The sequence below is a fragment of the Pusillimonas sp. genome (assembly GCF_029263785.1).
Taxonomy (GTDB): Bacteria; Pseudomonadota; Gammaproteobacteria; order Burkholderiales; family Burkholderiaceae_B; genus Pusillimonas.
Genome location: NZ_JAJUFE010000011.1, coordinates 1 through 55,925 on the forward strand (window position 1 = coordinate 1; position 55,925 = coordinate 55,925).

The window sequence follows — 55,925 nt, forward strand, 5'->3', positions numbered from 1 at the left end:
AGGAAGGCCAATTTGATGCTAGAGTAAGGCCTCATCAACGGGACGAAGAGCCTGACAATGAGTACATCCCAAGCTACTACAATCACGCCGGTCTCCCAGGCCGGCACACTGCGCATGGCGGTTGCTGGTGCAGGCGCTATCGGCTGCACAGTCGCTGCCATGCTGGCCCAGGGCGGGCAACGTGTAAGTCTGCTGGCTCGCGGCGCGACCCTGGACGCTGTGCGAAAAAACGGCTTGCGGCTTCACCGCGGCAAGGACAGCTCACAAACCATCATCGCTTCGGTTACGGTCAGCGATAGTGCGGCTGATCTGGGGATCCAGGATGCAATTTTCATCTGCACCAAGGCCCACGATCTGGCCACGATCGCCGCTACGCTTCAACCGCTTATCGGCCCCGAAACCTGCATTATCCCCATGGTTAACGGTGTGCCGTGGTGGTATTTTCAGGCCTTGCCGGGACGAATGGCGGGCCGGCAGGTACATTCAGTAGACCCCGATGGCCGACTGTTGCAGCTGCTTCCCGCCAACCAGGTAATCGGGGCCGTCCAGTTTCTGACTGCCGAGCGTCTGGCCCCCGGTGTGGCCAGCTCTACCAATCATATGTTGGTCATACTCGGAGAAATCGACCATACCGAAACACCCCGGGCGGCCCGACTGGTGCAGGCGCTTAATGCAGCCGGCATCGAATCGCGACTGAACCCGCGCATTCGCGACCCGCTCTGGACGAAGATCATCGCCAATCTGTCGTCAAATCCCCTGTCGGTGCTCACCGGCGCCACACTTGATACGCTGTACAGCGACCCGCGCCTGTTGCCGATCGTACGAAAGATCATGAATGAATGCCTGGCGCTGGCGGCATCGTACGGCGCCCGTATCGATTTTGACCCGTCCAGCTTTATCGAACAGGCCCAGGGCATGGGGCCTGTGCGTACATCCATGCTGCAAGACGCGCTTTCCGGTCACCGTCTTGAATTGGCCGCCATTGGTGACGCCGTGCTTGAACTTGCACAGCTGCAAGGGATGCCCATGCCGGTTACCAGCGACATTCTCGCGATGACGCATTACCGCGACGATGCCGGGCGCGCACCGGCCACCTCGGCCTGATCCTTCCACCATTGCACAAGGTACCCCGATGACTCTGCAAGCCAAGACTCTCGCTTCTTTCAATGCCGGAAGGCCCGTCCATTGCAGTGACGAAGAATGGGCGCTGCGCACCGATCTGGCCTACTGCTATCACCTGATCGACTACATGGGATGGACCGAATCCATCTTCAACCACATTTCTGCACGCCTGCCCGGCCCTACTCATGAATACCTGGTCAATCCCTTCGGGCTGAATTACAGCGAAGTGACTCCCGCCAACCTGCTCAAGGTGGATATCAACGGCCACAAGGTCGAAGATTCGCCCTACGACGGGAACCCGGCCGGCTTTGCCTTGCATGCGGCCCTGCACGCGGCACGAGACGATATCCGCTGCATCATCCATACGCACACCACACCCATTTCGGCAGTTGCCCAAAAGCGGGACGGCTTCGACCACAACAGTTTTTACGGAGCGCAATTACGCGGCCGGGTTGGCTACCATGAATTTGAAGGCATCACCTTGTTCGACGACGAGAAGCCGCGAATGGTAGCCAGCCTGGGCCAAAAACACATTCTGGTGCTGCGCAATCATGGCGTTGCCGTTGCCGAAGGCAGTATCGCCAAGGCCTTTTTCCTGCTATGGACGGTACAGCGTGCTGCCGAGATTCAATGCATGTCGGCGGCGATGCCGGGCGAAGAAGTGCCCCTGTCGGCCGAGGTTCAGCAAAAATGCGCTGACCTTACCGCGATGCTTATTCGCGATAGTGGTTTTGCCGACAAGTTCTTCAAGGCCTCGGTACGCAAGATGCTTGGCGAGCACGGGCTGGATGCAGCAGCGCTTGCGCCCTAGTCCTTGAGCAGACGAGCCACCAACCGCGACGTGGCCGCAAAGTGGCCGGTAAGCAGACTGCAGGCAAGATCGGCGTCGCGCTGGACGATAGCCTCGACAATGGCGGCGTGCTCGGCGTCGACATCGCGCTGCTCGGCATGGCCTATGCCGGCCGATAAGGCCCGATAGCGTGCGGTTTGCTCGCGCATGGTGGCACAAAAGCGTTTCAGCCATTTCGACGGGCAACCCGAAATCAGGGTTTCATGAAAGGCGTCGTGCGCGCGTTCCCAGTCGGGATTGATGTTTTTTTCGGGGCCCTCAAGGTGCAAGGGCAGTCGCTTGAGCTGGTGGTAAGCTGCCAGCACTTGCCCTTCCCATTCGCCATCATGGCGCTCGATTGCCTCACGAAGGGCCAGTGACTCGAGCTTCTGCCGGGTTTGGGTGATGTCTTGCAGTTCTTCGTCGGACACATCCGAGACCCGGAACCCTTTTTGGTCGATCGCATCGATAAAGCCGGTATTGCACAGGCGGGACAGCGCTTCGCGCAACGGAATGGTACCGACGTCGTAACGCTCGGCAAGTTCGCGAATGCGCAATTTGGTCCCGGCCGGAAAAACCCCGTTTATCAGATCCTGGCGTATGGCCAGCTGCAAAGAGGAGGCCGTCGTGCGTGCGGTGGTGGGTTCGGAGCTCAATGTGTTGGTCTGCCTGATAGTACGCCTGTTAAACATGCACCAATTTTATTGTTATGTGCGCATTTTAGCCGTTTGACCTAAATTAATCTATAAAACTTGATTTTGTATATATTTTGGCATAGGATTTAACGGCAAACTTTTTCTTCCAGCACAGCTTTTAAAGAGGGGCACCCATGCGGTATGTATCCATAGAACTCAACGGCAAGCCTGCATTGGGCGTGCGCAACGGCCAGGGCGATATCGCCGTCATCGGCGACGAAAGCCTGGAATCGTTACTGGCCAAGGGCACCGATCTGGCTACCTACGCCAACAACCGCACTGCCACGCAAACTGTCAAAGCGGACGACGCCAAGTTTCTGCCACCCCTGTCCCGGCCCACCAAAATCATCTGTGTAGGCCTTAATTACGCCGATCACACGGCCGAAAGCCCATACGAGCAGCCCGACTATCCCACTCTTTTCCTGCGTGTAAATACCAGTCTTATTGGTCACAATCAGCCCATCGTCCGGCCCAGGGTGTCCGACTCCCTGGATTACGAAGGCGAAGTCGCCGTGGTGCTGGGCAAGGGTGGACGCCATATTTCCAAAGACGACGCGCTTGGCTGCGTAGCCGGTTACTCGATTTTCAACGACGGCTCGGTACGTGAGTATCAGTTCAAGGCGCCGCAATGGACAGTCGGCAAGAACTTTGACGCCACCGGAGGCTTCGGTCCCGATCTGGTCACGGCCGACGAACTTCCCGCCGGCGCCAAAGGTCTAAAAATCGAAACCCGCCTGAACGGCAACGTCGTGCAGTCAGCCAGCACGTCTGACATGATTTTTGACGTGGCCACGCTCATTTCGATCATCAGCGAAGCCATCACCCTTGAGGCCGGCGACGTCATTGTATCGGGCACCCCCGCCGGCATTGGCTGGGCTCGCGACCCCAAACTGATAATGCGCGATGGCGACGTATGCGAAGTCACAGTCGAAAAACTGGGCACGCTACGTAATCCCATCGTGGACGAAGCCTAAATCCAGACCAGGGGGCAAAAAATATAAAAAGGCCCCCATTACTATCCGACGCACCGGAGGAAGACATGACAGCTCAATCCGTCGGCAGTGCAGCCGTCCATTCCATTGACCATTTTGCCCTTAACGTGCCGTCTCTCGAGCAGGCCGAGCATTTCTACGAGAATTTCGGCCTTACCGTCACACGCCACGACGGCGAGCTCCATCTGCACGCCGCTGACAATCATCGCTGGGGTCGCCTGCTTGCATCCGACCACAAATCGCTTGCCTACCTGAGCTTTGCCTGCCATAAAGGCGAGCTGGAAACCATCAGGGCTCAGGCGCAGGCTGCAGGCGCCGATTTCAACCGCGACTCTTCTCTTAAAACCGGTGAAGGCATCTGGTTCCACGACCCCGACGGCAACCTGATCCAGGTCAAGGAGGGGGCCCGCACCATGCCTACCTCCAAGACACCTTTCCACGTACCGGTCGCCCAGGAAAACCAGCGCGGCGCATACTCACGCTCGGAAGGTGGCCGTGTGCAACCTCGTCGTCTGTCGCATGTGCTGCTATTTACCCCCGACGTCCTGCGCGCCACCGCGTTCTACGACAAGGCCCTGGGCCTGAGGCTGTCGGACAAGTCGCAGGACATCATCGCATTCACTCACGCCCCTCACGGCTGCGACCATCACATCCTGGCTTTCGCCAAAAGCCCCGCAAAGGGCTTTCACCATTGCTCATGGGACGTCGCCACGCTCGACGATGTCGGACGCGGTGCAGACCAGATGGGTGCAGCCGGCTACAAGAAAGGCTGGGGTGTGGGCCGGCATGTGCTTGGGTCCAATTATTTCCACTACGTGCAAGACCCCTGGGGATCGTTCTCGGAGTACTCGGCCGATATCGACTACGTGGCCGCCGGCACGCAGTGGGAGGCCGGCGAGTATCCGCCCGAAGATTCCATGTATTTGTGGGGCCCCGACGTTCCCGATTACTTCATCGTCAACACCGAAACCCCGGCCGAAGAAACTCAGGCCTGAACGGCCTCTTCGGCATCCAGGCCCAGGTAGGCCCGCCGCAGTTCGGGGCGGGCCAAAAGTTCGTCCGGGGTTCCTGTCGCGACAATACGGCCTTCTTCGAGCACGGCAGCCCGCTGTGCCACCTGCAGGGCCATTGTCACGTTCTGCTCGACCAGCAGCACGGCCATGCCTTCGGAATGGATATCGCGGATGACCCGGAACATATCCAGCACGATGCTGGGCGCCAAGCCCAGCGAAGGTTCGTCCAGCAGCAGCAGTCGTGGCTTGGCCATCAGCGCGCGCCCAATAGCCACCATTTGCTGCTGCCCCCCCGACAGTGAACCGGCGGGGTCTTCGAGCTTGGGCACCAATGCCGGAAACAGATGGCAGACGCGCTCGAGCGAATCTGCGCGATGCGCCTTGGCAGCACTAATGTAGCTGCCCAGCTCGAGGTTTTCGCGTACCGTCATTTCGGTGAAAAGTCGCCGGCCTTCTGGAACCAGAGCAATGCCGGCCGCACAGAAGCGGTGCGATGACAGGCGGGATATATCCTTGCCGTCGAAGACAAGCTTGCCGGCGCTGATGCGATTCAAGCCGGCGATAGCGTTGATTAAAGTGGTCTTGCCTGCACTATTGGGGCCCACGACACATAGGAGTTCCCCAGCGCCGACCTCAAGCGATACATCCCACAATGCCGTTGCCGCGCCGTATGCAACACGAATCGATTGGACCTCAAGCATGGGCGTGGACTCCTGAAACGTTGGCTGCGTGTTCGTCTTCGATGGGTTTGCCCAAATAGGCCGACACGACTTCGGGGCGACTCATGACGTGCTGGGGTTCACCCTCGGCCAGAACCAGCCCCTGGTCGAACACAACGATACGGTCACACAAGGCCATGACTGCCCGCATGACGTGTTCGACAAATAATATGGTTGTACCCTGTTCACGAATACGGTGGATTAGGGCCACGGCCTCATCGATTTCAGAGGGCGTAAGACCGGACAGGACTTCGTCGAGCATCAGCAGTTCGGGTTTGGCCGCCAAAGCGCGGGCGAACTCCAGGAACTTGCGCTGATGCAGGTTGAGATCGTCGGGCAAGGCATGCGCCCGGCCGGCCAGACCGGTAAATTCCAGCCATTGCCAGGCGTCTTCTTCGGCCTGTCGACGTTCGGTAAGCTGGCCACCGAACATGGCAGGCAAGGCTACGTTTTCCAGGACACTCAGGTGGGCGAACGGGCGCGGTATCTGATAGGTACGAGAAATACCGCAACGAGCCACCAGATGGGCGTCTTTACCGACAAGCTCGTTGCCCTTGAATACGATACTGCCCGCCGTGGCCGGAAAATGGCCACTGACAACGTTGATGAATGTGGACTTGCCCGAGCCGTTCGGGCCAAGCAAGCCAAGAATTTCTCCGCGATACACCGACAAATTGACGCCCTTTAGCGCACGTACGCCGCGGAAGGACTTGGCCACGTCTTTGGCGACCAGCAACACCTCTGATGAGCCCGACGCAGCCGCCCTGCGCCCGGGTGCCGCCGGCGCGGCGTCCGCGAGGCCGACGGCGGCATCTTCAGGCCGGGGCGAAGCCGGCACGGAATCAGTGCCTGCTTCAGCAGCTTCCAACTGCTGATTGATGGCAGATGGCGGTAATGATGCCTGCGCAGCATGATCTTGGGATTTGGATGCCTGCCCAGCACGATCTTGGGATTTGGATGCCCGCGCAGCACGATCTTGGGGTTTGCGCCCGAAACGTTTGAGCGCCTGGCCCAGGATACCCTCGGGCATGAACAGGATGACCACAATAAGGATTACGCCCATGGCGACCTTGCCGATAACGGCGCTGTCGCCTGCAGTAAAGCTGTACAGCAGCAATGTAATGACCAGCGCACCCACCGCGGGGCCGAGCCAGTGGCGTGTTCCGCCCAGCACGCTCATCAGGACAACCGTAAGCGGCATGGCGACCGTGAACACATCGCCTGTGGTGACGTACGAGACAAACATGGCTTGAATGCCACCCACCACGCCCGCCAAGGCACAAGAAAGCCCAAATGCGGCAACCTTGTACTTGAAAGTGGGTACTCCCAACACTTCGGCGACGTCTTCATCATCGTGAATGGCGAAGAGCCCGGTGCCAAAACGGGCGTAATAGATCAGCAACGCGATGACCAGCGTGCCGACGGCAGCGCCCAGCGCAAGCAAATAGAAGGTGCCGGACGGTGAAGGGCCGAAGTCGGGCATGGGCACAGCGCTTAAATACACACCCTGCCCGCCATCGATCAGGGGGACGTTGAGCACGATGGTGGCAACCACGAAGGTGGCAGCGAGCGTCAGCAAGGCAAAGAGCTCGCCGCGTACCGCCTTGACACGGAACGACACTGCCCCCAGCACGATTCCGAACAGGGCGGCAAACGCCGCAGCCACTGGAAGCGTCCACAGAAACGGTACGTCGAACTGGCTGGTAAGGGTGGCCGTGGTGTACATGCCAATGCCGTAGAAAGCACCGTGGCCAAACGAAAAATAGCCTGAATAGCCCGACAAAATATTCCAGGACGTTGCCAGTGCAACCCAATGGAAGATCAGGTACAGAACAGATTCATAAAAAGCCGGCAGCCCCAGATACGGCACGATGGCCAGCAACACGCCGGCGAGCAGGACGAGTGTTAGAGAACGACGCATGATCAAGCCCTACCTGGACGGACTAGCAATACAAGGATAAGTAGCGAGAAGGACACCAGCGGCGCCAGCGAAGGCGAAGCCACCGCCATGGTGACCGCTTCGGACACACCGATGATGCATCCCGCGATAAGTGGACCCATCGGGCGTCCGAGCCCGCCGAGCATGACGGCCGCAAACACTACGCCAATCCAGGTATAGATTTGAGATGGAGCAAGGGTATAGCTGAGCGCAATGCAAACGCCTGCAATACCCGCCAACGCTGCATTAAGCCCCGAAAGCAATAAAGCCAGCGCGCGTTGATTGATGCCAAATGCCGCAGCAATGGGTGCATCTTCGGCAGCTGCGCGTAACGCCTTGCCGATATCACTGCGTTTGAGCACCAGCCAGGCGGCAACCGCAATGCCAACGCTGAGCCCCAAGGTGATTAATTCGGGAAGCGGCAGAAACAGTTCGCCCACACGGTAGCGATGCTCGGCGTAGCTGGATTCAAGCCTTCGGTAATCGGCTGTCCAGATCCATTGCAACACCGCCTCGATGATGATGGTAAGGCCGAAGGTGATCAGCAAGGAGTTGAAGGGCGTGACCTTGAAATGCGACAACACCCAGTGCACGGCAATGCCGAACACGAAAAACAACGGGACAATCATCAGCAGGGTCAGCATGGGGTCGACGCCCCCATAGCTGGCCAGCTGATAGGTAAGGTACGCACCCAAAAACGCCAGGGCGAAGTGCGCCAGATTGATCTGGCGCAACATGCCCCAGGACAGGCTTAGCCCAAGCCCCAAAAGTCCATATAACGCGCCGGTGAAAATGCCCGCCAGAATGGACTGGGCCAACAAGGTGGAGCTTGGTAGTGTCATCTGCTAAGCAACGAATTTAGGTTCCGTGATTACTTGGTACGAAGTTTGGCGCCCGGAGCAGCCCATTCGGTGGGCCATACCGTGACCCACTTGCCGTCCTGCACCTGCTTGATGCGCCCAAGGTCATCACCGAAGTTGCCGCGCTCGTTGAACCGCTGCTTACCTTGAATAGTGTCGACAGTATTGTTGCGTAGCCATTCGGCCATCTTCTCGTCGTCGAGAGAATTGGTGGCCTTGACTGCCGCTTCGAGAATTTGCCACGCCGAAAACGATGCCGCAGCCTGCACCTCGACTGCCGTGTCCGGCAGGTTGGCCTTGGTGGCGCGCACTGCGTATTCCTTGACGAACTTGTCGGCCACCGGGTTATCGGTAAACGGAGGATGCGCCTCGAAGACCGTAAGGGACAATGCACCGTTGGCCTCGGGAGCCTTCAGCATGGGAGCCGGTGCCGGATACAGGTGGAAGTGATTGCGCGGGATGTAATCGATTTTTTTGAGTGCGTCGAGCAACATGACGCCTTCGAGACCCAGGCCGCCCACCCAAAGCAGGTCGGGATCAGCTTCTTTGATGCGACCCGCAATCGGCGCGTAATCGCGATTGCCGAAATCCCATTCAAGGAACAGGACTTCTTCGAGGCCCTTGTTTTTGACGACTTCGCGGGCACCCAGTGATACGAAGTGGACCGACGGAAACTTGCTGGTAACGACGGCCACGCGTTTTGGCGGGTTGTCGGACTGCGCCATCATATCGAGCAACATGGTAGGCGTGGTGGTTTCGGGGTCGGGCCCAAGCGACCATGCCGGGAACTGGCGCTCGTACTTTGCAAGCTTGGGAATGCCAAACGTGTGATGCACCAGCATCTTGTTGTAGCGTTGTGCTACGCCCATGGCGGAAAGAATGTTTCCGGTGGCGTACGGGCCGATCAGGAGATCGACCTTGTCGGATGTGACAAGCTGCTCGTACAGGGTGCGTGCTACATCAGGCTTTGACTGATCGTCTTTCAGAACCCACTCGACGGGCCGGCCCAGCAGACCTCCGCGTGCATTCAGGTCGTCTATGTAGATTTCGCCGGTAAGCTTGTGGACCAGGCCGGTAGAGGCCAAGGGGCCGGTCAGGGCCAGGGTGCCACCGATGCGAATGGGGTCGCCCGAAGGCTTGCCGCCTGACTGCGCAAACGCCTTGGATGCAAGTGTGCCTGCACCCATTGCACTGACAGCGGCTAAAAAGGCACGTCGATCGATCGTCATGTTTTGTCTCCTGTTGGATGCCTGTCTAGCGGATTATTGTTTGGATTTGGCGAAACTCTGTGGCTTCGTTAGTAGGATTACGTCACGAGTTGCTTTATGAAGCAAGCTCTATGTAAGTATCATATTAAAAAAACGATCAAAATATACAAACCTGCCAAAAGTATATATTGCCGACCTGAAAAGGACATCAGGGTTTCCATGCATACGGGCTGGGAGCCATCAAAAAAAGGAGACAGGCATGGACAGCATCACCGATCTCGACGCCGTAGCGCTATCCCGATTTATACGGAGCAAGCAGCTGTCGTGTGTTGAGGTCATGCAGTCTTACCTTCAGCAGATAAACCGGTTGAATCCGACATTCAATGCCATCGTGTCGTTACGCCCTGCCGACGAACTGTTGAGCGAGGCGGCTGAATACGACCGCATGCTGGCTGGCGGCAAGTACATGGGGTGGATGCACGGCATGCCCCAGGCGCCCAAAGACGTGACCCTTACGCGCGGACTGCGCACCACCTTTGGCTCGCCCCTGCTGCAAGACTTTGTGCCCGACACCGATGCGCCGGTGGTTGCCCGCATGCGGGCCGCCGGATCAATTTTTATCGGCAAGACGAACGTGCCTGAGTTCGCGCTGGGGTCGCAAACCTACAACCCGATATTCGGGCCAACGCGAAACGCCTTGAATCCTGCGCTGACGGCAGGCGGCTCCAGCGGCGGCGCAGCAGTAGCCCTGGCGCTTGGCATGCTGCCGGTGGCGGACGGCAGCGACATGATGGGTTCCCTGCGTAACCCCGCTGCCTTCAACAATGTATATGGCTTGCGTCCTTCGCACGGTCGGGTTCCATCTGGCAGCCCCGATCTGTTCTGCCAGCAACTGGCCACCGACGGCCCTATGGCCAGAAACGTCACCGACCTGGCAATGCTGCTGCTGACACAGGCCGGTCACGATATATATGACCCGTTTTCGCTACGCGATGCACTGCCCGCTGAACCCGCAACGGTTTCCCCCGACGACCTGCTTGCAGCGGGCACCCTCGAACGAGACTTTGACGGCGTCAGAATCGGCTGGCTGGGCGACCTGGACGGGCATTTGCCATTCCAGCCAGGTGTGCTTGAGCTGTGCGAAGCGTCGCTGGCAACCTTCGATACCGTAGGCGCCACGGTTGACGCCGTGAAGCCGCCGTTTTCTCCGGCACAGCTTTGGGATACGTGGTTGACGTGGCGACACTATCTGCTGGCCGGAACACTGGGCGTGCACTACGCCGACCCAAAACGTCGCGCAAAGCTGAAACCCGAAGCCATCTGGGAAATAGAGCAGGGTCTGGACATGCCCGCGTCGCAGCTGTTCAAGGCATCAATGGCGCGATCAGCCATTTATCGCACGGTCATGCAGTTATTCGAAAGTGTGGAATTTCTGGTGCTGCCGGCCGCACAGGTGTTTCCATTTGATGTAGACACACATTGGCCGAAGGAGATTAACGGCCGGACCATGGACACCTACCATCGCTGGATGGAGGTCACGATACTGGCAACGCTAATGGGGTGCCCGGCACTGAGTGTTCCCGCCGGCTTAAACGCACAGGGTCTGCCCTCGGGACTGCAAATTCTTGGCAGGCCAGGATCGGATTGGCAGGTATTGCAGTTGGGGCGGGCGTGGGAAGAAGCGATGGGTAAGCCTGCATAAATACAGGCTTCCCGGAGATTACTACCAACAGCTTTTAACTGGTGTTCGCTAGAACGGAATATCGTCGTCCAGATCGGCCAGGTTGGCTGCGGGTGCGCCTTGTGGCGACGCCGGCCGCTGCTGCTGCGCAGGACGCTGGGGACGCTGTTGCTGCCCGCCGCCGTAATCACCCATGGGCGCATCGCCCATGTTGTCGGCGCGCCCGCCCAGCATCTGCATCTGGTCGGCCACGATTTCGGTGGAATAGCGATCGGCGCCTGTTTCCTTGTCTTGCCATTTGCGTGTTTTAAGGCGACCTTCTACATAAACCGAACGGCCCTTGCGAAGGTACTCGCCGGCGATTTCGGCCAGGCGGTTATAGAACACGACGCGATGCCACTCGGTTTCTTCGCGACGTTCGCCAGTGGCCTTGTCTTTCCATTGAGAAGTGGTGGCGATAGACACGTTGCATATCGCGGCACCGTCCGGGCTGTAGCGAACTTCGGGATCGCGTCCCAAGTTGCCGACGAGAATGACTTTATTGACTGAGGCCATGACAGTACCCTTAAGATTTGAATTCAGATTACCGCTATTATCGACGATTTTCGGGCCGCCCTCGCAAACCTTACGCACATCTACGCGCGCTGAAATTGCCCACCAGGCGTATTGAGCTCGTGGCGCCCGCTACGTCGTCAGCTTTACTACCATACTAACAAACCGGCGGCATCTGCCGGCACCGGTGGCTGACGTGGGCGACCCCGGCGTCACCCCGCCAAATCGGCCCTTGGCCCTTTATTTATTGTGCGATATGTCGCGTAGCCTGCTGCTGACGATACTCCCTTGGAGACACTCCAAACTGCTTGCGAAAGGCCCGGCTGAAATGCGCAACGTCGTTAAAGCCCCAGTAATAGGCGATTTCGCCGATGGAGCGCCCGCCGGCCATGGGCACGGCAAGCTCGGCACGACAGCGTTCGAGCCGGCTGCGCAGCACCCGCCTCATGAGGGATTCTTCTTCGTCTGAAAACAGTTCGTAGACGTAGCGCGTCGACAAGCCCACCCCCGCAGCAATGGAAGAAGCCGAAAGGTCGCTGTCGCGCAGATTGTCCTGCATGTATCGCAAGATCCGTTGTTTGTGCAGTTGTTTCAGCCGTGAGGGCGGCACCGGCTGGTCGATGGTAAGGCTGCTTAGTGCCGCTGTCAGCACATACGGCAGCGACTCTGCAATTCGATCGGCAGTTTCTTCGTTCAGAACCGAGGCCAGACGGAACATTCCATCGAGCAAGCCACTGAATAAGGCACCCGGTCCCTGGCGGCCATTGATCACCCGAGCTGTGTAGTGGTCGAAATCCGGCACAAGATTGCGCAGTTCTTCGGGCTCCAGGTATACGGAATGGGTAAGGATTTCGCCGGTCTCGATAAAAAATTGACGCTGGGGATCGACCATGAATATGTCGCCCGCCTCGACCCGGCACTCCCGGCCGTCCTGGTGAACCAGGGCGACGCCTTCTTTCTGCAAGGTAACCAATAGACGATTGGACCGCTGGCCCACGGCAAGGGAGGACGTGGAATGAGGCGAAAATCGCAATGATGCGAAGCGCAATTTACGTCCCCGATAGGCCGAGATCGTGGCCTCGAACGGATTTTCGTCTTCGGACCTGACCACCAGGCCAACCGAAAACATCGACTCCATATGTTGCTGAAAACTCAAGGGGCACTGAGCGCTATATTGCGAGCCCTGTACGCCCTGATCTTGCACTTGAGTCATAGCTTAATCTCACTGAACGGACCGCCATCTCAAAATGCAGCGCTCTATCCATTGCAACAACATAGAGGCGCCAAACCCGATAACACCCAACATTACCACGCCGGCATACAGCTCGGGAGTACGGTATGAACGCTGGGCCATAAGGATGCTCTGACCCAAACCCGGCAACGACGCCTGCATTTCGGTAACCACCGCCAGGATAAGCGCGATGGCCAGACCAACACGTGCCCCGGCCAGAATATCAGGCATGGCGCTTGGCAGCGATACCTTCCTGAAACGGTCCCACACGTTCATGCGCATGGCGTCGGCCACCTCGAGCAGGCGCGGCTCTACAGACGAGAAACCTTGAACGGCGGCCAGAAGCACCGGCCAGATCGAGCCAAATGCAATCACCGCCGTGGACATTTTGTTGGTAAGGCCAAAGGCCAGAATGGCCACCGGGATAATCGCCGACGCCGGCATCGGGCGCAGGAACTCAAGCGTAGGCGTAAAAAGCTGCCGGCTGATGCGCGAGCCAGCGATCAATGCACCCAGACCCACACCCAGCACAGACGCAAGCAGCCAGCCGTAGAACATACGCACCACGGTTTGTGAAAACGGCTCCCAGATTCTTCCGCTGACAATCTGGGACCAGAGCTCTGCGAAACTGCGGGAAGGCGAAGGGAAGAACAACGGCGAGATGACTTCAAGCATTGCCAGCAGTTGCCATACCGCCAACAGAAATACCGCAAAGCCAATTGCACCGATGCGGTAAAGCCAGCGTCTGCGCGCGCTCATGTCCGCTCCTTGGTGCGCTGGGCACGATACGCCGGAGAGCAGATATTGATGAGTGCCTGGCTGCCGGCGCTAAGCCCCCAACCGACCACACCAATCCACAGCAGCTGCGCATACATCTGGTCGAATCGCATCGCTTGCTGCGCCGACATCATGCCGTGGCCGAGCCCGCGTGGATTAAGCACGATCTCGACCGTTACCGCCACAACCAGAGAAATTGCCAGGGCAAGCTGCAATCCGACGGCGATGCGCGCCAGTGCCGCCGGCAGAATTATCTTGACCATGCGCTGCCAGGCGGTCATCTCGAGTACCCGCGCCACATTGAGCAAAGACGGATCGACGCTTCGTACGGCCGAAATCGTGACGATAAGAATCGGCCATAAGCATGCGAACGCCACTACGGAGGCTTCCATTCGCACACCAAAGCCAAAAATCATCAGGGCCAGGGGTATCAGCGCCACTGATGGCACAGGGCGCATCGCGTCTATGGAAGGCCCCACCACCCTTTCGAGCCAGGGCATCAGTCCAAGTACAACACCAGCAAACAAGCCCATGACGGCAGCTATCAGGAAGCCCAGGAGCGCGGCCTCGAAGGTTTCGACCGTTGCCACCAACAAGGTGCCGTCCGTGAGCCCGTGGTATAGCGCGACCGCGACATCCAGCGGCCGGGACAGGGAATCCATGCGCAGGCTCTCGATATGCCAGAGCAACTCCCAGATAATTACCAGTACCGCAGGGATGAGTGCGCCGAGCCAGCGAGTCGGCATCAGTGCCCCTCCAGCAATCCGAACAGTTCGTGACGCAGAGCGAGAAACCGGGGGTCTTCGCGAGTAGTCAACTGGTGACGGGGACGGGGAATATTGACCGGAATTTCCTTGAGGATGCGGCCGGGATTGCTGGCCAGAACGATGACCCTATCGCCCAGGTAAATTGCCTCTTCAAGGTCGTGGGTGATGAACACTACTGTTGTGCCATGAGCTTCGGCCAGATGGGCGACTTCGTCCTGCAGGCCCTGACGTGTGATGGCGTCAAGCGCGCCGAAGGGTTCGTCCATCAGAAGCAGGGTGGGATCCTGGGCAAGACAACGCGCAATCTGCACCCGCTGCTGCATGCCCCCTGACAGCTGGCTGGGATATTGGTCAATAGCATGGGACAGGCCCATTGTTGCCGCAAGCTGTGCGATACGTTGAGAATGCTGAGCTTTGGGGAGGCCGCATGTCTCGAGGGCCAGAGCGATATTGCCGGCCACCGTGCGCCACGGCAGCAACGCACGGCTGTAATCCTGAAACACGATGGCGCGTTCGCGAGAGGGGGCAGTGACAGACTTTCCGTAGAAGTCGACACGCCCCGCAGTGGGACGCGCCAGACCGGCCAGCAGACGCAGCAAGGTTGTTTTGCCGCAGCCCGAGGCACCCACGATACAAAGGAATTCGCCGGCGGCTACAGACAGATCCATATCTTTAATGACCATGCGGCTGGTGGCGCCTTCGCCAAACGCCATCCCCAGGCCGTGAACCCGAATCGCCGGCATATCCGAATGTGCGGCGTGCAATGCACCTGCCCTTTCGTGTAAATCGTTATGGAGCATAAAAGCTTCCTGCGACGTTCGCTCCTGAATATTCTGTGTGCCAAAACGCCTGCGGGCAAGAGGTGAAACCCGCAGACGATGGCACGTGTCCAGAAACGGGAGACTAGGGATAGACCAAGCCTGACGTATCAGCGACCTTGTCGGCGAAACCTACCTCCTTGAAGATCTCGGCGTAGATCTTGAGTTCGGCCGGATCGACTTCAAGCGAATAGGGCACCTTCAGCTGGGTCGAATATCCCAGGTACTTTTTCTCGATTTCGCGGGCCTGATCGGGGTTGGCACGGATAAACTCCAGCGCTTCGACCAGGGATTTACGGAACGCCGGGGCCACCGAGGGATTGGCGTCCAGCCACTTCCGGCTGCCGGCCCAGACAGGGCCAAGAATATCCTCGTTGACTTCGGCAATGTACTCAGCTACGCGATAGCCGGTCTTGTCCGATACGATGGCCGTGCGAAACGGTTCCAACACAGGCACAGCGTCGATCGTCCCGGCCTTCAGCAGATCTTTCATCTGCGGAAACGGCGCCTCGACTATCGCCACCTTCGATACATCTGCCCCCTTGTCGATCAGCCACTTGCGGAAAAGTACGTCAGCCACGCTGCGAATACCCGGAACGCCGACTTTTTTACCTTCCAGATCTTTCGCGGTCTTGATATCGGCGCCCTCTCGAGCCACGACACTGAAAAACGCAGCATCCTTGGTGAAACGGGTGGCTCCGGCGACGGCGACCAGATCCAGCCCGGACATCGAGGTATCAATCAGTGCGGTTGGCGTTGTGGCGCCGATGTTCAGGCTGCCCGACATAATGGCTGCCGGAATATTTGAAACGATGACAATCTTGGACAAAGAAACGTCCAGACCATTTTTGTCGAAAATTCCTGTGTCCTTGGCTACCATGGCCGGCAACCAGTCGGCCGCCGGCGGATAACCTACTGCGACCTTTACGGGCTCGGCAGCCGCTACACCAAGGCCGAACCCCGCTACCGCAATTACCCATTTGATGAACTTGTTCATGATTGGTGTCTCCGTTAGTGTTTTGCGTTCAAATTGCTTTACAACGACGGCTGCGATACCTGGCGCAGGAAGGCGCCAACTGCTTCGGTGAACTCAACGGGCTTTTCTACATTACCCAGATGGGCGGCGCCCGGCACCACCAGCATCTGTGCGTTGTTCAAACGCTCGGCAATTTTGGCCGCGGCCGCCGGCGGCACAGCCGAATCCTGCTCTCCGGCCACCACCAAAGCCGGAGCCTTGATTTTCTGAAGTTTATCGAGATGATCCAGACCTTGAATTGCCTTGATCGCCGACACATACCCCCAGCTGGACGTACGCCTGATCTGGTCTGACAGCCAGGCCAATGTCAGCGGGGACGATTCGGCAAACGCCCGCGTGAACCATCGTTCGAGCGTAGGGAGGACCTGCGCTTCCATTCCCTCTTTTTCGAATCGTGCGATACGTCCGCTCCAGATTCCCTTGACGGGTGCTTCGGTTCTGGCACTGGTGTGTGCCAGCACCAGGGCCGTCAGACGATGAGGATATTTCAGGGCGAATGCCTGCGCAATCATGCCTCCTAACGATAATCCCACGACGGACGCACGTCCGATCCGAAGCTCGTCAAGCACTTCGCATACGCAATCTGCGTAGTCGGCCAGATCGAGATCGCCTTGTTGGTCGGGACTGTTGCCATGACCAGGAAGATCAATGCTTATCAGACGGAAAGCAGCCGCCCACACAGGAAGCTGCGCCGCCCATAAGCTGCTTGTGGTAGCAATGGCGTGCAAAAGGACGACCGGCGGTCCGTCGTTGGGTCCATCAACGCGGTAGGCGCAGCGGGTCATGCGGTGCCTCCCGGCTGCCACTGGCCAAGGCCTATCCCGGTATACCAGGCGGGCATTGGCTTGTAATAGATTTGCCTGAATGGGCCGTTAGCAGCGCCGTGGGCCACCAGCCAGGTCCGGACTTCTTCGGCGCCGTTTCCGGCCTCATCAACATGGTTCGTGACGTAGTCGATCAACGCCTCGTGATCGTCTTGCGCCAGCAAGCCTAAAAAACGTCGGTCGAACTCGTCGTTGACCATCCCCATGCGCGGCGTCGAGATGTCATGACTCAGTCCACCAGTAGCCAAGATTGCAATACGCTGGGGTTGTGGATAGCGGCTTATGGCCCGGGACAGTAACTGCCCCCACTGCAGGGCCCGCTTCATGGTCGGCAGGGGTGGCTGAACACAGTTGACCATCAGCGGCACAATGCTGACCTCGTTTGCAATGCCTGCCAGAACCAGCGGGGTCAATACGCCATGGTCCAGAGTCAGTTCCATGGAAAACGCCGGATCGAACCCTTCGTGCAAGGCTACGTGCAGTATATGCGCCCCCAACTGCCTGTGACCCTTCAATGTGTGCTTTTCAGCTTTCAGCCAATGCTCGACGGGAGACTGATACGAATCGGTTGTGCCGATGCAAAACGCTGGAAGGTTGTCCAAAAAGAAGTTGTGGACGTGATCGTCGGAAATCACAATGACGGCATCAGGGCTGGATCTGCGTAACGCTTCGCCCAATTCCTGGAACGCCTTGAAGATGTCGGTTCGATCAGCTTCAGGAATGGCATCCGGAAAATTGAGCATGACCGGGGTGTGGCTGCATGCGAACACGCCGACGAGCTCAGCCATGATCGGTCTCCTGACGAATGACGGGCTCTATGGCCTTTAACGAGGCCACAAAATCGCTCTCGGGAATACGCAGCCCCAGACAATGTGCCCGAAGCAGCAATGGGTTCACGCCCTGGAGATACATTGCACCGATATCGTTGTCGCGTATGGCTGCCTTAAGGTGTGCCGGCAGTGGCGCACTGGCCATGTATTGGTCAGGGTCTTTTTTATATTCTTCCAGAGCACTGGGCTGATGATGAATATCGTAAAGGATTCGACTCATCGCATAGCACTCGGGGGTGGGCATAGGGTGGCGCCAGTTCTGCATCACGACCTGACTCCTTCGCCTTTGACCTGCTTGCATAGCCAATCGACTATCGTGGGCAATGTTGCGGGTGTCAGACCCATATGCCCCCCTGGAAACAGGCGAACACACTTGGGTGAACCCGTTTCGGTCAAAAGCGCGATGTCCTGCACCGGGCACTGCCTGTCTTCCTTGCCGTTTACCAGCAACAAAGGTGCACAAGGCTGGTCAAGTATCCCTTGATCCAGCAAGGACAAGCGTTTGAAACCTTCGATGTATTCGGTGTCGTTGGTAGCACCCAGCATAAGTGACCGCGTTTCGACCAGCTCCATGAGATAACTGTCGGGATAGCGTGACGCCTCTACCCAGGCTGGTTGGAACATGTAGTGCGCGCCTCCACCCCAGTTCACGCATCCTGCCAAACGACCATGCATCAGATGTGCCAGCTTGGTCGCCCAATAACCCCCGAACGACCTGCCCAGGCATCCGATGCGCGATGCCTTGTACTGGGGCTGTTGCGCAATCCAGTCGAAGACCGTGATGAACTGGCGTTCGGCATCGGGAACACCTTTGACAGGAGATTCGCCGGTACCGGCATTGTCCATGGCAATGGTCGCTACCCCCTGCGCCAGAAACGCATCCGAAGCCGCAGTCATTTGTTCTTTATAGGCGTCAACGCCTCCCCACATCACGACAACGGGGAACGGGGCTTGCCCGGCAGGCCGACGCTCGAGCAATACGATTTCTTTTCCCTCGCCCTGGCGCCCGTCAAAGGGAATGACAACGCGATTGACTGGATATTGCCAATACCTTGCACCCTTTACATAGGCGTCTCGTTCGGCGACCGCGCACCGGACCTTGGCAGGATGATTGGGGCACGGAAAGCGGCCCATGAAGAACACGCCGCTGGCTTTCTGAAACAGCTGCGATGCCAATCCGGTGTTGCCGGAGTGTTCGGCTGCCCGAGCCTGCTCGAGTATGCCAAGCCCAAGCGCTTCCCAGTATTCGCCCCAGGCCTTGCCGTCCAGGCCCGGAACGCCCTGAATCCACTGGACTCCTTCATCTGCCGGCAGCGAGTTCATGGGATGGATACGCTTGGCAAGCCTGGCCAGCATCCACTGTTTAGCCTCGGCCAAAGTCTTGGGACGCCCCGACACCGTTGCGCCCGTTAACGTGTCGTTCAATGCTGTCTCCGATTTCTTGTAATTGCCGGCGCCCGCACAAGGCCATGACGCAACGGCTGATGGTTTAGATCATAGGGACGCAACCTCGTTCGTACTGTGCCAATTCAGCACAATCTTTTGACTGTTTCTGCACCTTCGGTGGTGGACTGCTGGATGGTGGGCCGGCAATCACGCCCGGAACGCTTCAAGCCCGGGTGGAAAGCCCGGCAGTTTTTGCTCGTACGCGCACCTTCTTTTGACCGAACGTGCGAAAGCATGACAGGCGTATTGACCTGGTTCAGGGCTTGCCGACTTAATACGCTCAACTGGCAAGCCAATCTCCCAAGCACCGACCAATACGATCATGAAACACCACAGAACAGCTCTGATAGTAGGGGGTGGAATCGCAGGGATGTCCGCCGCGATAGAACTTTCCAAGGCAGGTCTGGACGTGGATCTTATCGACATTGATCCTGATTGGCGCGTGTATGGCGCCGGCATCACGATTACAAGCCCCACCCTGCGAGCTTTCCAACACTTGGGAATACTCGACGAGGTCATGGCGCACGCCTACACGGGCGACGGCATCCAGATATGCAATGTGCAGGGAGAGCCCATCAACCTTGTTCATACACCCAGCGTGGGCGGGCCAGACATCCCTGGATGCGGCGGAATCATGCGTCCGGTATTGCACCAGATCATTTCCGGGCGGGTGAAACAACTGCCGATACGGGTACGGCTGGGCATAACCGTCGACTCGCTTGCAACTACACCAAGTTCTGTGGATGTCACGTTCTCTGACGGCAGCCAGGGTTCCTATGACTTTCTGGTGGGCGCCGACGGCCTGTTCTCGCGCATACGCAATCTGATCCTGCCTGGTGCTCCGCATCCCGAATACCAGGGGCAGACCTGCTGGCGGCTGGCAACCGCTCGTCCGCCCGATGTAAAGCGAAGAATGTTTTTCCTGGGAGGCAGGGTCAAGGTCGGACTGACGCCCGTCTCCCGCGACCAGATGTACATGTTTTTGCTGCAGACCACTCCGCGTCCGCCCCACCTGCCGGACAACGAGCTTCCGGACAGGTTAAGAAACCTGCTGGAGGGATATGGCGGCCAACTGCAAACCATCCGCGAAAACCTGGGTCCCGGTGCCAACATCATCATGCGGCCGCTCGAGGCATTTGTTCTGCCCAAACCTTGGCATGTCGGCCGCGTCTTATTGATCGGCGACGCCGCGCATCCCACAACGCCACAGCTCGCATCGGGCGCGGGAATGGCGGTTGAGGACGCTCTTGTACTGGGTCAGGAAGCCGCCAGGCATGCCGACATCGGGCGGATATTCGAAGGATTCATGAACCGGCGTTACGAACGTTGCCGCCTGGTGGTAAACAACTCTATCGAAATCGGAAGGCGCGAGCAGCGCGGTGCACCGCCTTCCGAGCAAACCCGTCTGGTCGAAGAGTCGCTTATTGCGCTGGCCGAGCCAATTTGAACCTGTGGTCAGACGGATGCGCCCGGTGTTCCGGCACCCATTCTGAAGCCCCGGGCGGTCAGGAACCACACAAAGGCCAGGGCCGCAGCCAGCAAGAACACCATTCGAGACCCCCCGTGCGACGTAATTACGCCGCCCAGCGCCGCGCCCGCGAACACACCCAAAGACTGCGCCGTGTTGTAGAAACCCAGGGCAAGGCCTTTGTATTCCACCGGGGCTACCCGCGAGACCAGCGAGGGCTGGAGAGCCTCGAGAATATTGAAGGCTATGAAAAAGCCCACAAACAGAATGACCAGCGTATAAAAGTTTTGACTGGCCAGGGGCATCAGTGCCAGCACCACGGCCAGGCCGGCAACGGCAATTTCCAGCGCCACTTTGTGAATGCGCCGTGTCTCGGTATAGAACACCGCAGGCACCATCAAAATAAACGACAGCAAGATTACCGGCAGGTAAACCTCCCACAAGTTTGCCGAATCGTAGCCGCCCAAGGCAGACAGCAGCCCCGGTGCCACCATGAAGATCGCCATCAAGATGAAGTGCAAACAGAACACCCCGAAGTTCAGGCGCAGCAAACCAGCGTGAGACAACACGTCACGAGCACGAGCCTGAACGATGGGCTTTTCGATACGCGGGGCTGAGGGAACCAGGGCCACGGCGATGAACAGACACACGAAGCCCAGCAGGCTTATCGCCCAGAACAGGCCCGAAAGGCCAAACCGGCCAACCAGCAGAGGTGAAAGCACTAACGATGCGGCAAACGAGATGCCTATCGAACCTCCGACCATGGCCATGGCCCGGGTGCGTACTTCGGGGCGGGTCGAGTCAGCGATCCAGGCGGTAATGGCGGCCGATACGGCCCCTAATCCCTGCACCACACGACCGGCAATGATCCAGTTGATGTTGTCGGCCAGCGCGCAAATGATGCCGCCGGCGGTAAACAGGACCATTCCGAATACGATGACAGCACGCCGGCCATATCGGTCAGACGCCATGCCAAGCGGTATTTGCAGCAGTGCTTGTGTCAGCCCGTACGCCCCAAGCGCGATTCCGACCTTGGTGGCGTTGTCGCCGCCAGGCACTGACAGCGCGGCGACAGCAAAAATAGGTGTCAAAAGAAACAAACCCAGCATGCGCGAGGCAAACAACAAAGACAGCATGATGCTGGCACGCCTCTCGCCGGCGGTAAGCTTCAGTTTGGTGGGTTGCATCGTTCCCTCATGAAGAAGGCTCAAGTATAAACAAGCTCGAAGTGGCCCGGCGCGCTATAGTAATGAGTTGGCCTTCAAAACTGTAGAACCTGATGGAAGCAATTCGCATCCGGGGCGCCCGTACGCACAACCTCAAAAACGTGTCAGTTGATCTGCCTCGCCACAAGCTGGTGGTGGTAACGGGTTTATCGGGCTCGGGAAAATCGTCGCTGGCTTTCGATACGTTGTATGCCGAGGGGCAGCGCCGTTATGTCGAAAGCCTGTCAGCGTATGCGCGGCAGTTCCTGCAACTGATGGACAAACCCGACGTTGACCTGATTGAAGGCTTGTCGCCGGCCATCTCGATAGAGCAAAAATCGGCGGGGCACAACCCTCGTTCCACCGTCGGGACGATTACCGAGATTCATGACTACCTGCGCTTGCTGTATGCACGCGTCGGTACGCCGTACTGTCCCGAGCATGGTCTCCCCTTGCAGGCTCAAAGCGTCAGCCAGATGATTGATCAGGCCATGAACTGGGCGCCCAACACCCGGCTTGCCATTCTGGCTCCGATAGCTCGTGCGCGTAAAGGCAGCTTTGAGGATGAACGTGCCGGCCTGCAGGCCCAGGGCTTTGTACGCCTGCGTGTCGATGGCGAGATGCTCGAAATCGACACCTTGCCACCTCTCAAGAAAACTGAAAAACACGATCTCGATGTGGTGGTGGATCGTTTGCGCATCAAGCCGGAAAGCCGTCAGCGGCTTGCAGAAAGCTTCGAAACTGCGCTGAAGCTGGCAGACGGCCGGGCCATTGCATTGAATATGGACTCGGGGGACGAGCTGGCGTTTTCAAGTCATTACGCCTGCCCGGCTTGTCATCATAGCCTGCCCGAACTTGAGCCCCGACTATTCAGTTTCAACAATCCGGTCGGTGCCTGTCCGCGGTGTGACGGGTTGGGGCAGGTGGATTATTTTGACCCGAAGCGAGTCGTCGCCTTTCCCGAGCTCAGTCTGGCCAGCGGTGCCATCAGTGGCTGGGATCGCAGAAATGCGTTCACCCATTCATTGCTTACCAGTTTGGCCGCTCATTACGAGTTCGATCTGGACACCCCTTTCAATGAACTTGACGAGCATGTACGGCAACGTGTGCTGTACGGATCCGGCGACGAAGAAATCGCCTTCGTGTATCTGAACGAAAAAGGCCGCAGTACCGTCAAGAAGCATGCATTCGAAGGAGTGATTCCAAACCTGGAGCGGCGCTGGCGTGAAACTGATTCAAGTGCGGTGCGCGAAGAGCTCGGCAAGTATCGCAACACACAGACCTGCCCTGCCTGCGAAGGATCAAGGTTGCGCGTCGAAGCGCGTAATGTGCTGATTGGTAGCGAACCCGGCAAGCAACAGCGCCGGGGACGTGCCATCTATGAAGTCGAAGCCCTGTCATTGGCCGCCTGCCTGAAATGGTTCCAGGAACTGGAACTGACGGGCGCCAAAAAAGAAGTAGCAGAGCGCATTACCCGCGAAATCGAATCACGGCTCCAGTTCCTGAATAACGTCGGCTTGAATTATCTGTCGCTGGATCGCAGCGCCGACACAATCTCGGGCGGCGAAGCACAGCGCATCCGGCTGGCAAGCCAGATCGGATCGGGTCTGACCGGCGTGATGTATGTGCTGGACGAACCATCGATCGGGCTGCACCAGCGCGACAACGACCGGCTTATCGAAACCTTGCGACATCTGCGCGACCTGGGCAACAGCGTGATCGTCGTCGAACACGACGAAGACATGATCCGGTCGGCCGACCACGTTATCGACATGGGTCCCGGTGCAGGCGAACATGGCGGTCGGGTCGTCGCGCAGGGTACGCCACAAGATCTGCAGGAAAACGCCGAATCGCTCACGGGGCAATACCTCAGCGGCAAGCGTCGCATCGAGATTGGCGAGCGCAGACCGGTCACGCCCGACCAGCACTGGCTGCGTATCAATGGTTGCACCGGCAATAACCTCAAATCGGTCGACCTGGCCATCCCCGCGGGGCGGCTGGTGTGCATTACAGGGGTGTCCGGCTCCGGCAAGTCCACTCTGATCAACGACACGCTGGCCAAGGCCGTATCGCAGGAACTGCACCGCAGCCAGGCAGAGCCTGCCCCATTCGAGTCCATGGAAGGGCTCTCTGAATTCGACAAGATCATCAGCGTTGACCAGAGCCCCATCGGTCGCACCCCGCGCAGTAACCCGGCCACGTATACCGGCATGTTTACGCCCATCCGCGAACTGTTTGCCGGCGTGCCGGAGGCACGTACGCGTGGCTACGATCCCGGCCGTTTTTCATTCAACGTAAAGGGCGGACGCTGCGAGGCCTGCCAGGGCGACGGCGTCATCAAGGTTGAAATGCATTTTCTGCCCGACATGTACGTGCCCTGCGATGTGTGTGGCGGAAAGCGCTACAACCGCGAGACCCTGGACATTCGCTATCGTGGCCGCAATATCAGCGAGGTGCTGGACCTGACCGTGCAACAGGCCCTTGAATACTTCGATGCAGTACCAACGATTGCCCGCAAGCTCAAGACGCTCATGGACGTAGGGTTGTCTTACGTGCGCCTGGGCCAGAGCGCCACCACGCTGTCCGGCGGCGAGGCACAACGCGTCAAATTATCGCTTGAGCTTTCAAAGCGAAGTACCGGCAAAACCCTGTACATCCTTGACGAACCCACTACCGGCCTGCATTTTGAAGATATCTCGCTGTTGCTGGATGTCGTTCGCAAGCTGGTCGACAGCGGCAACACGGTCGTCATCATCGAACACAATCTGGATGTGATCAAGACAGCCGACTGGGTGATCGACATGGGGCCGGAAGGCGGCGCCGGCGGCGGACGCATCATGGTGCAAGGCACTCCCGAAGATGTCGCCGCACATCCGGAAAGCCACACGGGCCGTTATCTGAAGGAAGTGCTGAAGGGTTAAAGGAAGTGCTGAAGGGCTAGTCTCAGTCCATCCGAAACAATTCGCGATGCTCGCGAATGGCGTACCGGTCGGTCATGCCCGCTATGTAGTCGGCAATGGCCCGCGCTTGTTCGACCTCATCATCGCGCCGGTATTCATCCTTAAGCAAGCGCGGCTCGTTGATAAAAGCCACAAACAGCTCGCGAACGATACGACGCGCCTTGGTCGTCATGCGCATCACTTGGCTATGCCGGTACAGATTATTCAGCAAGAAGCGTTTCAGCGCATCCGCCTGAGCCCTCATGGGAGCCGAAAATGCGGCCAACGGCTCGGAGGCGCGCACGTCGTCGGCACTGCCTGGCCGCACACGCCTGATGTTGGCCAGTGTGGTCTCGGTCAGATCAACGATCAGAGTGTTGATCATGGCGCGGATAGTTTCGGCAATGGCCCGCTGGCGTTCCAGGTTGGGGTACTTTCGCATCACCGCTGCGTGGTGCGTAGCGAAAATCTCGATCTGCATCAGCTGCTCGATGCGTATCAGGCCCGAGCGCAGCCCGTCATCGACATCGTGGTTGTTATAGGCGATCTCATCAGCCAGGTTGGCGATTTGCGCCTCGAGAGACGGCTGGGTACGCTCGATAAATCGACGACCCACTTCGCCAAGCTCGCGCGCATGCTTGACGGAACAGTGCTTCAAAATGCCCTCACGGGTTTCAAAGCACAAGTTCAGGCCATTGAATGCGGCGTAGCGTTCTTCAAGCTCGTCAACCACCCGCAAGCTCTGAAGGTTATGCTCAAACCCGCCTGCGGCCGGTGCCATCTCACGCATGCAGGCATTAAGTTCATCCTGGCCGGCGTGTCCAAACGGCGTGTGGCCCAAATCGTGAGCCAGGGAGATAGCCTCTGTCAGGTCTTCGTGCAGGCCCAGGTTTCGCGCCAGGGTGCGGGCGATCTGGGCCACCTCGATGCTGTGGGTCAATCGGGTGCGAAACAGATCGCCTTCGTGGTTCACGAAGACTTGGGTCTTGTATTCAAGCAGCCGGAAGGCGTTGCAATGGATGATGCGATCGCGATCACGTTGAAACTGCGACCGATTGGCGGGTGGTTCTTCGGGATGCGGGCGGCCCCGGGTGCGGGCTGGGTCACAAGCATAAGGCGCCAATGCCGTCACCATCACCCTCCGTCAGCCCTGCACCACACTGGTACGCAGCAACACCTCACGCACGGCGTCGTCCGGTGCCGTCTGGCACACTGCCTTGCCTATTTCGGGCAGGAGTACAAATCGAATCTGGCCGCCTTCGGCCTTTTTATCGACCTGCATGTACTCAAGCCAACGCTCGACCCCCAGATCGGGCGGAGTATCGGGGCAACCGATTTCGCGAACCAGCGACCGGATTCGTTCGACATCGTCGCGGGGCAAGCCAAGCACAAGGGAGGAAAGCTCGGCAGCCTGGATCATGCCGCAACCAACCGCTTCGCCATGAAGCCACTGTCCGAACCCCAGGCCGGCTTCGATAGCGTGACCGAAGGTGTGGCCAAAATTGAGTATGGCCCGCAAGCCGGATTCGCGCTCGTCGCGGGACACGACGTACGACTTGAGTTCACAAGACCTGCGTATGGCGTGAACGATGGCGGCCTCGTCCAGTGCGCGCAGGGCAGCAACGTTTTGCTCGCACCAGGCGAAGAATTCGGCGTCGATGATCGCACCGTATTTAACGACCTCGGCCAAACCCGCCGAGATCTCGCGCGCAGGCAAGGTTTTCAGGACATCGACATCGATCTCGACCGCAACCGGCTGATAAAACGCGCCGATCATGTTCTTGCCCAATGGGTGGTTCACGCCCGTCTTGCCGCCGACAGAAGAATCGACCTGGGCCAGCAAGGTGGTGGGAATCTGCACGAACCGGATTCCACGCATATAGCAGGCCGCGGCAAATCCGCCCATGTCTCCGATGACACCGCCCCCCAGCGCGACCAGCACAGCCTTACGGTCGAAACGGTGTTCCAGCAGGGCGTCAAATACTAGGTTGAGCGTTTGCAGGTCTTTGTATTTCTCGCCGTCGGGCAATTCGATGCGCAGTACACGGTGACCGGCGGCACGAAGCGCCTGCTCGACCCGATCCGCATAAAACCCGGCGACTGCAGGATTGGTAACCAATGCCACGGCAGTGGCATCCGCCGGAATGCTTTGAGCCAGATGGTCAAGGCGCCCGGGTTGAATATGAATGGGATAAGAGCCGCCTGGCGTCTCAACTTGTACGGTGTTCATCACGGATTCTCGTTTGTTTGAGCAACGACACCAACTGTTGCACGGCCTGGGGGATGGGGGTGCTGCCGGTGTCAAAGGTCAGCGTCGCGACTTCTTCATAAAGAGGCGCACGCTGCGTCAGAAGTTCAGCGACGCGGGCGCGAGGGTTGTCGGTTTGCAACAGCGGGCGCTGCCGATCGCGTGCCACGCGCTGGTACAATTCATCACTATTGGCCCGCAAATATACGACCAGGCCCCGCTGTTTGAGCATGGCGCGATTTACCTCGGCAAGCACCGCGCCTCCGCCGGTCGCCAGCACAATGCCTTTTTGTTGCGAGTAATGATCCAGCAGCTGAGTTTCGCGCTTTCGAAAGCCGGCTTCGCCTTCGATCTCGAATATCACCGCCACAGGCACACCACAGCGGGCCTCGAGCGCCAGATCGAGATCGACGAATTCACGGTTAAGGGCTTTGGCCAGATGACGTCCTATCGTGGTCTTGCCGGCACCCATCATTCCCACCAGGACAATCGGCCTGTCGTCCGTGTCGGCGGGGGCTGGCTCGGCTTGCGTGTTGCGCAACCGGCCCTCTTGGCTGGCGGTATTCGCACGTAAAGAATCAGTCATTTGTGTATTATCCCACTTGCAACCTTTAGTTCGCCCCCTGCCATCGCATTAATCCGTTACATTGTTATCGTGCAATGCTCGCGGCGCGGTCTGCCTGGGCTTAAAATCGCCATCAATGAGCTCATCTAAATCCTCTGACAGCAAGCATCGATCACGCTTGCCGCGTTTCCTGATCAAATCGGCCGTTTTCCTGGCCGGTCTGGGGCTTTGTGGCGCGCTTCTTGGCGCACTGGCTCTGGCATTGGCCTGGCCCAACCTGCCCGACCTCACCGCCATGGTCGATTACCGGCCGCGTATTCCGCTGCGGGTCTATACCTCTGACAAAGTGCTGATCGGCGAATTCGGCGAAGAACGACGGAACGTCCTACGGTTTGATGAAGTGCCCGACATCATGAAGTCGGCCATTTTAGCAGCCGAAGATGACCGCTTCTATCAGCATGGCGGCATCGACTGGACGGGCGTTGCCCGCGCTGTGGTGGCCAACGTTACCCACATGGCCAAAACCCAGGGTGCCAGTACCATTACCATGCAGGTGGCCAGAAACTTCTACCTGTCGTCTGAAAAAACCTACACTCGAAAATTCTACGAGCTGCTGCTTACGTTCAAGATTGAAGCAACGCTGACAAAAGATCAGATTCTCGATCTGTATATGAATCAGATCTTCCTGGGGCACAGGGCCTACGGGTTTGCCGCGGCCTCTCGCACGTACTTTGGCAAGCAATTGAGCGACATCACCATTGCCGAAGCCGCCATGCTGGCAGGCATCCCCAAGGCGCCGTCGCGCTTCAACCCTATCGCCAACATGCCGCGCGCCAAGGCTCGTCAGGCGTATGTGCTGGGCCGCATGCGCAGCCTCGGCTATATCACCGAAGCCGAGTACGAAGAGGCCATGAACCAGCCGATCGAGCTGAAATCCGCTCCCGGTACGCCGGCCGGCGGTTACGCCATCCATGGCGAGTACGTTGCCGAACTGGCTCGCCGTCTGCTGTACAGCGTGTACCAGGACAACGTGTATTCGCGTGGCTTCAACATTTACACAACCATTGATTCCAAGCATCAGCACGCTGCCTATCAGGCTGTACGCGAGGGCATTCTTCAGTACACCCGCCGCGCGGTATACCCGGGTCCCGAAGAAACCATCCGGCTGCCGGAGGGGTTTGAAAAAGACGGTGCAGCGCTGGATAACCTGCTTGACGAACTACAAGACAAATACCCCGACAGCGACGACCTGCTGATGGGCCTGGTGCTTTCGGCCAGCCCTGAAAAAATAGTGGTGGCGCGTAGCTCGCAGCAAATTATCGAAGTCACCAACAAAGATGCGCTCAAGATCGTCGCCCGGGGTTTGGGCAAGAACGCGAAGGATCAATACCGGATCGAACGTGGTTCGGTGGTTTACGTTCACCAGAACGGCGATCACTGGGAGGTCCTAAATCGTCCGACGGTGCAGGCGGCCTTCGTCTCGCTTCGTCCTCAAGACGGTGCGATTTTGTCGATGGTCGGCGGGTTCGATTTCGAAGAGCAGTTCAACCGTGTCACGCAGGCGTGGCGCCAGCCGGGCTCGGCCTTCAAGCCGTTCATTTACGCAGCTTCGCTTGAAAGAGGCCTGACTCCGGCCACACAGGTTTCAGACGAGCCGTTCATGCTGACGGCTGCGCAAACGGGTTCGAAAGCATGGAACCCAAAGAACTACGGCAATACGTACGAACCCATGCTGACGATGCGCCAGGGGTTGTATAAATCCAAAAACATGGTGTCCATCCGTATCATGCAGGCCATCGGGCCAAAGTATGTGCAAGACTACATCACCCGCTTTGGATTTGACCGCTCGCGCAACCCTGCGGTGCTTCCGCTGGCCCTGGGGGCTGGAAGCGTGACTCCGCTTCAGCTGGCCGGAGGCTATGCGGTGTTTGCCAACGGCGGGTATCGGGTGCCGCCTTATCTTATCGACCACGTGACTGACGCTAATGGCAAGGTAATCATGCAGGCCCGACCCACGGTGGCAGGCGATGCGGCTGCGCGCGCGATCGACCCGCGCACGGCGTATGTGATGAACGACATGATGCGCGGCGTGGCCACTTTCGGCACGGCAGCCAGGGCGCAAGCGACTCTCAAGCGCAAGGATATTGGCGGTAAAACGGGCACGACGAACGATTCTCACGATGCCTGGTTTGCGGGCTTCACGCCCCAGTTGGTGGGTGTGGCCTGGATGGGTTTCGATCAGCCTCGATCGCTGGGCTCTCGTGAAACGGGCGGCGGGGCTTCGATGCCTATCTGGCTGGACTATATGCGCGTAGCCCTGGAGGGTGTGCCGGAAACTCCGGCGGGCGATCCGCCCAATGGTCTTAGCAAGATCGACGGTGATTATTATTTTGCCGAGTTCCCTCCGGGCCAGGCGGTAGCGAGGGTGGGATTGCCTACGCCTGAAGAGATGCAGCCTCTGTTTATTGATGGCAGCGGGATTGATGGGGGCGGAACGCTGGATGGAATCGGGACTTTACTCGAGCGGCTGAACTCCGGGGATGGCGGTGGGGATGCGGCGCAGGTGCAGAGGGTTCAGTTTTAGGGGGGTGAATTCTTGAGTCGGGCCTGGGGCAGCCTGTGTGCTGGTGCCCGCATCCTACGGCCCTTCGGGCTTCCCGTTTTCCCTACCTCGAGCCGGGCGGCGGCAGAACTCAACCTCAGCGCTACGCGCTTCGGGATTCGGACGGGCTGTCGCCGAAAGCCCCCGTCTCAAGGTAAAGAAAACGGCGTAGTCTGGACGGGCGCCAGCACACAGGCTGCCCCAGGCCCTCGTGATTGTGAATTATTGGTTGACCAAGTGTTTGTGTATCATTCGACCAATTTGTGAACGGTGTCTCAGATCGGTTAGAGCGCGTCGAAGCGGCACCGCAGATGCCGGCTTTTGCAGCGGGCTGTCCTTTGGGCAGCCCGCTGTGGTTTAGATAACGACTTTAATGGGTTGACCGGTGGCTTCGGAGACGATTTGCGATAGGGCTTCTGCCATGTGGGGGCCGCCGCGCGTATCATTCCAACGTTGACCATCGAAGCGATAATGGAATCCGCCACTGGGGGCGGCTACCCACATTTCCTGCATGGGTGCCTGGCTGTTGATGACAACGTGGATCGAGTTGTCGAACACAAGGGTCAGGACGTTACCGCTGCGAATTGCCTCGATGTCGAGGTCATGCAATGACACCCAGTCGTCAGACTGACTTTCGAGTGAGTCCAGTATGCTTTCGCTTCGAGCGAGGAATTCAGATTCGTTCATTTCTCTAACCCATCGATTTTTGGAGTCCATCATGCAAGCGCCCCACCTTGGGACACCCGCCCTGTTCAAGCTCCGCATTGTAGCCAGTGTAGCGGTTGTACCGCTGCTGGTTGCCTGCGGTTACAAGGGGCCTCTGTATATGCCACCTCCGCCGCCACCGGAAGAATCGTTGACTGCGCCGCCGCAGGCGCCGGCTGAAACGGGTACAGCGCCGGCTGTGCCTTCGGCGGTCAAGTAGGGATCTGGCCACGCGCCTCCTTACGAGAAGGCGTCATTTGCCTGGCCTGGCCGTTTGGCGCGGTGTTGTATTATTTCAGGCTGCGTTCGTGACACTCGCGAATTCCGCTCAACCTTGCGCTGTCGGCTTTTATGGGTCGGTTGGCGCGTCTCTGTTTTGACTTTCATGACTGTCGCTCCACATTTTTCTTTCAAGAACGAAACTTTGCATGCTGAAGACGTGCCGCTGACGACGTTGGCGCGGGAATTGGGCACGCCGTTGTATGTGTATTCGCGCAAGGCACTGCATGACGCATGGGGCGCCTACAGTGAGGCGGCCAAGGGACGTGACGTCTTGGTCTGTTTTGGCATGAAAGCCAATTCAAATCTGGCGGTACTCAGCGAGTTCCATAAGCTGGGATCGGGCTTTGACATTGTGTCGGGTGGCGAGCTGGCGCGGGTTCTGGCTGTGGGCGGAGACCCGGGCAAGGTGGTGTTTTCGGGCGTCGGCAAGCAGGCGTGGGAGATGCGCGATGCGCTGCAGGCCGGGGTCAAGTGCTTCAATGTGGAATCGGAAGCGGAGCTTGAGCTGCTGGCGCACGTGGCGGCCCAGATGAATAAGGTCGCTCCGGTATCGCTGCGTGTGAATCCGGACGTCGATGCGCATACGCACCCGTACATCTCGACGGGCCTCAAGGAAAACAAGTTCGGGATCGCAATTGAGGACGCGCCTGCGGTGTACCAGCGGGCCGCTCAATTGAAGAGCCTGGAGGTGGTGGGCGTGGATTGCCATATCGGATCGCAGATAACGGAAGTGGATCCGTATCTGGACGCGCTCGAAAAGCTGCTTGATCTCATTGATACGCTGGCCGCTGCGGGCACGCATATCAAGCATCTGGACCTGGGCGGCGGTATCGGCATCCGGTACACGGATGAAACACCTCTTACACCCAAGATGTTGCTGGACGCAGTCTTTGAAAGGCTGGAGGCCCGCGGTCTTGGGCACTTGCAGATTGTGCTTGAGCCGGGCCGGTCTTTGGTCGGCAACGCCGGTGTACTGTTAACGCAAGTTCAATATCTGAAGCACACAGAGGCCAAGAACTTTGCGATTGTCGACGCCGCGATGAACGATTTGCTTCGTCCAACCTTGTACGATGCCTGGCATAGTGTCGAGCAGGTGGGTCAAGCCGCCGAGAATCGACCGGCAGATGCCAAGACGTACGACGTGGTGGGGCCCATTTGCGAAAGTGGAGACTGGCTGGCGCGCGACCGGAAACTGGATGTTCAGCAGGGTGACTTGCTGGCGATCATGTCGGCAGGTGCTTATGCCTTTACGATGGCCAGCCAATACAATACGCGGCCCCGTCCGGCCGAGGTAATGGTGGACGGCAGCAACTATCATGTGGTGCGTCCACGCGAAACACTGAAAAGCCTGTTCGCAGACGAAAAGCCGCTGCCCTGATGAACTACACCCCAGCAGTCGGACAGCGTCCTGACTTTTGGGGTGTTTCATGAAGGGGCAAGGGCTTTATTACAGTTCGCCGTACGAATGCAGGCCTGACAGGAACATATTGACGCCCAGGAAGGCGAAGCTGGTAATCAGCAAGCCTGCCAGAGCCCAGTACGCCGCCATGCTGCCACGAAGCCCCTTCATGAGTCTCATGTGCAGCCAGGCCGCATAGTTGAGCCATACGATCAGGGCCCAGGTTTCCTTGGGGTCCCACTGCCAATATGCACCCCAGGCGTCGGCGGCCCACAGTGCGCCCAGTATGGTGGCAACCGTGAAGAAGGCGAAGCCGACGGCAATGGCACGATACATGATGTCGTCGAGGATCTCGAGCGAGGGCAGCTTGCGCGAGATCGGACCACGCAGGGCCAGAATCACGCCGACCACTATGGCACCCAGGCCGAAATAAAGCATCCAGGTGGCCGACAGTTCGCGTGAGCCAAACATCATTGGCTCGGCACAAAGAATGGCCCCCAGGATGAACAGCGGCATCAGTTTGCCCCACGACCTGGTTTCGCCATGCTCTTTTACCAGATACGCAAAACCGACCATGGCCGCCAGCGCGAAGGTGCCGTAACCGATAAAGTTGGCCGGTACGTGGATTTTCATCCACCAGCTTTTCAGAGCCGGAACCAGGGGCTGAATCTGGAAGGCATCCCGGGTAAACGAATACCAGAGCAGGAAGAGGACGGAAGAGCTGACCACCAGCAAAACGAATCCGCCCAAGGCACGCGTTGCGTAACGTCTTTCGTAATACAGGTAGAACAAGGCCGTGATAAGCGCAAACAGCACAAAAACTTCGTACAGGTTGCTGACAGGTATGTGACCGATATCCGGCCCCAGCAAGTGCCCTTCACGCCAACGCACCAGCAAGCCGGTGCTGCCCGCATATACAGCGCCCCAGGTAAGCGCAGTTCCCAACCACGCAGCCGTCTTGCTGGCAAACCCTATCCAGTAGCAGATGGTGGCCAGAAAGAACAGCGCGCACATCCACAAGATGGCGGATTGTGAAGAAAACAGATACTTCAGAAAAAATACACTTTCCGAGCGGGTGATGTCGCCCTGCGCCAGGCCACCGCCGTCGCTGTACAGCCAAATGGCAAACAGGGCCGACACCCCGCAAGCAATCATCAGGGTACGCAGAGGTCGCCAGAGCCAGCCCATCCACGTAAAGCCCAGCACCGAACAGCACAGGATGATTTTCTCGTAGTAGTCCATGCTCGCGCTGTAGGCGAACAGCGCGTACCCGGCACCTATCGCCAATACAAGAAAGAACAGGACGTCAGTCCAGTCGGGCTTGCCTCTTTGGCCACGAGAGTCGCCGCTGGGAGTCATGGACTCTTCCCACATGGGGGCGTTGTAGGTCGATTCGGACATGAGGAAACCTCGTTACGTGATCAAGCGCCGGAATGCATCCCGGAACCGCTCAAACTCTTGATTGAAATCCAGATTGCGTCGCTGGGACGTCATGGCTGCCTGCAAGCGGCTACCGTTGCCTTCGGGGGTAATCCATACCCATATGCGGCGATCACGAATGTAGAACATCGAGAACACCCCAATGACCAGAAACAGACAACCCAGGTATACCGCATTCTTGCCCGGGCTGCGGGCAATCTGGAATACGCTGGCCTGCACCTGCTCGAAGCTGTCGAGCGAAAGGAAAACCGGCGCCGGATAATTGGGCAGGTTGGCCAAGGCAAGCAATGACAACCTTAACCAGTCCGCACCCTCCTGGGTGTCGGTAATGGGTTCAAGCCCACGCCGGATCCTGTCCATATCGTACAACTGCGACAAGGTAAGTTGAATCATGGGTACCGCAAACCCCAATACCGTTTCGCGTTCGGCTTCGGGAACCCGTTCGATCAGTCCGTCGAAACCCTGACGTGAGAACGCGTCGATAGCGCCGGCAGCCGCCTTCTGCAACAAGGGACGCTGCGCATCACTGCCTGCGTTTTGCTCGGCAAAACGCAAGGCGGCAAGCTCGCGCAGGGCGGGGTCTTGTAACGCGGCCCGCAACTGCATGAATTCGGTCAAGGACCTGTTGCTGTCGGCTGGAATGCGCATATACCGATAATCTTCGGCCTCGGATTGACGAACGCCGGCCAGAAACACAAGGTGCCCGTCCAGCTCGATGGGCAACATGTAGTTGTTGTATTCGTGCGCCTGCCCATCGCGACCGATAACCCGGTACTGCACGCTGGGGCCGACGTTACGCAGATGCTCGTTTGACGCACCCGCCGCGCTTCCGGTCACCGAGGCTACGTGTTCAATTACAGCCTTGGGTTGCGGTTCGACCCCGGGAGCCATATTTTCGACGTTTATGACCCGCAAGCCCGACATGGCCACCATTATCTTATCTTGACCACCCGCCCCGTCCAGCACGATTTCACTGGATTGTCCGACCGTGCCTTCGACCTTGAGGGGTTTGCTTGCCGGCCCTTCGAGGGGATAGGCCGTAAGTTTGAGGTGGCTGCCCCCGTCGTCGAGGCTGGACTGATAAACGGTGACCCCCTTGTAGCGCAAGGGCTCATTGACTTCGATCAGGCTTTCAAACGTTTCGCCGGTTTCGGGGTCTGTGACCTCGACAAAGCTCTTGAACGAGCTGGGCATGCCGGTGGAATAGTACGAGACGTCGAACTTGTTGAGCTTGATGGAAAACGGTATGGGCTGCACCAATACGCCGTCATCCACTGCGACTATGCCGCTGGCGCTGCGACTTCCCTCAGGCAAAAGCATGTTTGACCGGTAGCTGGGATTGCCAGCGGGCAGCCACCCGGAAGGCGGCACCTCGGAGATCAGCATGTTCTCGGTAATAGGCGTTTTGCCGCCAAACCATACCTGCATGCGCACGGGCAGTTCGCTGTCGAGCAACCCGCCGACCGCGATCACAACGATGGCAGCGTGCGCGAAGATATAGCCCAGCCGGTTTGCAGCACCCTTCTTGGCAGCAACCATCACCGACCTGCCGTCCTGACGCGTCTTGAGCTTATAACCTTGCGACTGCAGCCAGGCGCTGACTTTTTGCACGGACTGAGCAGGCGTCTGGGATGATTCCGCTTCGACCCGATGATGGAATGCGCGCAAGCTGCTGCCGCGAACATACTCGCGAAACGAGCGCATATCGCGCACCATTTTTGGAGTATTGCGAATCAGACAGATACTGGTCGAGACCACCAGGAAAGCCATGATCAGCAGGAACCACCAGCTGTTATACACATGCCAGATGGCAAATTTATCGAAGAGCTCGAACCAGAAGGGACCAAACTGGTCGATATAGGCGCTGGCGACCTGATTCTGCTGAAGCACGGTACCAATAATGCTGGCCACGCAGATAAACATCAGCAAGCTCACTGCAAAGCGCATTGAGCCAAGCAGTTCGATCAGATCTGCACCGAAGCTACGCAGAGAATATGTTTGATTCACGAGTTCGAGTTCACAAAATACTGCCGCACCATGCGTTCAAGTGGCCGCCCATGGCAAAAAGGGGAGCGCCGGCGCCGGCTCCCCCCTTCTGATTGACCGATCGGCGCGGTTTTCGTTCTGGCGCCAGACCGAATTTACAAATTAACGCAGGCCTGCTGCGTAATCCGCCACGGCAGCGATGTCGGAATCGGACATGCGGTCGGCGATGTCGTGCATGATGGCGTTGGCGCGATCATTGCTGCGGAACAATTTGAGCTGGTCGGCGATGTAGCCGGGGAACTGGCCCGCCAGACGAGGGAATTCGCCTGGAACACCAGCGCCGTTGGGCGAGTGGCAACCTGCACAGGCGGGGACACGTTTGTCGGGGATGCCGCCACGCCAGATTTCCTGACCGCGTTGCATGGTCGCTTCGTTGGTAGCCGTAGCAGCAGTTTCGTAATCGAGCGGTTGCTGACCCAGATAATAGGCAACGTTCTGGATATCTTCGTCGGTAAGCGGGGCAGCCATGGGAGTCATGACCGAGGGTGCTCCGTCGGGACCGGTACGTTTGGCAGGCTTGCCGTCTTCGGATTTGAAATCGTGAAGCTGACGTGCAATGTATTCATGAGCCTGACCGGCCAGGTTGGGATTGACCGGGAGCGTGCTGTTGCCGGCCGCGCCGTGGCAACTGGCACAGGAAACAATACCGCGGGCGGCGTCGCCGTTGGTGTAAAGAGCCTCGCCCTTGGCCCCATCGGGCTTGGTGGCGGCGCCTTGCGCATAGCCTACGGAAACCACGGAACAGCCAAGCATCACACCGCTGATAATTAATATTCTGGAAAGCACACGCTTCATGAAGACCTCGACGGATCGCTTATTCGATCTTGGCGCCGACCATGGCCGGCTATGAAAATGTCAGATTTTCGGGCCGACAGGGGCCCGGGCAATTTGACCGCAACAGTTTCAAATCCGAAATTATACAATAGCGGTTAAATTAAACTGATCAGGCCATACATTGTCCATCCTGCACCGCGCTACTTTCACCGTTTCGGCCGCACGCCTCGACCAGTTGCCGCCCCCTACCACTGCCGAGGTCGCGTTTGTCGGGCGGTCCAACGCCGGCAAGTCGTCCGCCATCAACGTACTGGCCAACCAGAAGCGTCTGGCGTTTTCCAGCAAGACTCCCGGCCGCACACGGCTGATCAACTTTTTCGGTATTCCCGACCCTCTCGAGCCCGGGCAGTCGCTGGGCTTCCTGGTCGACCTGCCGGGCTATGGATATGCATCCGTCGCCCGCGAAGCGCGTGAAGAGTGGGCCGACGTTCTGGGCGGCTACCTTCGTCAGCGCGAATCACTGGCAGGTGTTGTCCTGTTGCTCGATATTCGACGCGGTCTCACCGACCTGGACCGCCGCCTTGCCCATTGGATCGCGCCCACAGGCCGGCCGGTTCTGGCCTTGCTGACCAAGGCAGACAAGTTCCCTTACGGCCAACGCCTGAAAGCTGTGGCCGCCGTCAAGAAAGAGCTTGCCGAACTGGGCGAACTCACGGCCCTGCCGTTCTCGGCAACGCATCGCATCGGCCTTGAAGAAGCCGCTGCGCACATTGAAAACTGGATTTCACCCAAGGTAGTGCCATGACCCGTTTCTTACCACCTGTCGATTTTCCCTCCTCGCGCCCGCGCCGTAACCGTCGCGATGATTTCTCGCGCCGCCTGGTGCGCGAAAGCAGCCTTAGTGTCGACGACTTCATCTACCCGGTGTTCGTTACTGAAGGCACTAATGTGCGGCAGCCTGTTCCCTCGATGCCCGACGTATTTCGCTATTCGCCCGACAACTTGCTGAAGGTGGCCGAGGAATGCGCCGAACTGGGTATTCCGGTCCTTGCCTTGTTTCCGGCCATCGACGACAAATTGAAAACCCCCGATGGCATCGAAGCGGCCAACCCGGACGGCCTCATCCCCCGTACCGTCGCAGCCATAAAAGAAAGATTCCCCCAATTGGGCTTGCTTACCGATGTAGCGCTCGACCCATACACCAGCCATGGCCAGGACGGTGTGATCGACGACGATGGCTACGTTCTGAACGAGCCAACAGTCGACATTCTGGTCAAGCAAGCACTGGTACAAGCACAAGCCGGCGTGGATATCGTTGCACCCAGCGACATGATGGACGGTCGAATCGGCGCCGTTCGCAATGCGCTTGAGGCGCAAGGCCATATACACACACGCATCATGGCGTACTCGGCCAAATACGCCAGCGCCTTCTATGGCCCGTTCCGTGACGCCGTAGGGTCAGCAGCAAACCTGGGCAAGTCCAGCAAGGCAACCTATCAGATGGATCCCGCCAACCGCAATGAAGCCCTGCGCGAGGTGGCGGCCGACATCCGCGAAGGTGCCGACATGGTCATGGTCAAGCCTGGCATGCCTTACCTGGACGTGCTGCGCGACGTCAAAGAGGCCTTCGGCATGCCCACGTTTGCGTATCAAGTCAGTGGCGAATACGCCATGCTCAAGGCGGCAGCCGCCAATGGCTGGCTGGATCACGACAAGGTGGTCATGGAATCTTTATTGGCCTTCAAGCGGGCAGGCGGCGATGGCATTCTTACCTATTTCGCCATTCACGCTGCCAGGTTGCTGAAGGAATAGCAATCTGGTTACAGAGCCGTGCCATGCCGGCGGCACGGCCCGCCGGCTAGTTCGCGCCTTGCAGCACTTCGTCCAGCACAGCGCCGAAACGCTCGGCATTCTGAAAGCCAATCACCCGCTTGCTGAGTTCGGCTCCGTCGCGATCAAAAAAGATGATTCCCGGAGGGCCAAAAAGATTGAAACGCCGCAACAGTTCGCGGTGCTCGGGCGTATTGGCCGTGACATCCGCCTGAACCAGCAGAAACTGATTCATGCGCTGCGCCACTTGGGGGTCGGTAAACGTGAAACGTTCCATCTCGATACACGAGACACACCAGTCAGCGTAAAAATCCAGAAGAACGGGTTGGCTGCTTTGTGCGACGATCTCGTCCAGTTCGACTATCGACTCCACTGGCGTGAACTCTGGCAACCGAGCAGTCGGCGATGCCCCCCCGCTTTCAGAGGCCAGCGTATTGGTGGCCGCAAATGGAGCCAAGGGTCGGAACAGATCGCGTCCACCTGCTGCCAGGCCAACTAAAAGCAATATCGACCACACAGCCAACAAGAGGCCGGCCGCACGCAAGACGCTGCGCCACAGCCCCGTGGCGCCAGTGGACACGGGAAGCCCGCCCCTGCGCCCAAAGGCCCCCAACATTACAGCGCTGCACATGGCCAGAAATGCCCAGCCCAAAATGGCGACCCATACCGGGACGACCGGCCTTAGCATCCACCACGCCGTCGCCAGCAGCAGCATGCCGAAGAACTGTTTGACGCCGTCCATCCACGGGCCTGCTCGCGGAATGAGGGCGCCCGAGGTCGCCCCCAGAACCAGCAGCAACAAGCCCTGCCCCCAGGCCATGGCGAACAGGGCACTGCCGCCTAACGCCACGTCACCCGTCTGGGAGATGAACAGCAGGACGCCCGCCAGCGGCGCCGCAACGCAGGGCCCCACGATCAGCGCGGACACCATGCCGATCAGGAACGCGCCGCCCCAACGACCACCGGGGATGTGCGATGCGCGTTCGCTCAGACCGGCCTGCAGTCGGGCGGGAGCCTGAAAGGTATACACGTCGAACATCGCCAATGCCAGCAGGGCAAGCAGCAGCGCGAATACTGACAGGACCCACGGGGTCTGCAACCAGGCGGCCAGACTGGCGCCGACCAGCCCGGCAGCAACGCCCAGCACCGTATAAACCAGCGACATTCCCAGGACATAACTGGCGGCCAAGCCCAATCCACGCCACCTTCCGCGTGGTCCGTGACGCCGCGCGTCTCCTGCAACCACAGCCATGACAATCGGCACCATGGGCAGCACACAAGGGGTGAAGGTAAGCAACACACCGAACAAGAAGGCAAGGCCAACAAGTTCAACCCAACCTATGTCAGCCAGATAAGAGGCAAGACCGGTGTCGCCCAGGCTCAATACCCCACCAACGCCCTCGGCTCGACCGGAGCCCGTTGCAGCCCCCTGTCGGGCCAGTTCATCTTGTGGCGGCGGAACGCTTTCGACGACGCCCTCGCCCTGCACCCGATAACCCAGGTCGGCAGGCATCAGCTGCAGCGCAAAGGTCATTGGCGGATAACATAAGCCGGCGTTGGCGCAGCCCTGTCCGGTAATACGCAGTGGCACTGCCTGCTGAGCCCCTGCCTGCAGGGGCAGCCGTATGGTTACCTGGTCGTGATAGACCTCCATGTCTTCGTCAAAGGTGGGGTCGTATTTGACAGTGCCTCGAGGATAAATCGGCTCGCCTGCGATCGCCGTATCCAGTTCGAATGCGAAGCGGTCCCGATACATGTAATAGTCGGGGGCAATCTGGAAGTGCACGTGCAGTTCGGTGGGATTGGCCATGGCGGCCGACAACACAAACGCTTCAGCCGGGTCGAGGAACTCTTCTTCGGCCTGGGCCGGTATCGTCAGGACACTCAGGGCCACCGCCATAAGCAAGCACAGAGCCCGCTTCAGCTGACGTAGCGCCTGAAAACCGATAAACTCTCGCGGACAAGCGTCGGCCCGCGCACTGCCCTGGCCGCCTGCTGCGCCTAACCTCGATACCATGCCTTCTTCCTTATTGACCGCGAGTGCTCAGGACGCAGTCGTTTGCTGCTTTACCCAATCGAGGTAAGGCTGAGCCCCACCTTCAACGGACAGAACCAGAACCTCGGGGACCTCGTATGGATGCAATTCGATCAGGCGGCTCGTCATGGCCGCCAACGCCGTCCTGGATGTTTTGATGACAAGAGGGACTTCTTCGGTGCCCTCGAGCTTGCCCTCCCACATATACATGGACAAGACCGGCGCACCAAGGTTCACGCAAGCAGCCAGGCCTTCTTCAACCAGCATGTGAGCAATGCGCTTCGCTAAAAGCATATCGGGAGCATTGCTAAGTACTACCACCACGTCGTTCGCCATGAGCACTCCCTCTGTCGGAACCTCAAACCTCGTTATTTTAGCGGTTCGGGCAGCAGGGTTCCGGTGGGGCATGCGGTGCGGTCCCGGCAGTGCGCCAACATTGTGGCCGTACCGCCGGAAACCAGCGTCGGGTTCTTAGGGTTCGAGGATCATGGCCAGGGTGGCCCGCGTAAGCTCGCTGTCCGCGTCAGCCCATTCGCAAAGCAGGTTGAAATGGTTGCACTGGGGCACGTGCAGCCGATTTACACTGACACCTGCGGCACGACATGCCGCGTCGTAGGCGTCCGTCTGGTTTTTGAAACCGTCGGTTTCAAGGCCTCCGACAGCCAGAACGGCAGGCAATCCCGTACGGGGCAAATGGTGCATCGGACTGACTCGCGGGGTCTGATCCGCATGCAATTGCAGCCACTCATTGGGCGCGACATCACAAAGCGGGGCCAACTCGTACAAGCCGCTCAAGGCCGCCAAGCCCTTTACGACATCGTCCGGCAAGCCATAGGAGGCAGTCCAGCCCTGAGCAGCAGCCATGGCCGCCAGATGGGCTCCGGCCGAACTTCCTGCCACGTAGATGCGGTTGGGGTCGACACCATACTGTGCACCGTGCGTGTAAAGCCAAGCCACGGCGTTGCGCACCTGCCGCACGACTTCCGGCAGTGTAGCCTCGGGCAGCAATGTGTACTCGAGCGTGCAAACCGCCACCCCCGCCTGAACAAATGGCTTGACCATGATGGGCGCGTCTTCTTTGGCCTGAGAACGCCAATAGCCCCCGTGGATAAACACAAACACCGGGGCCGGAGTTGACCGCAATACCGTCGGAAAGATATCGAGCCGTTCGGCGTTGGCCGGGCCGTATTTCAGATCATACAGCCCGACGCAGTCGCGGTTGACCTCTCGCGCGAGACGCGCGTACTCGGCCACACAGGCGTCAAAATCTGCTACCGATCCCCGTGCATCGTACTGCCGACCCCGTTCGGCAAGATCTGCAAAACGAAGGTCGACGTCGGTGCCATCATTAACACGCTGATTCAAGGTCTTCCCCGCCTCACTTCATTTCGCATTCGGCAGCGAAGGCGTCCCGCTCACCGCTCATGACCTTTTTCAGAACCGTGGGCATCAGATTGCCATCGGCATCTTTTTCGATCTTGTTCAGGTAGTAATCCTGAATGGGATGATGATTGGTATCGAAGGCGAAGTTTCCTCGTACCGACTTGAAATCGGCCTTGCGCAAGGCTTCGCGGAACTCGTCAGCCCGGCTCAGGTCGCCGTCGACGGCCTTGAGGGCCGATGCAATCAGGCGCGCAGTATCGTACGACAAAGCACCGTAGTGCGTGGGTACCCGACCGTATGCCTTTTTGAAGTCTTCAACAAATTGTTTGCTTTCGGGCAGATCGAGCGTCGGCGACCAAAGAGCGGTGGTGTACAGCCCTTCAGAAGCGTCGCCGGTTGCCTGAATCATGCGCAAATCCATCGAAAACACCGGCAGGAACATGGGCACGGTATCTTTCAGGCCCGAATTGGCATATTGCTTGGCAAAGTTGATGCCGGCGCCACCGGGGTGAAACTGATAAATGGCGTCAGGCTTGAGATCGCGCAGACGGGCAAGCTCGACCGAGAAATCATTCTGGTCGAGCTTGGTGTAGATTTCGGCAACCACATTGCCCTTGTATTCGCGCTTGAAGCCTGTCAGTGCGTCGCGACCTGCCTGGTAGCTGGGTGCCAGCAAGGCGACATTCTTGAAGCCCTGCTCGGTGGCAGCACGACCTGCAGCAGAGTGAAGCGAAGTGTTCTCGAACGAGGCTACAAAGTAGTTCTTGTCGCAACGCTTGCCGGCAAATTGCGACGGGCCGGCGTTAAGACTCACGTAGAAGGCACCCTCTTTCAAGATGCTTGGCACTGCGGCCATCAGTACGTTCGAAAAATTGATGCCCGTAAATAACTGAATGCCCTCTTGCAGCATTTTTTCGGCAGACTGCTTGCCGGTAGGTGGTTTCAGGCCATCGTCTTCAATGACCAATTGCACAGGCACGCCGCCAAGCTTTCCGCCTTCTTGGTCGATGGCCAACTGAAAGGCGTCACGTTGGTCTTCACCGATATAACCGGCCGGCGTCGACAGGGTGGTAATGAATCCGATACGAAGCGGATCCGCCGCTGCAGCGGATTGCGCTACCGTAAGCCCGATAACGCCAAGGCATGCCAATGTTAATTTGCGCAGCATATTTCCTTCCTTGAATGAGCCGGCCAGAAGCCAGCGGGGATGCGACTTCTTAACAGGTATATTTTATAAAAAACCAAAAATTTTCGTAATGGTATCCTTTTTTCAAGAATTCGTGCAATGCGGTTTACCCCCAATGTGCCCATACAAAAACACCCCAGACCGCCCGTTGCGGATCTGGGGTGTTTCGAATTTCTGAACGCCGGGCCTCGTCGGCCCGCAGTGTCTTATTCTGCAGCTTCTTCGGCGTCTTCGACTTCGGGACGATCGACAAGCTCGATGAATGCCATCGGAGCGTTATCGCCCTGACGGAAACCCATCTTCAGGACACGTGTGTAACCGCCGTTACGCTCTTTGTAGCGGGGGCCGATCACATCAAACAGCTTGGTAACTGCTTCGCGGTCACGCAGGCGGGCAAACGCCAGGCGCTTGTTGGCGACGGAAGGCTCTTTGCCCAAAGTGATGAGGGGTTCGACAACGCGGCGCAGTTCTTTTGCCTTGGGCAAGGTCGTCTTGATTGCTTCGTGAGTAATCAGGGAAACAGCCATATTGCGGAACATGGCAAGACGATGGGCGCTGGTGCGATTAAGTTTACGCAGACCGTGACGGTGACGCATGATGATTTCCTTTGAATCTATGTGTGCGAAAGTGATTTCGCGGTTAGCCGGCTCTTCTATCAGAAAATCTGCGGGCCGATCAAGGGGTAGAACTATACAGCAAAAAAAGGTCAACTACTGTGCCGGTGGCGGCTGTGCACCACCTTCAGCAGTTCAAAAAGCCCGATGCAAGACCACGCATCGGGCCAGATACCACTTTTACGGACGCTCAAGGCCCAGCGGTGGCCAGTTCTCGAGCTTCATGCCCAAGGTCAGGCCACGTGCGGCAAGGACTTCCTTGATTTCGTTGAGCGACTTGCGACCCAGATTGGGCGTTTTGAGAAGCTCGTTTTCGGTGCGCTGGATGAGATCGCCGATGTAGTAGATGTTTTCGGCCTTGAGGCAGTTGGCCGAGCGAACCGTAAGCTCGAGGTCGTCGACCGGACGCAACAGCACGGGGTCGATCTGAGGCGTACCACGTGCCGGAGCTTCGTACGAATCGCCAACGCCTTCCAGTGCAGCAAACACCGAGATCTGGTCCATCAGGATGCGGGCCGATTGGCGGACAGCTTCTTCAGGAGACAACACGCCGTTGGTTTCGATATCAAGAATCAGCTTGTCGAGGTCGGTACGCTGCTCGACACGAGCGCTTTCAACCGAGTAGCTGACGCGGCGAACCGGGCTGTACGAGGCATCAAGAACGATACGACCAATAGTGTGCGAACGGTCGTCGGCCAGTGCGCGAACGTTACCGGGCACATATCCGCGTCCCTGCTCGACCTTGATATGGATTTCGAGCTTTCCAGCTTCGGTAAGCGTAGCAATCACGTGATCGGGGTTGATGATCTCGACGTCGTGAGGCAGTTCGATATCGGCGGCCGTGACGACGCCTGCGCCTTCTTTGCGCAGAACCAGGGTAACCTCGTCGCGGTTGTGCAGCTTGAATACCACGCCCTTAAGGTTAAGCAGAATGTCGACGACGTCCTCACGCACGCCAGCGATGGTGGAGTATTCGTGCACCACACCGGTGATCTGCACTTCGGTGGGCGCATAGCCGGTCATGGATGACAACAGAATGCGACGCAGTGCATTGCCCAGAGTATGGCCGTAGCCACGCTCGAATGGCTCCATGATCACGCGAGCGCGATTCTTGCTGACGGGTTCGACTTCGATCGAACGGGGCTTCAGAAAACCTTGAGACGACATGTGTGTTCCTTTTCAATACCCTCGGCTCGTTACACCGATAAGGCTGACGGATGAACCGCTTGTCTGGCGGTAGATGACACAGCCCAGGTTCCAGCAAACGACTGAAACATGGGCTGTGCCTTGATGCTGCAAACGCAAAAACCGATTAACGCGAGTACAGTTCGACGACCATCGACTCGTTGACGTCGCGGGCGACATCCGAGCGATCGGGAACCTGCTTGAAGACGCCCGACAACTTGCTGGCGTCGACTTCAACCCACTGGGGGAAGCCTTGGCCGGAAGCCAGATCGAGAGCTTCGCGGATACGGAGCTGCCCCTTGGCCTTCTCGCGGATGGAGATGACGTCGCCGGGCTTTACGATAATGGAAGCGATATCGGCGGTTTTGCCGTTAAGCTCAACCGAGCGGTGATTGACCAGCTGACGCGCTTCGGCGCGGGTCGATCCGAAGCCCATGCGGTACACAACGTTGTCGAGACGGGATTCGAGCAACTGGATAAGCGTTTCACCAGTGTTGCCACGACGGCGCTCGGCTTCGGCAAAGTACTTGCGGAACTGCTTCTCGAGCACACCGTACATGCGCTTGAGCTTTTGCTTTTCGCGCAGCTGCAGACCGAAGTCGGACGTACGAGCGCCCGAGATACGGCCGTGCTGACCGGGTTTGGATTCGAGCTTGCACTTCGAGTCGAGCGAACGACGTGCGCTCTTGAGGAAGAGGTCGGTACCCTCGCGACGCGAGAGCTTGCATTTAGGTCCAATATAACGTGCCATGGTTTCCTCTTAGATGCGACGACGCTTGGGTGGACGGCAGCCGTTGTGCGGGATGGGCGTGATATCCGAGATGCTGGAAATCTTGATGCCCAGCGCGTTAAGCGCACGCACCGACGACTCGCGGCCGGGGCCGGGGCCCTTGATTCGCACTTCGAGTGTCTTGATGCCGTATTCCTGAGCTACGCGGCCGGCCGACTCGGCGGCTACCTGAGCAGCAAACGGAGTGGATTTGCGCGAGCCCTTGAAGCCGGCGCCACCCGAAGTCGCCCAGGAAAGCGTGTTGCCCTGACGATCGGTAATGGTAATGATGGTGTTGTTGAATGACGCATGAACGTGCGCGATGCCGTCCGATACGCTCTTCTTGACTTTCTTGCGCACACGCGAGGCGCTGCTGTTGGATGCTTTCGCCATGTTCTAATCCTCGATTATTTCTTCAGGGACGCGGCTGCACGACGCGGACCCTTGCGGGTGCGAGCGTTGGTGCGGGTGCGCTGACCACGAACAGGCAGGCCACGCTTGTGACGCATGCCGCGATAGGTTCCCAGGTCGATCAGGCGCTTGATCGAAAGTTGTACTTCGCGACGCAGATCGCCTTCGACGGTGAACGCATTGACGTTCTCACGAATACGCTCGAGTTCGGCATCGGTCAGGTCTTTTACCTTTTTGGAGTACTCGATACCGGACGCTTCGCAAATTTTGCGTGCGCGCGCACGACCGATGCCAAAAATAGCAGTAAGTCCGATTTCGGCGTGCTTATGCGGCGGAATGTTGATGCCAGCGATACGGGCCATGACTGTTCCTTGTTTAAATCTGGTGCGCTGCGGCCATTAGCCTTGGCGCTGCTTGTGACGCGGGTCGGTGCAGATGACGCGCACCACGCCGTGACGTTTGATGATTTTGCAGTGGCGGCAAATCCGCTTTACCGATGCCATTACCTTCATGGGTTGACTCCTAGTTTCCTTTAATCCGGCCGCTTATTTAGAGCGGAAAACAATCCGGGCGCGAGACAGGTCATAGGGCGTGAGCTCCACTGTGACCTTGTCACCCGGCAATATCCGGATGTAATGCATGCGCATCTTGCCCGAAATATGGCCCAACACCACATGACCATTTTCCAACTTGACGCGAAAAGTTGCGTTTGGCAGGTTCTCGAGAACCTCTCCTTGCATTTGTATGACGTCGTCTTTTGCCATTTTTGCTCTTCTTACCGCATTGGCAATCCCGCACCCTTGAAGTTCGCCTTCTTGAGCAGCGAGTCGTACTGGTGAGACATCATGTAAGCCTGCGCCTGGGCCATGAAATCCATGGCCACGACCACAATGATTAACAACGAAGTACCACCGAAATAGAACGGGACATTCCAGCGCATCTGCATGAACTCGGGCAGCAAGCACACCAGGGTGATGTAGATTGCTCCGGCCAGAGTCAGGCGCATGAGGATCTTGTCGATATAACGCGACGTTTGCTCACCGGGCCGGATGCCTGGAATGAAAGCGCCGCTCTTCTTCAGATTGTCTGCGGTTTCGCGGCTGTTGAACACCAGGGCCGTATAGAAGAAGCAGAAGAAGATGATCAGCGCCGAAAACAGCGTGACATACAAGGGCTGGTGCGGTGCCAGTGCGGCCGCCAGATCACCCAGCCAACGCATGTTGGGATTGCTGGAGAACCAGCTGGTGACCGTTGCAGGCAGCAAAATAATGGACGAAGCAAAGATGGGCGGAATCACACCGGCCATGTTGAGCTTCAGGGGCAAGTGGGAGCTTTGCCCGCCATAGATCTTGTTGCCGACCTGGCGCTTGGCGTAGTTGACCGTAATACGGCGCTGACCACGTTCGACAAACACCACGAAGTACGTAACCGCCACCACCAGAACCAGGATGAACAGTGCCGACAGGATCGACATTGCATCGGTACGGACGAGGTCGAGCATGCCTGTCAATGCACTGGGCAGACCCGCCACAATTCCGGCGAAGATGATGATGGAAATGCCGTTGCCAATACCACGTTCGGTAATTTGCTCGCCCAGCCACATGACGAACATCGTGCCGGTAACCAGCGAGACGATAGTCGTGAAGCGGAAGAGCATGCCCGGATCTATGACCAGGCCCGGCTGCGATTCAAGCGCAACCGAAATACCGACGGCCTGGAACAGGGCCAGAAGCACCGTACCATACCGTGTGTACTGGGTAATCTTGCGACGGCCCGATTCGCCTTCTTTCTTTATGGCTTCGAGCGTGGGCACCACGACAGCCATAAGCTGCATGATAATTGCCGCCGAAATGTACGGCATGATGCCAAGAGCGAACACCGAGAAGCGTTCGAGAGCGCCGCCCGAGAACATGTTGAACAGACCCAGGATACCACCCTGGTTCTGCTGGAACATCTCGGCCAGCGCGTCCGGGTTGATGCCGGGCACGGGTATGTGCGTACCTAAACGGTATACGACCAGGGCGAGCACCAAGAAGACAAGACGGCGCTTGAGATCGCCGTACTTGGCTCCCGCCTTGTTCTGTGCCTGAGCTTTAGCCACCCGCTACCCCTTAAACCAGCGAACCGCCGGCAGCTTCGATAGCCGCACGTGCGCCGGCAGTGGCACCAATACCCTTGAGCACAACCTTGCGGGTGAGTTCGCCGGATTTGATGACCTTGGCATAACGTACGTTCTGGCCGATAACGCCAGCCTGCTTGAGGACCTGGACGTCGATTTCGTCGACGGGCAGGGCTTCAATTTCGGACAGACGAACTTCGGCGCGCAACAATTGGCTGCGGGAAGTAAAGCCGCGCTTGGGCAGGCGACGGTACAAAGGCATTTGACCGCCTTCGAAACCGACCTTGTGGAAACCGCCGGAACGCGACTTCTGACCTTTGTGACCACGGCCGGCGGTCTTGCCCAGACCGGAGCCGATGCCACGGCCGACGCGGCGCTTGGCGTGCTTGCTGCCAGCTGCGGGCTGCAATGTGTTCAGTTGAGTTTCAGACATCCCGATTCCTTTCAGGCTTCCGAGACGGTGACGAGGTAATCCACTTTACGGATCATCCCACGCACCTCGGGCGTATCGACCAACACGCGGCTGCTGTTCAGGCGACGCAGCCCCAGACCACGAACGGTGTCGCGATGGGATTGCTTGGTGCCGATGACAGAGCGCACGAGCGTGACTTTGATTTGCTTCTGTGTCGTCATGACTTACCCCAGAATTTCTTCGACCGACTTGCCACGCTTGGCAGCGATATCGGCCGGCGTCGAGCATGCCCGCAAGCCGTTAAGCGTGGCGCGGACCATGTTGTACGGGTTGCTGGAACCGAGGCTCTTGGCCACGACGTTGCGAACGCCCATGACTTCGAAGATAGCGCGCATCGGGCCACCAGCGATAACGCCGGTACCTTCGGCCGCCGGCGAAATCAGGACGGTAGCTGCACCGTGCTTGCCAACAACGCTGTGATGCAGTGTACCGTTCTTGAGAGGCACCTTGTACAGACCACGACGGGCCTGTTCCATGGCTTTCTGAACGGCAACGGGTACTTCGCGTGCTTTGCCCTTACCCATGCCGATGCGGCCATCACCGTCACCGACCACGGTCAGCGCAGCGAAGCTCATGGTGCGACCACCCTTGACCACTTTGCTGACGCGGTTGACCGCAATCATTTTTTCGCGCATGCCGTCGTCGTTTTCTTTCTCGACGTGCTTACCTTGTGCTTTAGCCATTTGATAATCCTTCTTAGAACTTCAGGCCGGCTTCGCGCGCGGCTTCGGCCAGCGCCTTGACGCGGCCATGGTAACGGAAGCCCGAACGGTCGAAGGCGACCTGTTCGATACCGGCAGCCTTGGCTTTCTCGGCCACGCGCTTGCCTACCAGACCAGCGGCGGCAACGTTGGCGCCGTGAGTGTTCTGGCTCGCGAGTTCTTTGCGAACCTCGGGCTCGAGCGTGGAAGCGCTGACGAGCACACGATCGCCTTCCGGCGAGATGATGTTCGCGTAAATGTGCTGATTCGAGCGGAATACCGACAGGCGATGTACGCGCAGTTCGGTGATTTTCCGACGGGTCGATATCGCACGACGCAAACGGGAGATTTTCTTGTCCATGATTCGTCCTTGCCTGCGCGCTTATTTCTTCTTGGTTTCTTTCATGATGACACGCTCGTCGGCATAACGCACGCCCTTGCCCTTATAAGGCTCGGGACGGCGATAGGCGCGGATTTCAGCCGCGACCTGACCAACTACCTGCTTGTCGGCGCCCTTGACCACGATTTCGGTGGGAGTGGGGCACTCGATTTTGATGCCTTCCGGCATTTCGTGCAGGATGTCATGCGAGAAACCAAGTTGCAGTTTCAGCGCGTTGCCTTGTACCTGGGCGCGGAAGCCCACACCAACCAGGTTCAATTTACGCTCAAAGCCCTTGCTGACGCCGGTAACCATATTGTTGACCAGGGCGCGCAACGTACCCGACATGGCATGTGCATGGCGGGAATCGTTTGCTACGGAAAACGACAACTGGTCGTTCTCGAGCTTGATGTTGACGTCGCCGGTGAGCGACTGTGTCAGCGTGCCCAGAGGACCCTTGACGACGATCTGGTCGGCTTCGATCTTGGTTTCCACCCCTTTGGGCAGTTCGACCGGGTATTTTGCTATACGTGACATGTGGATCTCCTTATGCAACGTAGCACAACACTTCGCCGCCAACGCCGGTGGCGCGGGCCTTGCGATCGGTCATCACGCCACGAGGCGTGGAAACAATTGCCACACCCAGGCCGTTCATGACCTGTGGAATGGCGGAACGACCCTTGTAAATACGCAGACCGGGGCGCGAAACACGTTCGATGCGCTCGATGACCGGACGGCCGGCGTAGTACTTGAGGGTGATTTCGAGGACAGGCTTGGCCTTGTCGCCGACGATTTGATAGCTTTCGATATAGCCTTCGTCCTTAAGCACGGTAGCAATAGCTACCTTCAGCTTGGAGGAGGGCATGCTGACCGACGTTTTGTTGACTTGCTGCGCGTTACGCACGCGGGTCAACATGTCGGCGATGGGATCGCTCATGCTCATGTGTATTTCTCCTACCAGCTAGCTTTGGTCATGCCCGGGACTTCGCCACGCAGCGCCATTTCGCGCAGCTTGTGACGGGTCAATCCGAACTTGCTGTAAACGCCGCGCGGACGACCGGTTACCGCACAACGGTTGCGCTGGCGGGTCGGGTTGGCGTTGCGAGGCAGTTGCTGCAATTGCAGACGAGCCTGGTAACGCTCTTCGTCGGACTTGGACTGATCGTTGATGATTGCTTTCAATGCGGCACGCTTGGGAGCGTATTTGGCTGCCAATTTTGCACGCTTGATATCGCGATTGATGAGGGAAAGTTTAGCCACGTCATCGCCCCTTAGTTGCGAAACGGGAAGCTGAACGCTGACAACAGCGCCTTGGCTTCTTCGTCGGTCTTGGCGGTGGTGGTGATGCTGATGTTCATACCACGAACCGCGTCGATCTTGTCGTATTCGATTTCAGGGAAAATGATTTGCTCTTTAACCCCGATGTTGTAGTTACCGCGTCCATCGAATGCACGACCCGACACACCACGGAAGTCGCGGACGCGCGGCAGCGCGACAGCGATCAGGCGATCGAGGAATTCGTACATGCGGCGGCCACGCAGGGTGACCATGCAGCCGATGGGGTAGTCTTCGCGGATCTTGAAACCAGCGATCGACTTGCGGGTTTTGGTGATCACAGGCTTTTGGCCGGCGATCTTGGTCATGTCAGCGACAGCGTGCTCGATGACTTTTTTGTCGGCCACAGCCTCGGACACACCCATGTTGAGGGTGATCTTGCTGATGCGCGGCACTTCCATCACGCTTTTGTAGCCGAACTGAGACTGCAGGTCGGCGATGACCTTATTACGGTAAAACTCTTGTAAACGAGCCATGTTGTTCGCCCCTTATGCCTTAGCGCCAACGACTGCGCCGCTGGAACGAAATACACGAACCTTGCGACCGTCGACTTCTTTGATACCCACGCGATCGGCCTTGCCGGTTTCGGGGTTGAAGAGGGCCACGTTCGAAATGTGGATAGGCATGGTTTTGTCGATGATGCCGCCCTGTGTGCCGGCCATCGGATTCGCCTTGACGTGCTTCTTGACAACGTTGACGCCTTCGACCAGAACGTAGTCGGTGCCAACACGGCGCAGCACTGTGCCACGGCGGGCTTTATCGCGACCGGTCAATACGATGACCTCGTCACCTTTGCGAATTTTTTGCATGATGGCTCCTTACAGCACTTCTGGAGCCAGGGACACGATCTTCATGAACTTTTCCGTGCGCAGCTCGCGCGTAACGGGTCCGAAGATGCGGGTGCCGATGGGTTCCAGTTTAGCGTTGAGCAAAACGGCGGCGTTACCACCAAACTTAATCAACGAGCCGTCTTTACGGCGCACGCCCTTAGCGGTACGAACCACTACTGCGTTGTAAATTTCGCCTTTCTTGACGCGTCCGCGCGGAGCCGCATCCTTGACGCTAACTTTGATCACGTCGCCGATCGCGGCATAACGGCGCTTCGAGCCGCCCAGCACCTTGATGCACATTACAGAACGCGCACCTGTGTTGTCGGCCACGTCCAGCGTGGTCTGCATTTGTATCATGATTTTTCCTGTTCCAACTTAGCCAGGCTGATACCGAAGCATTTCGCCCGGCAATGCCGCCCAACCAGTTTTGGTCCCGTCAGATTTAAGGCTGGCCGCTTAAAAGCTGTTGTTTTAAGCCCTGCCAACCCAAAACCCTGGGTTGAAATCTGCCTATGGATACCCTGCGCCAAGGGGTGTTGCTTGGGGTTGACGCAAAGTAAGCTAAGTATATTAGCGTATCCAGACGGCAATAGCAAGGCCCCCTTCAACTATTTTATGCAACTAGCGCGATGCCACCCAAAATTGGCACTCACGCAACAGTTTCTGCGCTTCATCGGTGGCGGGGGCGTCGGAGTAAGCGTTCATGCCCAACTGCGCGGCTGTTGCCGCCACGGCACGTAACAACTCGATCTTGCCCGCTTCGGCAGGATAAATGTCCAGCAGCGGGCCTGTCAGGCGCAGGTAATCGGCCTGGACCTGGTGCAAGCGGCCCAACGCTGCCGGCTCGGCATCGAGTCGGCGTATGCCGACCTTGGCGGATATTTTGCGTGCAGCCGCGCAAAACTGGGCTGCTTGCTCGGGGTTGGCCACCAAGCCATAGGCATCAATCTCGAAGACAAGATGCGTGGCCAGTTGGGGTGATTCCGCCAGCTCCTTGAATTTTTGTTCCAGACTGGGCCAGAACTCGGTTTGGCCAAGCGATGCCAGTGACACCCGCAAGACAAGATCCCGACTGTTCGCCCTGATCCAGTCTACTGCCAGTTCGATGGCTCGCAGATCAAAGTCGGCCGACATGCCCAGCCGCACCGCCACCGGCATGAATATCGTTCCCGCCAGCCATTCACTACCATCCCGCAACTGCAGGAAAGCATCGGACCTGTGCAGCAAAGCTCCATCGGGAGCCTGATACGAGACATCGTTGACGTGCAGATGCAGATCATCGTGTTCAAGTGCCTGCCCCAGAAGTTCGCGCCATGCTCCCTCACCCGGCCCGGCGTGTGCCAACAGACCATCTTGCTTGGGAACATACTCGACCTGGGCATGCCCCGCGCTTTCTGCCCGCATCAATCCGTAATCCAGCAGCCCCATGACCGTGGAAACCGAATCACCCTCTGTATAGTCGGTAAGCGAAAACGCCCAGCGTGGCTGGCCTTCGGCCAAGCCCAGCCTCATATCCCTGAGGCGCCCGGCCAGTTCCTGGGTCAGGCCGATATCCTTCGGGCTGTTGCCGTTTGGCATCAATACTGCGAAGTCTGATCCGTTCAGCCTTGCCACCTGAATTTCGGGGTCTGTCTCTTGCGCCCAGCTCAGAGCCGTATGCGCTACACCGCGTAACCAATCATCCACCTCGCGCCGGGTGTTGGCAGCGTTCACGGCGCCGAGGTCGCGAATCCGCATCATCAGCACGTGCCCCGAGCCATATTCCTGCTTCAGGGATCGCCCAAGCTGATTCAGAAAATATTTTCGATTGCCAAGGCCTGTGACCGGATCCTGGTTCAGCTCAAGAGTCAGTGACTCGATCTGGGCATCCATTTCGTCTACATTCGCGCGAACTCGCTGGCGCACCTGTGCGATTTCCCCGACCAGCGCATTGAGCTCGCGCAGCCCCTTGGACATTGGGGGTGCCTCGCCGTCCTGTGCGATGGCGCGGACCTGATTGGCGACCTGCTCGTTCAATACCCGACGAAGCCACCGCACGGACAGGATCGCTACCAAAGCCCACAGCAGCCCCGCTGCAAGAACCAGGGTCACCTGCCCCAACGCGTTACGCCACAGGGATTCATAGGCATAACTGTTATTCCCGACAATTCCCAGCGTCCCGACCTGCTTCCAGCCATCCGAGACCACACGGGTCGCCATGACGGGCTCCAATGGCAACAAGGACCGAAACCACTGAGGAGCAGAGCCGGCATCCGCGGAAGGCGAGCGTCGCCGTTCAAACAGGACGTTGCCTTCGGTGTCGGTAAGAGTCACAGCCCTGAAACTGCCCGTGTCATAGAGCCCCATCAGCAATAGTTCGCGGACAATGGGATCCTGATTCGATGGCTGAGACAAGGTAATGGCCAGTGCCGTAGCGGCATTTTCGCTGGCGGTCCGCACCTGCGCATCGAGGTAACTTCGAGCCGAGCTGATGCTGAATGCAAGCGTTCCAGCCACGATTACCATGACGGCCACCGTCACGCTGAGCAAAAGCTGTTTAAGCAAAGACATGAGTGAGTTCCATCTAAGGTTGTGTCCCCGAACTGTTTAATTCAATGCCTTCGGTGCGCATTCTGGTCAGCAGGTCCTGCCAACGGCTGATGCTTTCTACCGAGCGCTGCTGGCCGGCCACGTAAATCCCCTGAGCATTGAAGCTGAAAACCGGTGTGAGATCCTTGCGCTGACTCGCCGGGAGAATAGACGAAGTCAGACTGTCCAGGACAAGCGGTGTTGACGAGGGGGTTTCGTAATAGCCAAGCACCATATGGGCTATCGACTGCCCTCCCACTTTGGCCCTGACATAAATCAGGCGAAGCTTTTCCGGAGAGACTCCTAGCTGAAGCAACGTGAAGTACTTGCCAATCACGTAATCTTCGCAGTCGCCCGCCCTCTTGCCCAGCGACTCGAGTGGAGTCGCCCAGTAATCCGTCTGCCGCCATACATTAATGTCTTCCACCGAACGAACTGAGGAATTCCAGAATCGGTTGACCGCGCGCAGCTGTTCTGATGTGGCCAGGGGCCGCGTCGCCTCGATCATTCGCAACCACGAAGTGACGGCCTTGACGCCATTTTCGCCGTACTGCGCCCTGGCAACCTGAAGAAGACGGTCCTCGTTCAGCTGCACCGCGATGGCCGGCAAGCCTGCTGCCCATACCAACAGCGTGCCGGCCACGAGCAACGCCAGGCGGATACAGGCACGGCTGATAAACAGGTTCAAGGGCATTGCGGTGTTGTAAACAAACCCCACGGAAAACACAACAAGATCATGAGCATTTCCCGGTAGTCCGTACCGTGTTCCAGATCGCCGCGTCATGGCGATGGTCTCGCTGTGCCTTCTCTGGCCAACGATGACGTATCAACCCTTGTTCACGAGTGACCTGGTCTCCGAGGGTCTCAAGGCTTTCCAATACCTGCCGAATATATCCATGGCCCGGAACCTGTAGATCGAGTAAAACGGGACGCCCATCCCGATAACGATAGGCCCGCAGATGGTCAGGCACATCTATTACTGAGGGTTGTCGGTCACATAGCCTGATCAGGCCATACCATACGGAAACCGCGGAATACGAGCGAGTCCATAGTGCCTGGAGGTCGGAATCTTCTTCTGGAGGAGCCTGCGGTGCAA

General features: G+C 58.2%; 60 protein-coding genes (1 of these 60 running past the window's edge). 12 read left to right on the forward strand and 48 right to left on the reverse strand.

What is annotated here, in order from left to right; all coding sequences use genetic code 11:
* Nucleotides 1–57 precede the first annotated feature (57 nt).
* Both Q1J88_RS04910 and Q1J88_RS04915 read left to right on the forward strand, forming a co-directional pair.
* A complete protein-coding gene (locus Q1J88_RS04910; protein WP_301116443.1) occupies nucleotides 58–1,104 on the forward strand; it encodes a 2-dehydropantoate 2-reductase in 1,047 nt (348 codons plus the stop codon).
* A 28-nt stretch (nucleotides 1,105–1,132) separates the two neighbouring features.
* Entirely contained in the window at nucleotides 1,133–1,933 is an 801-nt protein-coding gene (locus Q1J88_RS04915; RefSeq protein ID WP_301116444.1) for a class II aldolase/adducin family protein, read from the forward strand.
* On the opposite strand, the gene Q1J88_RS04920 is transcribed toward Q1J88_RS04915, so the two are convergent.
* Entirely contained in the window at nucleotides 1,930–2,607 is a 678-nt protein-coding gene (locus Q1J88_RS04920) for an FCD domain-containing protein (RefSeq protein WP_301116445.1), read from the reverse strand. The genes Q1J88_RS04915 and Q1J88_RS04920 overlap by 4 nt on opposite strands.
* Nucleotides 2,608–2,780: 173 nt before the next feature.
* On the opposite strand from Q1J88_RS04920, the gene Q1J88_RS04925 reads away from it, so the two are divergent.
* Both Q1J88_RS04925 and Q1J88_RS04930 read left to right on the forward strand, forming a co-directional pair.
* Nucleotides 2,781–3,620: a fumarylacetoacetate hydrolase family protein gene (locus tag Q1J88_RS04925; protein ID WP_301116446.1), complete on the forward strand. Its 840-nt coding sequence runs from the start codon at nucleotides 2,781–2,783 to the stop codon at nucleotides 3,618–3,620.
* 65 nt (nucleotides 3,621–3,685) lie between these two features.
* Nucleotides 3,686–4,633 carry a VOC family protein gene (locus Q1J88_RS04930; RefSeq protein ID WP_301116448.1) on the forward strand — a complete coding sequence of 316 codons (948 nt, stop codon included), beginning with the start codon at nucleotides 3,686–3,688 and terminating at the stop codon, nucleotides 4,631–4,633.
* Here Q1J88_RS04930 and Q1J88_RS04935 read toward each other — a convergent pair.
* Genes Q1J88_RS04935 through Q1J88_RS04950 form a run of 4 tightly spaced genes read right to left on the reverse strand, consistent with a single transcriptional unit; the run spans nucleotide 4,624 to nucleotide 9,398 of the window.
* On the reverse strand, nucleotides 4,624–5,352 hold the full coding sequence (locus tag Q1J88_RS04935; protein ID WP_301116449.1) for an ABC transporter ATP-binding protein: 729 nt from the start codon (nucleotides 5,350–5,352) through the stop codon (nucleotides 4,624–4,626). The genes Q1J88_RS04930 and Q1J88_RS04935 overlap by 10 nt on opposite strands.
* Complete coding sequence (locus Q1J88_RS04940; RefSeq protein ID WP_301116450.1) at nucleotides 5,345–7,291, reverse strand: branched-chain amino acid ABC transporter ATP-binding protein/permease; 1,947 nt, start codon at nucleotides 7,289–7,291, stop codon at nucleotides 5,345–5,347. The genes Q1J88_RS04935 and Q1J88_RS04940 overlap by 8 nt, the downstream gene beginning before the upstream one ends.
* A 2-nt stretch (nucleotides 7,292–7,293) precedes the next feature.
* Complete coding sequence (locus tag Q1J88_RS04945; protein ID WP_301116451.1) at nucleotides 7,294–8,151, reverse strand: branched-chain amino acid ABC transporter permease; 858 nt, start codon at nucleotides 8,149–8,151, stop codon at nucleotides 7,294–7,296.
* 29 nt (nucleotides 8,152–8,180) lie between these two features.
* Entirely contained in the window at nucleotides 8,181–9,398 is a 1,218-nt protein-coding gene (locus Q1J88_RS04950) for an amino acid ABC transporter substrate-binding protein (protein WP_301116452.1), read from the reverse strand.
* 202 nt (nucleotides 9,399–9,600) lie between these two features.
* On the opposite strand from Q1J88_RS04950, the gene Q1J88_RS04955 reads away from it, so the two are divergent.
* Complete coding sequence (locus tag Q1J88_RS04955; protein ID WP_301116501.1) at nucleotides 9,601–11,079, forward strand: amidase; 1,479 nt, start codon at nucleotides 9,601–9,603, stop codon at nucleotides 11,077–11,079.
* A 48-nt stretch (nucleotides 11,080–11,127) separates the two neighbouring features.
* Here the strand turns inward: Q1J88_RS04955 and ssb are convergent, their stop codons facing one another.
* The 10 genes from ssb to Q1J88_RS05005 form a co-directional block, all read right to left on the reverse strand.
* A complete protein-coding gene (gene ssb / locus Q1J88_RS04960) occupies nucleotides 11,128–11,613 on the reverse strand; it encodes a single-stranded DNA-binding protein (RefSeq protein ID WP_301116453.1) in 486 nt (161 codons plus the stop codon).
* Nucleotides 11,614–11,854: 241 nt separating this feature from the next.
* Entirely contained in the window at nucleotides 11,855–12,823 is a 969-nt protein-coding gene (locus Q1J88_RS04965) for a helix-turn-helix domain-containing protein (RefSeq protein ID WP_301116455.1), read from the reverse strand.
* A 9-nt stretch (nucleotides 12,824–12,832) separates the two neighbouring features.
* The gene (locus tag Q1J88_RS04970) at nucleotides 12,833–13,600 is read right to left on the reverse strand and encodes an ABC transporter permease (RefSeq protein ID WP_301116456.1); all 768 of its coding nucleotides are present in this window, start codon (nucleotides 13,598–13,600) and stop codon (nucleotides 12,833–12,835) included.
* On the reverse strand, nucleotides 13,597–14,364 hold the full coding sequence (locus Q1J88_RS04975; protein ID WP_301116457.1) for an ABC transporter permease: 768 nt from the start codon (nucleotides 14,362–14,364) through the stop codon (nucleotides 13,597–13,599). Before Q1J88_RS04975 ends, Q1J88_RS04970 begins: the two co-directional genes overlap by 4 nt.
* Nucleotides 14,364–15,068, reverse strand: a complete 705-nt coding sequence (locus Q1J88_RS04980; protein WP_301116502.1) for an ABC transporter ATP-binding protein — start codon at nucleotides 15,066–15,068, stop codon at nucleotides 14,364–14,366. The genes Q1J88_RS04975 and Q1J88_RS04980 overlap by 1 nt, the downstream gene beginning before the upstream one ends.
* Before the next feature lie 220 nt (nucleotides 15,069–15,288).
* Complete coding sequence (locus Q1J88_RS04985) at nucleotides 15,289–16,200, reverse strand: ABC transporter substrate-binding protein (protein ID WP_301116458.1); 912 nt, start codon at nucleotides 16,198–16,200, stop codon at nucleotides 15,289–15,291.
* 38 nt (nucleotides 16,201–16,238) lie between these two features.
* A complete protein-coding gene (locus Q1J88_RS04990) occupies nucleotides 16,239–17,024 on the reverse strand; it encodes an alpha/beta hydrolase (RefSeq protein ID WP_301116459.1) in 786 nt (261 codons plus the stop codon).
* Nucleotides 17,021–17,851 carry a 2,3-dihydroxyphenylpropionate 1,2-dioxygenase gene (locus Q1J88_RS04995; protein WP_301116460.1) on the reverse strand — a complete coding sequence of 277 codons (831 nt, stop codon included), beginning with the start codon at nucleotides 17,849–17,851 and terminating at the stop codon, nucleotides 17,021–17,023. The genes Q1J88_RS04990 and Q1J88_RS04995 overlap by 4 nt, the downstream gene beginning before the upstream one ends.
* Nucleotides 17,844–18,158 (reverse strand): subunit of meta cleavage enzyme, encoded by a 315-nt coding sequence (locus Q1J88_RS05000; protein ID WP_301116503.1) that lies wholly within the window; start codon nucleotides 18,156–18,158, stop codon nucleotides 17,844–17,846. Before Q1J88_RS05000 ends, Q1J88_RS04995 begins: the two co-directional genes overlap by 8 nt.
* On the reverse strand, nucleotides 18,158–19,318 hold the full coding sequence (locus Q1J88_RS05005; RefSeq protein ID WP_301116461.1) for an alpha/beta hydrolase: 1,161 nt from the start codon (nucleotides 19,316–19,318) through the stop codon (nucleotides 18,158–18,160). Before Q1J88_RS05005 ends, Q1J88_RS05000 begins: the two co-directional genes overlap by 1 nt.
* Nucleotides 19,319–19,661: 343 nt before the next feature.
* Here Q1J88_RS05005 and Q1J88_RS05010 point away from each other — a divergent pair, with 343 nt between their 5' ends.
* Entirely contained in the window at nucleotides 19,662–20,786 is a 1,125-nt protein-coding gene (locus tag Q1J88_RS05010) for an FAD-dependent oxidoreductase (RefSeq protein WP_301116462.1), read from the forward strand.
* Between the two features lie 8 nt (nucleotides 20,787–20,794).
* Here the strand turns inward: Q1J88_RS05010 and Q1J88_RS05015 are convergent, their stop codons facing one another.
* The gene (locus Q1J88_RS05015) at nucleotides 20,795–21,994 is read right to left on the reverse strand and encodes an MFS transporter (RefSeq protein WP_301116463.1); all 1,200 of its coding nucleotides are present in this window, start codon (nucleotides 21,992–21,994) and stop codon (nucleotides 20,795–20,797) included.
* Nucleotides 21,995–22,086: 92 nt separating this feature from the next.
* On the opposite strand from Q1J88_RS05015, the gene uvrA reads away from it, so the two are divergent.
* Entirely contained in the window at nucleotides 22,087–24,933 is a 2,847-nt protein-coding gene (gene uvrA / locus Q1J88_RS05020; RefSeq protein ID WP_301116464.1) for an excinuclease ABC subunit UvrA, read from the forward strand.
* A gap of 22 nt (nucleotides 24,934–24,955) precedes the next feature.
* Here the strand turns inward: uvrA and Q1J88_RS05025 are convergent, their stop codons facing one another.
* Genes Q1J88_RS05025 through Q1J88_RS05035 form a run of 3 tightly spaced genes read right to left on the reverse strand, consistent with a single transcriptional unit; the run spans nucleotide 24,956 to nucleotide 27,785 of the window.
* The gene (locus tag Q1J88_RS05025; RefSeq protein WP_301116465.1) at nucleotides 24,956–26,086 is read right to left on the reverse strand and encodes a deoxyguanosinetriphosphate triphosphohydrolase; all 1,131 of its coding nucleotides are present in this window, start codon (nucleotides 26,084–26,086) and stop codon (nucleotides 24,956–24,958) included.
* A 9-nt stretch (nucleotides 26,087–26,095) separates the two neighbouring features.
* The gene (aroB, locus tag Q1J88_RS05030; protein ID WP_301116466.1) at nucleotides 26,096–27,181 is read right to left on the reverse strand and encodes a 3-dehydroquinate synthase; all 1,086 of its coding nucleotides are present in this window, start codon (nucleotides 27,179–27,181) and stop codon (nucleotides 26,096–26,098) included.
* Nucleotides 27,162–27,785 (reverse strand): shikimate kinase, encoded by a 624-nt coding sequence (locus Q1J88_RS05035; protein WP_301116467.1) that lies wholly within the window; start codon nucleotides 27,783–27,785, stop codon nucleotides 27,162–27,164. Before Q1J88_RS05035 ends, aroB begins: the two co-directional genes overlap by 20 nt.
* Before the next feature lie 115 nt (nucleotides 27,786–27,900).
* On the opposite strand from Q1J88_RS05035, the gene Q1J88_RS05040 reads away from it, so the two are divergent.
* Nucleotides 27,901–30,348, forward strand: coding sequence for a penicillin-binding protein 1A (locus tag Q1J88_RS05040; RefSeq protein ID WP_301116468.1), 2,448 nt, complete (start codon nucleotides 27,901–27,903; stop codon nucleotides 30,346–30,348).
* Nucleotides 30,349–30,723: 375 nt separating this feature from the next.
* Here Q1J88_RS05040 and cyaY read toward each other — a convergent pair whose 3' ends face one another.
* Nucleotides 30,724–31,053, reverse strand: coding sequence for an iron donor protein CyaY (cyaY, locus tag Q1J88_RS05045; protein WP_301116469.1), 330 nt, complete (start codon nucleotides 31,051–31,053; stop codon nucleotides 30,724–30,726).
* A gap of 31 nt (nucleotides 31,054–31,084) precedes the next feature.
* Here cyaY and Q1J88_RS05050 point away from each other — a divergent pair, with 31 nt between their 5' ends.
* Nucleotides 31,085–31,291 (forward strand): lipoprotein, encoded by a 207-nt coding sequence (locus tag Q1J88_RS05050; RefSeq protein ID WP_301116470.1) that lies wholly within the window; start codon nucleotides 31,085–31,087, stop codon nucleotides 31,289–31,291.
* Between the two features lie 165 nt (nucleotides 31,292–31,456).
* A complete protein-coding gene (lysA, locus tag Q1J88_RS05055) occupies nucleotides 31,457–32,731 on the forward strand; it encodes a diaminopimelate decarboxylase (RefSeq protein ID WP_301116471.1) in 1,275 nt (424 codons plus the stop codon).
* A 69-nt stretch (nucleotides 32,732–32,800) separates the two neighbouring features.
* Here the strand turns inward: lysA and ccsB are convergent, their stop codons facing one another.
* The 3 genes from ccsB to Q1J88_RS05070 all read right to left on the reverse strand — a co-directional run bounded on the left by ccsB (nucleotide 32,801) and on the right by Q1J88_RS05070 (nucleotide 37,033).
* Complete coding sequence (gene ccsB, locus Q1J88_RS05060) at nucleotides 32,801–34,153, reverse strand: c-type cytochrome biogenesis protein CcsB (protein ID WP_301116472.1); 1,353 nt, start codon at nucleotides 34,151–34,153, stop codon at nucleotides 32,801–32,803.
* 12 nt (nucleotides 34,154–34,165) lie between these two features.
* Entirely contained in the window at nucleotides 34,166–36,139 is a 1,974-nt protein-coding gene (locus Q1J88_RS05065; RefSeq protein WP_301116504.1) for a cytochrome c biogenesis protein ResB, read from the reverse strand.
* 201 nt (nucleotides 36,140–36,340) lie between these two features.
* A complete protein-coding gene (locus Q1J88_RS05070; protein ID WP_301116473.1) occupies nucleotides 36,341–37,033 on the reverse strand; it encodes a c-type cytochrome in 693 nt (230 codons plus the stop codon).
* Between the two features lie 160 nt (nucleotides 37,034–37,193).
* Between Q1J88_RS05070 and yihA the strand changes: the two genes are divergently transcribed.
* Both yihA and hemB read left to right on the forward strand, forming a co-directional pair.
* Entirely contained in the window at nucleotides 37,194–37,817 is a 624-nt protein-coding gene (yihA, locus tag Q1J88_RS05075) for a ribosome biogenesis GTP-binding protein YihA/YsxC (RefSeq protein ID WP_301116474.1), read from the forward strand.
* Nucleotides 37,814–38,824 (forward strand): porphobilinogen synthase, encoded by a 1,011-nt coding sequence (hemB, locus tag Q1J88_RS05080; RefSeq protein ID WP_301116475.1) that lies wholly within the window; start codon nucleotides 37,814–37,816, stop codon nucleotides 38,822–38,824. The genes yihA and hemB overlap by 4 nt, the downstream gene beginning before the upstream one ends.
* 46 nt (nucleotides 38,825–38,870) lie before the next feature.
* Here the strand turns inward: hemB and dsbD are convergent, their stop codons facing one another.
* The 25 genes from dsbD to Q1J88_RS05205 form a co-directional block, all read right to left on the reverse strand.
* Complete coding sequence (dsbD, locus tag Q1J88_RS05085; protein ID WP_301116476.1) at nucleotides 38,871–40,859, reverse strand: protein-disulfide reductase DsbD; 1,989 nt, start codon at nucleotides 40,857–40,859, stop codon at nucleotides 38,871–38,873.
* A 27-nt stretch (nucleotides 40,860–40,886) separates the two neighbouring features.
* On the reverse strand, nucleotides 40,887–41,219 hold the full coding sequence (gene cutA / locus Q1J88_RS05090) for a divalent-cation tolerance protein CutA (protein ID WP_301116505.1): 333 nt from the start codon (nucleotides 41,217–41,219) through the stop codon (nucleotides 40,887–40,889).
* Nucleotides 41,220–41,348: 129 nt separating this feature from the next.
* Nucleotides 41,349–42,242: an alpha/beta hydrolase gene (locus tag Q1J88_RS05095; RefSeq protein WP_301116477.1), complete on the reverse strand. Its 894-nt coding sequence runs from the start codon at nucleotides 42,240–42,242 to the stop codon at nucleotides 41,349–41,351.
* 13 nt (nucleotides 42,243–42,255) lie between these two features.
* Complete coding sequence (locus Q1J88_RS05100) at nucleotides 42,256–43,428, reverse strand: ABC transporter substrate-binding protein (protein WP_301116478.1); 1,173 nt, start codon at nucleotides 43,426–43,428, stop codon at nucleotides 42,256–42,258.
* 224 nt (nucleotides 43,429–43,652) lie between these two features.
* Nucleotides 43,653–44,042 carry a 50S ribosomal protein L17 gene (gene rplQ, locus Q1J88_RS05105; RefSeq protein ID WP_301116479.1) on the reverse strand — a complete coding sequence of 130 codons (390 nt, stop codon included), beginning with the start codon at nucleotides 44,040–44,042 and terminating at the stop codon, nucleotides 43,653–43,655.
* Between the two features lie 198 nt (nucleotides 44,043–44,240).
* The gene (gene rpoA, locus Q1J88_RS05110; RefSeq protein WP_301116480.1) at nucleotides 44,241–45,227 is read right to left on the reverse strand and encodes a DNA-directed RNA polymerase subunit alpha; all 987 of its coding nucleotides are present in this window, start codon (nucleotides 45,225–45,227) and stop codon (nucleotides 44,241–44,243) included.
* Between the two features lie 145 nt (nucleotides 45,228–45,372).
* A complete protein-coding gene (gene rpsD, locus Q1J88_RS05115) occupies nucleotides 45,373–45,996 on the reverse strand; it encodes a 30S ribosomal protein S4 (RefSeq protein WP_301116481.1) in 624 nt (207 codons plus the stop codon).
* A 9-nt stretch (nucleotides 45,997–46,005) separates the two neighbouring features.
* A complete protein-coding gene (rpsK, locus tag Q1J88_RS05120; protein WP_301116482.1) occupies nucleotides 46,006–46,407 on the reverse strand; it encodes a 30S ribosomal protein S11 in 402 nt (133 codons plus the stop codon).
* A 14-nt stretch (nucleotides 46,408–46,421) separates the two neighbouring features.
* Nucleotides 46,422–46,787 carry a 30S ribosomal protein S13 gene (gene rpsM, locus Q1J88_RS05125; protein WP_301116484.1) on the reverse strand — a complete coding sequence of 122 codons (366 nt, stop codon included), beginning with the start codon at nucleotides 46,785–46,787 and terminating at the stop codon, nucleotides 46,422–46,424.
* A gap of 36 nt (nucleotides 46,788–46,823) precedes the next feature.
* On the reverse strand, nucleotides 46,824–46,937 hold the full coding sequence (gene rpmJ / locus Q1J88_RS05130) for a 50S ribosomal protein L36 (protein ID WP_026349781.1): 114 nt from the start codon (nucleotides 46,935–46,937) through the stop codon (nucleotides 46,824–46,826).
* Between the two features lie 33 nt (nucleotides 46,938–46,970).
* Nucleotides 46,971–47,189 carry a translation initiation factor IF-1 gene (gene infA, locus Q1J88_RS05135; RefSeq protein WP_009523889.1) on the reverse strand — a complete coding sequence of 73 codons (219 nt, stop codon included), beginning with the start codon at nucleotides 47,187–47,189 and terminating at the stop codon, nucleotides 46,971–46,973.
* An 11-nt stretch (nucleotides 47,190–47,200) separates the two neighbouring features.
* A complete protein-coding gene (gene secY / locus Q1J88_RS05140) occupies nucleotides 47,201–48,526 on the reverse strand; it encodes a preprotein translocase subunit SecY (protein ID WP_301116485.1) in 1,326 nt (441 codons plus the stop codon).
* Between the two features lie 10 nt (nucleotides 48,527–48,536).
* Nucleotides 48,537–48,977, reverse strand: a complete 441-nt coding sequence (gene rplO / locus Q1J88_RS05145) for a 50S ribosomal protein L15 (protein WP_301116486.1) — start codon at nucleotides 48,975–48,977, stop codon at nucleotides 48,537–48,539.
* Nucleotides 48,978–48,988: 11 nt separating this feature from the next.
* Nucleotides 48,989–49,177, reverse strand: a complete 189-nt coding sequence (gene rpmD / locus Q1J88_RS05150) for a 50S ribosomal protein L30 (protein WP_301116487.1) — start codon at nucleotides 49,175–49,177, stop codon at nucleotides 48,989–48,991.
* Between the two features lie 3 nt (nucleotides 49,178–49,180).
* Nucleotides 49,181–49,699 carry a 30S ribosomal protein S5 gene (gene rpsE / locus Q1J88_RS05155; protein ID WP_301116488.1) on the reverse strand — a complete coding sequence of 173 codons (519 nt, stop codon included), beginning with the start codon at nucleotides 49,697–49,699 and terminating at the stop codon, nucleotides 49,181–49,183.
* Between the two features lie 13 nt (nucleotides 49,700–49,712).
* Nucleotides 49,713–50,078, reverse strand: a complete 366-nt coding sequence (gene rplR / locus Q1J88_RS05160; protein WP_301116489.1) for a 50S ribosomal protein L18 — start codon at nucleotides 50,076–50,078, stop codon at nucleotides 49,713–49,715.
* A 21-nt stretch (nucleotides 50,079–50,099) separates the two neighbouring features.
* Nucleotides 50,100–50,633, reverse strand: a complete 534-nt coding sequence (gene rplF, locus Q1J88_RS05165; protein ID WP_301116490.1) for a 50S ribosomal protein L6 — start codon at nucleotides 50,631–50,633, stop codon at nucleotides 50,100–50,102.
* A gap of 10 nt (nucleotides 50,634–50,643) precedes the next feature.
* On the reverse strand, nucleotides 50,644–51,039 hold the full coding sequence (rpsH, locus tag Q1J88_RS05170; RefSeq protein WP_301116492.1) for a 30S ribosomal protein S8: 396 nt from the start codon (nucleotides 51,037–51,039) through the stop codon (nucleotides 50,644–50,646).
* Between the two features lie 11 nt (nucleotides 51,040–51,050).
* The gene (rpsN, locus tag Q1J88_RS05175) at nucleotides 51,051–51,356 is read right to left on the reverse strand and encodes a 30S ribosomal protein S14 (protein WP_301116493.1); all 306 of its coding nucleotides are present in this window, start codon (nucleotides 51,354–51,356) and stop codon (nucleotides 51,051–51,053) included.
* A gap of 11 nt (nucleotides 51,357–51,367) precedes the next feature.
* Nucleotides 51,368–51,907 carry a 50S ribosomal protein L5 gene (gene rplE / locus Q1J88_RS05180; RefSeq protein WP_301116494.1) on the reverse strand — a complete coding sequence of 180 codons (540 nt, stop codon included), beginning with the start codon at nucleotides 51,905–51,907 and terminating at the stop codon, nucleotides 51,368–51,370.
* A gap of 12 nt (nucleotides 51,908–51,919) precedes the next feature.
* Nucleotides 51,920–52,240, reverse strand: a complete 321-nt coding sequence (gene rplX, locus Q1J88_RS05185; protein WP_301116495.1) for a 50S ribosomal protein L24 — start codon at nucleotides 52,238–52,240, stop codon at nucleotides 51,920–51,922.
* A 9-nt stretch (nucleotides 52,241–52,249) separates the two neighbouring features.
* Complete coding sequence (gene rplN, locus Q1J88_RS05190; RefSeq protein WP_017524009.1) at nucleotides 52,250–52,618, reverse strand: 50S ribosomal protein L14; 369 nt, start codon at nucleotides 52,616–52,618, stop codon at nucleotides 52,250–52,252.
* 264 nt (nucleotides 52,619–52,882) lie between these two features.
* Nucleotides 52,883–54,811, reverse strand: a complete 1,929-nt coding sequence (locus Q1J88_RS05195) for a LapD/MoxY N-terminal periplasmic domain-containing protein (RefSeq protein ID WP_301116496.1) — start codon at nucleotides 54,809–54,811, stop codon at nucleotides 52,883–52,885.
* A gap of 13 nt (nucleotides 54,812–54,824) precedes the next feature.
* Complete coding sequence (locus tag Q1J88_RS05200; protein WP_301116497.1) at nucleotides 54,825–55,517, reverse strand: transglutaminase-like cysteine peptidase; 693 nt, start codon at nucleotides 55,515–55,517, stop codon at nucleotides 54,825–54,827.
* Between the two features lie 46 nt (nucleotides 55,518–55,563).
* A protein-coding gene (locus Q1J88_RS05205) for a hypothetical protein (RefSeq protein ID WP_301116498.1) crosses the window boundary here: on the reverse strand, nucleotides 55,564–55,925 show its 3' portion. The gene runs 616 nt beyond the window's last position; only the last 362 of its 978 coding nucleotides appear in the window; the start codon falls outside the window, past its right edge; it ends in the stop codon at nucleotides 55,564–55,566.

Bases quoted from the DNA above. Each gene is read 5' to 3' on its own strand.
- rplQ (WP_301116479.1), bottom strand. From the start codon at position 44,042: ATGCGTCACCGTCACGGTCTGCGTAAACTTAATCGCACCAGCGCCCAT.
- rpsH (WP_301116492.1), bottom strand. From the start codon at position 51,039: ATGAGCATGAGCGATCCCATCGCCGACATGTTGACCCGCGTGCGTAAC.
- dsbD (WP_301116476.1), bottom strand. From the start codon at position 40,859: ATGGTATCGAGGTTAGGCGCAGCAGGCGGCCAGGGCAGTGCGCGGGCC.
- Q1J88_RS05035 (WP_301116467.1), bottom strand. From the start codon at position 27,785: ATGACTGATTCTTTACGTGCGAATACCGCCAGCCAAGAGGGCCGGTTG.
- Q1J88_RS04935 (WP_301116449.1), bottom strand. From the start codon at position 5,352: ATGCTTGAGGTCCAATCGATTCGTGTTGCATACGGCGCGGCAACGGCA.
- rpoA (WP_301116480.1), bottom strand. From the start codon at position 45,227: ATGTCGTCTCAAGGTTTTCTGAAGCCCCGTTCGATCGAAGTCGAACCC.
- Q1J88_RS04980 (WP_301116502.1), bottom strand. From the start codon at position 15,068: ATGGTCATTAAAGATATGGATCTGTCTGTAGCCGCCGGCGAATTCCTT.
- Q1J88_RS05065 (WP_301116504.1), bottom strand. From the start codon at position 36,139: ATGCGCTTTGCAGTGAGCTTGCTGATGTTTATCTGCGTGGCCAGCATT.
- aroB (WP_301116466.1), bottom strand. From the start codon at position 27,181: ATGAACACCGTACAAGTTGAGACGCCAGGCGGCTCTTATCCCATTCAT.
- Q1J88_RS04975 (WP_301116457.1), bottom strand. From the start codon at position 14,364: ATGCCGACTCGCTGGCTCGGCGCACTCATCCCTGCGGTACTGGTAATT.
- rplN (WP_017524009.1), bottom strand. From the start codon at position 52,618: ATGATACAAATGCAGACCACGCTGGACGTGGCCGACAACACAGGTGCG.
- Q1J88_RS04930 (WP_301116448.1), top strand. From the start codon at position 3,686: ATGACAGCTCAATCCGTCGGCAGTGCAGCCGTCCATTCCATTGACCAT.
- rplX (WP_301116495.1), bottom strand. From the start codon at position 52,240: ATGCAAAAAATTCGCAAAGGTGACGAGGTCATCGTATTGACCGGTCGC.
- rpsE (WP_301116488.1), bottom strand. From the start codon at position 49,699: ATGGCTAAAGCACAAGGTAAGCACGTCGAGAAAGAAAACGACGACGGC.
- Q1J88_RS05025 (WP_301116465.1), bottom strand. From the start codon at position 26,086: ATGGTGACGGCATTGGCGCCTTATGCTTGTGACCCAGCCCGCACCCGG.
- rplR (WP_301116489.1), bottom strand. From the start codon at position 50,078: ATGGACAAGAAAATCTCCCGTTTGCGTCGTGCGATATCGACCCGTCGG.
- Q1J88_RS04940 (WP_301116450.1), bottom strand. From the start codon at position 7,291: ATGCGTCGTTCTCTAACACTCGTCCTGCTCGCCGGCGTGTTGCTGGCC.
- Q1J88_RS04970 (WP_301116456.1), bottom strand. From the start codon at position 13,600: ATGAGCGCGCGCAGACGCTGGCTTTACCGCATCGGTGCAATTGGCTTT.
- Q1J88_RS04925 (WP_301116446.1), top strand. From the start codon at position 2,781: ATGCGGTATGTATCCATAGAACTCAACGGCAAGCCTGCATTGGGCGTG.
- Q1J88_RS04915 (WP_301116444.1), top strand. From the start codon at position 1,133: ATGACTCTGCAAGCCAAGACTCTCGCTTCTTTCAATGCCGGAAGGCCC.
- Q1J88_RS05100 (WP_301116478.1), bottom strand. From the start codon at position 43,428: ATGCTGCGCAAATTAACATTGGCATGCCTTGGCGTTATCGGGCTTACG.
- ssb (WP_301116453.1), bottom strand. From the start codon at position 11,613: ATGGCCTCAGTCAATAAAGTCATTCTCGTCGGCAACTTGGGACGCGAT.
- infA (WP_009523889.1), bottom strand. From the start codon at position 47,189: ATGGCAAAAGACGACGTCATACAAATGCAAGGAGAGGTTCTCGAGAAC.
- Q1J88_RS04945 (WP_301116451.1), bottom strand. From the start codon at position 8,151: ATGACACTACCAAGCTCCACCTTGTTGGCCCAGTCCATTCTGGCGGGC.
- Q1J88_RS05010 (WP_301116462.1), top strand. From the start codon at position 19,662: ATGAAACACCACAGAACAGCTCTGATAGTAGGGGGTGGAATCGCAGGG.
- rpsD (WP_301116481.1), bottom strand. From the start codon at position 45,996: ATGGCACGTTATATTGGACCTAAATGCAAGCTCTCGCGTCGCGAGGGT.
- cyaY (WP_301116469.1), bottom strand. From the start codon at position 31,053: ATGAACGAATCTGAATTCCTCGCTCGAAGCGAAAGCATACTGGACTCA.
- rplE (WP_301116494.1), bottom strand. From the start codon at position 51,907: ATGGCTCGTTTACAAGAGTTTTACCGTAATAAGGTCATCGCCGACCTG.
- rpmD (WP_301116487.1), bottom strand. From the start codon at position 49,177: ATGACGACACAGAAGCAAATCAAAGTCACGCTCGTGCGCTCTGTCATC.
- rplF (WP_301116490.1), bottom strand. From the start codon at position 50,633: ATGTCACGTATAGCAAAATACCCGGTCGAACTGCCCAAAGGGGTGGAA.
- rpsM (WP_301116484.1), bottom strand. From the start codon at position 46,787: ATGGCCCGTATCGCTGGCATCAACATTCCGCCGCATAAGCACGCCGAA.
- Q1J88_RS05000 (WP_301116503.1), bottom strand. From the start codon at position 18,158: ATGCAGAACTGGCGCCACCCTATGCCCACCCCCGAGTGCTATGCGATG.
- Q1J88_RS05050 (WP_301116470.1), top strand. From the start codon at position 31,085: ATGCAAGCGCCCCACCTTGGGACACCCGCCCTGTTCAAGCTCCGCATT.
- Q1J88_RS04910 (WP_301116443.1), top strand. From the start codon at position 58: ATGAGTACATCCCAAGCTACTACAATCACGCCGGTCTCCCAGGCCGGC.
- hemB (WP_301116475.1), top strand. From the start codon at position 37,814: ATGACCCGTTTCTTACCACCTGTCGATTTTCCCTCCTCGCGCCCGCGC.
- Q1J88_RS05040 (WP_301116468.1), top strand. From the start codon at position 27,901: ATGAGCTCATCTAAATCCTCTGACAGCAAGCATCGATCACGCTTGCCG.
- uvrA (WP_301116464.1), top strand. From the start codon at position 22,087: ATGGAAGCAATTCGCATCCGGGGCGCCCGTACGCACAACCTCAAAAAC.
- Q1J88_RS04950 (WP_301116452.1), bottom strand. From the start codon at position 9,398: ATGACGATCGATCGACGTGCCTTTTTAGCCGCTGTCAGTGCAATGGGT.
- rpsK (WP_301116482.1), bottom strand. From the start codon at position 46,407: ATGGCGAAAGCATCCAACAGCAGCGCCTCGCGTGTGCGCAAGAAAGTC.
- Q1J88_RS05015 (WP_301116463.1), bottom strand. From the start codon at position 21,994: ATGCAACCCACCAAACTGAAGCTTACCGCCGGCGAGAGGCGTGCCAGC.
- lysA (WP_301116471.1), top strand. From the start codon at position 31,457: ATGACTGTCGCTCCACATTTTTCTTTCAAGAACGAAACTTTGCATGCT.
- rpmJ (WP_026349781.1), bottom strand. From the start codon at position 46,937: ATGAAGGTAATGGCATCGGTAAAGCGGATTTGCCGCCACTGCAAAATC.
- Q1J88_RS05195 (WP_301116496.1), bottom strand. From the start codon at position 54,811: ATGTCTTTGCTTAAACAGCTTTTGCTCAGCGTGACGGTGGCCGTCATG.
- Q1J88_RS04990 (WP_301116459.1), bottom strand. From the start codon at position 17,024: ATGACCCGCTGCGCCTACCGCGTTGATGGACCCAACGACGGACCGCCG.
- Q1J88_RS04985 (WP_301116458.1), bottom strand. From the start codon at position 16,200: ATGAACAAGTTCATCAAATGGGTAATTGCGGTAGCGGGGTTCGGCCTT.
- Q1J88_RS05070 (WP_301116473.1), bottom strand. From the start codon at position 37,033: ATGAAGCGTGTGCTTTCCAGAATATTAATTATCAGCGGTGTGATGCTT.
- ccsB (WP_301116472.1), bottom strand. From the start codon at position 34,153: ATGTCCGAATCGACCTACAACGCCCCCATGTGGGAAGAGTCCATGACT.
- Q1J88_RS04995 (WP_301116460.1), bottom strand. From the start codon at position 17,851: ATGGCTGAGCTCGTCGGCGTGTTCGCATGCAGCCACACCCCGGTCATG.
- rplO (WP_301116486.1), bottom strand. From the start codon at position 48,977: ATGTCTGAAACTCAACTGAACACATTGCAGCCCGCAGCTGGCAGCAAG.
- Q1J88_RS04965 (WP_301116455.1), bottom strand. From the start codon at position 12,823: ATGACTCAAGTGCAAGATCAGGGCGTACAGGGCTCGCAATATAGCGCT.